The sequence below is a fragment of the Mesorhizobium sp. C264A genome, assembly GCF_040324515.1.
In the GTDB taxonomy this organism is placed as follows: domain Bacteria; phylum Pseudomonadota; class Alphaproteobacteria; order Rhizobiales; family Rhizobiaceae; genus Mesorhizobium.
This window is the reverse complement of sequence record NZ_JAMYVY010000001.1, coordinates 2,083,666-2,141,336: the sequence shown is the minus strand read 5'-3', so window position 1 is coordinate 2,141,336 and position 57,671 is coordinate 2,083,666. Positions and strand designations below refer to the sequence as shown.

Sequence of the window (57,671 nt, the reverse complement as noted above, 5' to 3'; positions counted from 1 at the left end):
GGTGCCTCAAGGTAACTTCAGGGCTTCAGGGCATACCCCGACTTGACAACGGTTGCCGCTTAGTCCGCAGAAGGAATGGGCCTGCAAGTGGCATCGGGAGGCGGGACGACCCGCCATGCTGGTCTGTGGAGCATGTTCAGAGAAATATTCCCAGATGACACGAAAATCACTATCGCTTGGCGTAGACCATGACCACTCGGCAGCTTGACGCGAAGCCTCTTTCTGATTTGGGGGTATGCGCCAGGCGGATGCGTGGGAACAAACTGGGCTCCCGTCGGACCTCATGCGGTATTCGAGAGGATCTAGTTATGGGCAACCGGTCTCGGAATAGCCGCCTTATCATCGTGCTTGGGTCGGCTTCGGCAACTGAACGTCTTTGGAAAAAATGATCGAAAGCGCAGAACGGTACGACATGGCCTTCAGCACTGGAGGGCTGTTTATCAATGAGTGCATCGCAGTCGCTTCGATATTCGAAGGCACAGAAGACTGGGGCATGGCAGAGGCGCTTTCGGTAGAGAGAAATGTCCTTTCTTTCCGAAAAACGTCCTCGTCTAAACGTACCGTTCGCGAAATTGTAAAGAGATTGCGCAGGCTTAGCCCTCTGGAGCTTGGCCTGCTGCAAGACGGTGAGCGACATGAGCAATTGGCGCTCGCCTGGATTGCTGTTTGCAGAACGTATGGTTTCATTGGCGAATTTGCATCGGAGGTCCTGTTCGAGCGGTACCTGTCTGGCAGGCTTGAATTGACGTATGAGGACTTTGATCTGTTTCTTGGACGGAAGGCCGAATGGCATCCAGAACTCGATCGTCTAAGTTCATCTACCCTGGGAAAGCTACGCCAGGTGTTGTTCCGTATGATGCGCGAGGCGGACATCACGACCGCTGGTGGCCAAATCCAAACATCCAATCTGACGCCGCGACTTGCGAACCTCATCGATATAGGAAACCGGAATGAACTCCGCTTTTTTCCAGGTTCGCGGATCTGATGGAGCAATCCCTATGACCAACGGCATCCATCAGGCGGCAGATCAGAAACGTTTCGATCATCTGCTTGCCGTGCTCTCCAGCGAGCGATTTCTGAAGATGCGCGGGATCGGTAACGAAGTTCCATTCTTTATTTGTCCTTTTGAAACTGCGGATGGCATCCAGATCGAACGATTGAGAACACGGCTCGCAAGCCAGTTGGCAAATCGTGGCGTCACGGTTCTGGAATTCAACCTTTATGATTTGGCCATAGAGTTGCTCAAGGAGCGCGGCATTTGGGAAGACATTCTGGCAGCGGAGCAGGGCGTTTCCAAAGATGAACTGAGAGAGCTTCTTCAAGGTGTTCTGGATCCCGAGACCCATTTGGTTCCTGCGATCGATCGAAGGCTTCGCGAGCAGCAACATGATATTCTCTTCCTGTCAGGCGTCGGGGAGGTGTTTCCATATATCCGGTCTCACAACGTCCTGAACAATCTTCAGAGCGTTGCGAAAGAAAAGCCGACGCTGATGTTTTTTCCCGGGAATTATTCGCACGCACTAGCTACGGGGGCTTCCCTTGAACTTTTCGGGATGCTTCATGACGACAAATATTATCGCGCGTTCAACATATTTCACTACGAGGTTTAGGCAGCCATGACCGTGCTAGTCCGCGAAATCTTCCTAAAGCCAGTTGACCGCGCGATCGAGGGCGTCATCAAGGCAGACGACGACGCCAGCCTTCGTATCGAGCTCGACGAGTACGTGATCACGAAAGAGATCGAGAAGCGGCTCGGACATTTTTTGGATGCCTACAACAATTATGAGACGGCGAACGGCGTCTGGATCTCGGGCTTTTTCGGTTCGGGCAAATCCCATCTTTTGAAAATGCTGGCACTCCTGCTGGAGAACAGGCAGGTCGACGGTAGGTCCGCCCTTGATATCTTTCTCGATAAATGCGGAGACAATGAAATCCTGCGCGGCGACCTGAAACGCGCCGTTGGGATCCCCTCGCGCAGTGTTCTGTTCAACATCGACCAGAAAGCAGATGTCATCAGCAAGACCCAGGTGGACGCGCTCCTCGCCGTCTTCCAGAAGGTCTTCGACGAGATGGGTGGATACTATGGCAAGCAGGGGCATATTGCCCAGTTCGAGCGTGATCTCGATAGCCGCGGACTCTGGATGCCGTTCAAGGAAGCCTACAGGAAGATTGCGGGCAAATCCTGGGAGCGGGGCCGCGAGCAGGCATTGCTTGAAGCGCAAAACATCGCCAGGGCCTATGCGGAAGTGACTGGCAATGATGCTGCGGCCGCCGATGGGATCCTCAAGAAATATCGTGACGACTACAAGGTCTCGATAGAGGATTTCGCCGCGCAGGTGAAAGCCTACATCGATACACAAGGGCCGGACTTTCGGCTGAATTTCTTCGTTGATGAGGTCGGCCAATATATCGCCGAGAGCACCAAGCTCATGACGAACCTGCAGACAATTGCAGAAAGCCTGAACACAAAATGCCGCGGTCGCGCCTGGATCATCGTTACGGCGCAGCAGGACATGAATTCCGTCATCGGCGATATGACTCAGCGCCAGGAAAACGACTTCTCCAAGATCCAGGCCCGCTTCGCCAACCGGATGCCGCTCAACAGCGCCGATGTTGCCGAGGTTATTCAGGAGCGCCTGCTCAAGAAAACCGAGGCTGGCGTCGAGGTGTTGTCAGACCTCTACCATGTCGAGGCCAATAATTTCAAAACCCTCTTCGATTTCACCGATGGCTCGATCCGCTTGAGGAATTTTGCGGATAGGGATCACTTTATTAGAAGCTACCCGTTCATTCCCTACCAATACGAATTGTTCCAGCAGACGATCCAGGCGCTGTCCCAGCACAACGCCTTTGAAGGCAAACACAGTTCTGTCGGCGAGCGCTCCATGCTCGGCGTCTTCCAGGAGGTTGCGGTGCATATCGCCAGCCTTCCGGTTGGCGACATCGCCACCTTCGACCGCATGTTCGAGGGAATTCGGGCGGCCCTGAAGTCGAACGTTCAGCAATCGATCCAGGTAGCGGAACGCAATCTTGGCAACGATTTCGCCGTACGCGTCCTGAAGGCGCTATTTCTCGTCAAGTATGTCAGGGGTTCAAGGCCAGCCCCCGCAACATCTGCATCCTTATGATGGAGCGGTTCGACACCGATCTGTCCCAGCTGAAGCGACGCATCGAAGAGGCGTTGAACCTGCTGGAGCAGAACACCTACATCCAGCGGAACGGTGATTTCTACGAGTTTCTCACTGACGAAGAAAAGGATGTCGAACAGGAAATCAAGAACGTCGAGATCGACGGGGCAGAAGTCGAGAAGGAGCTGGAGGGACTGATCTTCGACAGCGTGATCAAGACCCGCAAGATCCGTCATGAGAACACGGGGCACGATTATGCCTATGCTAGGTTTCTCGATGACCGGCTCATGGGTCGCGACTACGAATTGTCGATCAACGTGATTTCACCGCTCAATGATGTTGCTGCAAACGCCGATGCGGTGAAGATGCAAAGCCTGTCGCGCGACCAGCTTGTCATTCTTCTGAAGCAGGACAGCCGCTTCATTGGCGATCTGCTGATGTACAAGAAGACCGACAAATACGTTCGCCAGGCGCGCTCTTCTTCTCCGCAGCCTGGCGTCGAGCGGATCATCTCAGAGAAGGCCAGTCAGAACACCACGCGTTATCGCGATCTGACCACCAAGGCCGCAAGCCTTGTTGCGGATGCTCGTCTGTTCGTTCGCGGCGAGGATGTCGAGGTCCGTGGGGAGGATCCGCAGCTTCGGGTTTCGAAGGCATTCCAGACGCTGGTGGATCGCGTTTACACCAATCTCGGCATGTTGCGGGGCATCAAGTATGAAGAGGCCGATGTCGGCAAGTACATCCGCAACGCGGGTGACGGGCTGTTTGGCACCGAAGCCTCGGGGCTGACTGAAGCGGAGCAGGAAATTCTCAACCTCGCACAGGCCAACAACCGCACCGGGATCCGGACAACCGTCAAGGCGATCCTCGAGCGGTTCGAGCGCAAGCCCTATGGCTGGCCCTACAACGCCATCCTTTCCAACACGGTCAGCTTGCTTGGGCGTGGTAAACTGGAGGCGAAGTCTGACAGCAATCAACTTGAGGGTGACAGTCTCGAGAAGGCGCTCAAGAACAGTCACGCACACGCCAATATCGTCGTTGAGCCGCAGGTTGAGTTCTCGCAGGCGCAGATCCGCAAGATAAAGGATTTCTATACGGAATTCTTCGAACGCCAGGCCGCCCCATCAGATGGTAAGGCGCTAGGCAAGGAATTGGCTGAAGGCTTCGCAGAGAGGGTGAGAGAGGTTGAAAACCTGCTGAGTCAGAAAGCTTCTTATCCGTTCCTGATGGGACTGCAGCCTGTGCTGGAGACCTTGAAGGCCGTCAGCGGCAAATCCTCCACCTGGTACATGCAGGAGTTTGGCAACCACGGGGAAAAGCTCCTCGATGCCAAGGAACAGATCCTCGATCCGATCCGCAAGTTCATGAATGGTCCGCAACGAACTATCTACGATGACGCTGCTTCCTTCCTTAGGACCCAGTCGAACAATTTTTCCTACCTCGGCGCGGAACAAGCAGCCGCGGTCAGCGAGGCGCTGGCGGACCCGAAATGCTTCAAGGGAACTTCGATCCAGCAAGTCAAGGATGGCCTCAACAGGTTGCGGGTCGACCTGGAAGCCGCTGTGAAAAAAGAGGTCGTGGCCGCGAGCGCGGACATTGAAGACCTGCGGGCGAAGTTGGGGAGTCTGGAAGAGTTTGGGCGCGTTGACAAAACCATTCGACACCAGGTTGATCAGGCATTCCAGACCGTTCTAGGAGATATTCACGGCGCTACTCTTATTGCCGTTATGCGAGAGAAGACAAACGCCTTCCGCTCCGCCATCTACCCGGATCTGCTTACTCGCGTCACAGCGAATGCGGAGGAGCCGGATCACACGCCCATGGTGGAGGCCCGCGAGCCGCCTTCGGAATTTGACACGACTCCGGGAGGCACACCAAAGCCTGCCCCTAAGCCTGCACCTAAGCCCAGGACCGAGTATGTGGACCGATCGACGATTAAGGTGCCTTTCACAAAGCCGTACATTGCCGATGCGCAGGATGTCGAGGACTACGTCGAGGCCGTGCGCAAGACGCTGCTTTCGGAAATCGCGAGCGGCAAGAGGATTGCCGTCTAAATGGATACGTCGAAACTGAAGAAATTCGCCCCTGAGGCTCGCCGTATGTTGATGGGCCAGGTGGCGTCGAAGATGAAGTCTGTGCTGGCAGAGGGGAGCGCGGCAAGTCGCGAAAACCCGCAAGCGGTGAAGGAACTGCGGGGTCAGACGGCTGCCCATGGCGAGGATCAGGTTATTGAGCAGGTTGCCTATACATGGTTCAACCGCTTTTCTGCGCTCCGTTTCATGGATGCGAACGGCTACAACGGCATCGGCATCGTGTCCCCCGCTGAAGGCCAGACGCGGCCGGAAATATTGGCTGAAGCTGCGGCGGGTCATATCGACGAAGAAATTCCCTCGGCGATCCGGCAGAAAGTGGCTGCGCTGCTGGACGGCCGGACGCCGAGTCGTGATCCGCAAGCGGAAGCCTATCGGTTTCTACTCGTCGCTGTCTGCAATCAGTGGCACGGCGCCATGCCGTTCATGTTCGAGAAGATCGCCGACTACACCGAACTTCTGATGCCTGAGGACCTGCTTTCCGCAGACAGCGTGCTAGCCCGCATGCGAGAGGTGATGACCCAAAATGCCTGCAAGGATGTCGAGATCCTCGGCTGGCTGTACCAGTTCTATATCTCGGAGAAGAAGGACCAGGTCTTCGCGGGCCTCAAGAAGAACCAGAAAATCACGCCGGACAACATTCCGGCTGCTACGCAGCTGTTCACGCCGCACTGGATCGTTCGCTATCTGGTCGAGAACTCACTCGGCCGATTGTGGATGCTCAATCGTCCCGGTTCTCGGCTTCTAGAGCAGATGGACTACTACATCGCGCCGGAGGCGCCTGAGGAGGATTTCCTGCGCGCCTCCTCGCCCGAAGCGATCAAGGTATGCGATCCGGCCTGCGGGTCCGGTCATATGTTGACCTACGCGTTTGATCTGCTCTACGCTATTTATGAGGAAGAAGGGTACGACCCGGCCGAGATCCCAGAGAAGATACTCACTCACAACCTCTATGGCATCGAGATCGACGAGCGCGCGGGCGCACTGGCTGCTTTCGCGCTTGCGATGAAGGCGGCTGGGCGGCGAAAGCGGTTTCTGCGACGTCCCGTGCAGCCGAACGTCTGTGTGCTAGAGAACGTAGCCTTCAAAGATGGCGAACTCGTCGATTACATAACGGAGGTCGGACGCGACCTGTTTACCTCCGACCTTCGCGAGACGCTTGGGCAGTTCAGCGAGGCCAAGAACTTCGGCTCGCTGATCGTGCCTAAACTCAAGGATGCAACCGAAGCCGCCCGGGTGATCGCATCAAACCAGTTCGAGAGCAACCTCTTCCTACGCGACGTACATACTCGCGTTCAGACCGTGCTACGAATGGCGGGCTATTTGACATCGAGATACCACGTAGTTGTTGCAAATCCACCTTATATGGGCGGAAAGGGTATGAACGGCCCCCTGGGGGACTTTGTCAAACTCAACTATGCTGATAGCAAATCTGATCTTATGACATGCTTTATGGAGAGAACGTGGAGATTAACAATCGACAAAGGCTATTGGGGAATGTTGAATATTCCTTCATGGATGTTTATTAGTTCGTTCAAAGAATTCCGAAAGTCATTGTTACTGAGAAATACATTCTGCTCACTTCTGCATTTGGGCAGAGGTATCTTTGGCGCCGATTTCGGAACGGTTGTGTTTTGCTTGAGGCGCGGGCCTCAGATGCACTCTGAGAGAGCTTTTTTTGGTCGACTCTTCAAGGAGAGTGTCAGTGTTCGCAGCCCGGAGAAAATCCAGAAAATATTCTTGAGCAAAGAGTTCGACGGCTACTTTAGGTCGCAGGCTGATTTTGAAAAAATCCCTGGTAATCCAATTTCATATTGGGCCAGCGTGAATGCTGTTGCTGCATTTCAAGGGCAGCCCGCACTTTCGGAAGTCTCCGTGAAACGGCTAGGGTTATGTACTGGGGATAACGAGGCCTTCCTGAGGGGATGGGTTGAGGTCGACTACAAAAAAATTGGGCTAGGGAGGACCTCGAACGAGGACTTCCTGACTTCAGGTTTCAGCTACGCGCCCCACAACAAGGGCGGCGAAAGCATGCGCTGGTATGGGAACCAAGACCTTGTCATAAAATTTGACCAGGCTTCGTATGATGTCCTAGCGGTCTCGTGCAACAAGCTCGCATCGAAAGGCCATTACTTCAGAAAATGTGTGTCCTGGAGTGAAATAGGACACTACTTTGCGGTTAGATATTACCCAACCGGATTTGTGTTTAACATCAAGGGACCTAGCGTTTTTGCGGACGATGAAACGCTTCTAATTCTTCTTTCATACTTTAACTCAGGAACATTTAAGTACCTCCTCGGCTTCGTTAGTCAATCGATGAGCTTTAACGGTGGCGACGTTGAGAAAGTTCCGTTTCCAACCCTTTCTGCAGACAATCGAGCAGAAGTTCTTGCGAATTCAGCTTCCTGCCTTGCAGCAGCTCAAGATATTTACTCAAGTCAGGAGATTTCGTGGGATTTCAAAACACTCCCGCTGCTCTCATCCGAACATCGGCAACCAACTTTGGCCGAGACCTATGCCCATCTCCGAGCCCATTTGGGGGGCATGACCGATGAGATGCAGCGGCTGGAGGAAGCGAACAACCGCATCTTCATTGACGCCTATGGCCTGCAGGAGGAACTGACACCCGAAGTTCCGCAGGAGGAAATCACCCTCACCTGCAACCCGGCGTACCGCTATGGGAACAACAAAACCGCAGTGGAGCTTGAGGAGCTTCTGCTTGCCGACACCATGCGCGAATTTCTCTCCTATGCGGTCGGCTGCATGTTCGGCCGCTACAGCATCGACGCTCCCGGCCTTATCCTCGCCAACCAGGGTGACGGTATCGAAAAATATCTGGCGAAGGTGCCAAACCCGACATTCACGCCCGACGCAGACAACGTGATACCGGTTCTCGATGGCGACTGGTTTGCCGACGATATAACCGAGCGTTTCCGTAAGTTGCTGCGCGTGACATTTGGCGAGGAGCGTTTTGCAGAAAACCTCGCCTTCATCGATAACGCGCTCGGTAAGGACATCCGCAAATACTTCACCCGCGATTTCTACAATGACCATGTGAGGCGATACAAGAAGCGGCCGGTCTATTGGCTGTTTTCCAGTCCAAGGGGCACGTTCAACGCCTTGATCTACATGCACCGCTATCGCCCCGACACGGTGAGCGTCGTGCTCAACGGGTATCTCCGCGAATACCGAACTAAGCTTGAGGCAGAGCGCCGAAATCTGGAAGCTCTCTCGATCAGTTTGGATGCCAGCCAGAGCGAAAGGACCAACGCGCTGAAGGAGATCCAGAGGCTCGGACCCATGATCGACGAGCTAGACGAATACGAGCGCGAGACGCTCTTCCCGCTGGCAACGCAGAAGATTGAGATCGACCTCGACGATGGTGTGAAAGCCAACTATCCAAAGCTCGGCGCAGCCCTGAAACCCATCAAGGGATTGGCCGACGCGGAAGAATGATGATGCAGGATCGGATCCGGCAGGCACTGCAAAGCTATTTCGAAAAGCACCGCATTCTCTTCTGGTACGACCAGAAGCGCGAATGGCGGGAAATTTTTGAGGCGCTGAACGTGGAAGGCGTGGAAAAGATCGAACTCGCCAATAACGAGTTCGGCGTCAAATACCGCGTTCTCAGGCAAAATCCGAAAGGCCAGTTTTTGCTGTATCGGGAGGGGGCGGAGCCCGCACTTATCCAGAACTGGCTGCTGGACGTCCAGCTCGCCAATGGCGTGTTCCGGACGGACCAGGTTGCGGTATGGCTTGCCGAGTTGGGCCTTGGTCTGCCGTTCGAAAACCTCGTCCGAGCGCATGAGGAATTCTTTAAGGCGGGCAAGCGGCTTGAGCAGTTGAAGCAATTCCTAGAACCCGACGACAACGAGAGCGCCCTGCGGCTCAAAATGTTGTGCGTCTGCACGGGAGCTGACGGCGGGTTTGACACCGTAGTCGAAAGCCTGCTTGGCGAACTGGCCGACGGCAAGGACGAAAGACTGCGCCTCACCAAGCGATCAGGCCTCGATGCCTTCCTATGGCAGCAGATGCAGCGCTATTTCGGCTATAAGACCGACGAGCCGTCCATCGCGGATTTCGCCATCGCGCTTTTCAAGACCTGTTATGCGATGGGATTGGGTGGCAAAACCGGATTTCTGTCCGATGCACCCGTATTTTTCAGGCGCTGGAAGAACAACCGCAATTGCTCCCATGCGTTCGAAACACTCTCGGCTGGATATACCGAGGTTCTCGGCATATCCCAGGATCTTAAGAAGCGTGATTTTCGTGATCTAGTGGAACTCGACTATTTCGAGGAAATCGATCGCGCGATCATTCGCAATCTGGTGCATGAAGTGAGCGCCCAGACCGTTTCCTTCGCTGATGTGTCAAGCTGGATCCGCCAGCGGCGCACCAGCCACTGGTTCGAAAATTTTCACGACATCTACGAAGCGATCCTGTGCGCCGCTGAGGTCCAGCAGACGATTACGCAGGCCATCACCTCGGTGAGCAGCCTGACTGACGGTGTCCAGCGCTACGTGAAGAGCTGGTTCCGGATCGACCAGCTTTACCGCAAGTTCATCCACCACATGCAGCAGGCATCCCAGGCCTCGCTGCTCGGCGAACTCAGCGAGCAGGTGGAAAACCTCTACGTCAATAAGTATCTGCTGACCGTCAACGATGCCTGGCAGGCGAATGTGGACAAGGCGGACCGCTGGGATGCCCCATCGGTCACACCTCAACGACGGTTCTTTTCGACTCATGTCGTACCGTTCCGCCGCAAGGACCAGAAGATCTGCGTGATCATTTCGGATGCGTTGCGTTATGAGATTGCCGAGGAATTTCTTGGCAAAGTCCGCAGTCTGGATCGCTATGAAGCCGAGATTGCCCCGATGCTCTCGTCTCTGCCTAGCTACACCCAACTCGGAATGGCTTCTCTGCTACCAAACGAGGAGATCCAGATAGCGGACAACGACACAGGAACTGTGATTGTTGATGGACAGAGTGCTCAGGGGTTGATCAATCGCCAAAAAATCCTCGCATTTGGCCGCGCGGGTGATCGTGTCCACGCCTGCAAGGCTGACGACATTATGGGGCTACCGGGCGATGAGGCGCGTGCACTGGTCCGCGACAACGATGTGATCTACGTCTACCACAACCGCATTGATGCGACTGGCGACAAGACCGTTTCGGAAGAGCGGGTCTTCGGTGCGGCAGAAGAGACGCTGGAAGACCTGCTCAAACTGGTCAAGAAGCTGACAGGCGCAAATGTCAGCAACCTCATTGTGACGGCTGACCATGGCTTCATCTACCAAAACCGCCCGATCGAGGAGAGCGACTATTCGACGGGGGAGGTGAAGGGCGAAAGCGTGCTATTCCGCGACAGACGTTTCGTACTCGGAAAAGGCCTTGCCGCGCATCCCGGCTTTCGCAAGTTCACGTCGGAGGCTCTCGGGCTTCAGGGCGACGTAGAGGTTCTCATCCCGAAATCCATCAACCGACTGCGATTGAAGGGATCGGGGAGTCGTTACGTTCATGGCGGCGCCTCGCTTCAGGAATGCGTCGTTCCGGTCGTGACCATCAACAAGAAGCGCCAGAGCGACCTTTCGCGCGTTGAGGTCGACATCATCGGCAAATCTAACCCGACGATCTCGTCCGGACAGGTTTCGGTCGTCTTCTACCAGACCACGGCGGCAACCGAGAAGGCGCATCCCCGCAGTTTGCGGGTGGGCTTCTATTCCGCATCGGGCGAATTGCTTTCGGATAGCCATGAAATACCTTTCGACATCCGTTCGGAGAACCCCCGTGAGCGGGAGATCGCGGTGCGCTTCCTGATGGCCAAAAAGGCCGACGAATTCAACGGCCAGGAGATCACGCTTCGCCTAGAAGAACGCCACGAGGGGACGTCGCACTATAAGGAATACCGGACGGCCCGCTTCACACTGCGAGGGCGTTTCGAAAGAGATTTCGACTTTTAGAGGACGACGCGATGACGGCACTCGATGACAAGATCAATCAGTACTTCCCCGGTCTTGTGGTTCGCAAGGATCTCGTCAAGACGGTGAAGGGCAACGCAATCGTGCCTTCATACGTGCTGGAATACCTGCTCGGTCAATATTGCGCCACCAACGATGAGCCCTCGATCCTGTCGGGGATCGAGACGGTGAAGGAGATCCTGCGCAAGCACTATGTCCACCGCAATGAGGCGGGTCTCGTCCGGTCGAACATACGCGAAAGGCGCGGCTACAAGGTCATCGACAAGATCGGCGTTGCCCTCAACGACAAAAACGACAGCTATGAGGCATCGTTCGCCAACCTCGGCGTCAACAAGGTGCTGGTGAGCGCGGACACGGTGAAGAAGCATCCGAAGCTTCTTGTCGGCGGCGTCTGGTGCATTGCCGATGTCGAATACGAACACAGCGAAGAAAAAAGTGCCAGCCCCTGGATCATGGGCAGCCTTAAGCCTATCCAGCTTTCATCCTTCGACTATGAAGCCTATCTGACGGCCCGCAATCAGTTTAGCACCGAGGAGTGGATCGATCTGCTGATCCAGAGCGTGGGCTTCAATCCCGAAATGTTCGGTCACCGGAGCAAGCTCATCCAGCTCATGCGCCTCATTCCGTTCGTCGAACGGAATTACAATCTCATCGAACTCGGGCCCAAGGGAACCGGGAAGTCGCACATCTATTCGGAGTTTTCGCCGCATGGGATCTTGATTTCCGGAGGTGAGGTCACCGTCCCTAAGCTGTTTGTGAACAACAGTTCGGGCAAGATCGGACTGGTTGGCTATTGGGATGTGGTTGCATTCGATGAGTTTGCCGGGCGCCAAAAGAAGGTCGACAAGGCGCTGGTCGACATCATGAAGAACTACATGGCGAACAAGACGTTTTCCCGAGGCGTCGAAACGCTTGGTGCCGAGGCCTCCATGGTGTTCGTCGGCAACACCAAGCACAATGTTCCGTATATGCTGAAACACACGGACTTGTTCGACGAGCTGCCGGAGAAATATTACGACTCAGCCTTCATCGATCGCCTGCACGCCTACGTTCCGGGCTGGGAAGTCGAAGTGATCCGCGGCGAGATGTTTTCTAGTGGCTATGGCTTCGTGGTCGACTATCTCGCGGAGATCCTGCGTCACCTGCGAAACGACGATTTTTCCGATCGCTATAAAGAAGCCTTCGAACTGTCGTCGGGGATTTCGACGCGCGATCGAGATGGCGTCAACAAGACGTTCTCCGGCCTCATGAAGATCCTGTTTCCAGGAGGCGGTGCATCGTCGCAGGAAGTCGAGGAGATCCTGAAGCTTGCGATCGAGAGCCGCAAGCGTGTCAAGGATCAGCTAATGCGTATCGACGCCACGTATCCAGACGTCGATTTTTCGTACCAATCAACGGACGGCCGAAAAGTATCTGTTTCGACTCTCGAGGAGACCGAGTACCCGGACTATTATCACCGCCGCGCCAGGCCCACCCAACCAACCGCTGAGGGATCGCCCGCCAGTGCCGATGGCTCAGGCAAGGACGAACAGACTCCGATAGGCGAGATCGCTCCGCCGATGGTCGCTCCAAAGGAAGGGCATCGCGTTTTTACTGAGAACCAAAAGGGCGTGACCTACGATGCGCTATTCGGCCCCTACCTGAGGGGGGCGTCGAAAATCGTCGTGACGGATCCCTACATTCGCCTGTTTTACCAAGTGCGAAACCTCATGGAATTCGTCGAGACCGTGGTGAAACTAAAGGCCGCCGAGGACGAGGTGGAAGTGCACCTCGTCACCATCCTGGACGACTTCAAAGGTGAGCAGCAGGTGGCAAACCTCGCGGAAATCGAGAATGCCTGTTCCGCGATTGGCGTCAAATTTTCATGGGAATTCGATGGAACATCTAAAATCCATGCCCGGCACATCAAGACCGATACGGGATGGAAAATTTCGCTAGATCGCGGCCTCGATATCTTTCAGCCCTACGAGATGAACAATGCTTTTGGCCTCTCCAACCGCTTGCAGCAGTTTCGATCGGTAAAGACATTTGAAATTACGTATTTGCTTTCTTGAGCCGTTGAGGGTCGGTCGCCATCTGCCGATCTTGGGCAATTTTCGGATGAATGCCAAACATCGAGCGTAGCCAGTGCCATATGAAAATTTACTGCCTCCTCACGGTCGGATGAAATGTGAGGCGTGCTTCTCCAATGGGGCCGAGTGGGGGACGACAAGCATATCAGCCGCTGACGGCTGGACGCTTGATAACAATCCCTGTGCTTGGGGCGCGCGCAATCCACGTTTCCTGATCCTTGGCTTTTCGAAAGGGGAGAGGCAATCGAGAGGCATCCTTGGAAAACGGCACGACGATATCCCGTATGCCGGGTTTCGTCCCCGGCTTACAAAGGGATTGCAGACACTAGGGCTGCTGGCCGAAGGCGATACGATTGATGCGCATATCCGGCCCAACGAACCCGATTGGGCTTTTGGCTCAGTCGTTCGCTGCACGCTCGCCGAGAATGGCAAGAAGTCTGGAACAATCATCTCATCGGCAGCGACGGCAAGTGGTTATCTGGAATGGCGAGATAGGTGCACCGATCTCTATCTGTCCAACCTGCCGCCCCGACTTCAGATAGTCGTAATGTTGTCAAACGACGATCAGTACATTGAAAGCTGCAGAACTCGGATCACGGACCTTCATCCGGGAACTCAACGTATCAACGATGTCGCGTATGGGAATGGCCAAGTGACATGGGTTCACATCGTTCACTTCGGCGGTCAGGGCTTCAATCACATGAATGACTGGACCAACCTGGCCGACAACACAGCTGGCCGAAAAGGCAAATGTGCAGTCAGCGCGGTTCGCAAGTCATTGGCGGGTACGTGATTGGACTCTGGTGGAGCTGCACCGTGACAGGCTGGCCAAGGTCTTCATTCTCAGGGTCTATGGGTTCGGGGAAAGGGGGAATGGATGACGGGGCGTCGAACTAAGCATACGAGAACGAACGGGTGCAGGGGGCCCCTCAAATAGTTGAGGGACGATAGTGTGAAACACCATTTTCACACTGAACCGCTGAACCGCTGAACCGCAGAATCTGCACACATCCTGTTTGATTGAGCGGACCGGGGGAAGTTCACCTGAAGGTATCGCCTCTCGTAGCGCGGAAGCGACTTGTTCAGTCGTGCCAAACGGTATGCCCTGAAGAATTTTATCACCCAACGGCTACTGCAAGGACACTTCGAGATGCCAACCGAAGCAACTTGCCACGACATTGAGACTGTACTCGACGCCTTAACGGATCGAGGCAGTCCGATATTTGCCGCCTCACCGAGCGCTAGCCCTTTGTCGACTCTGTGACCTCGATAATTGCCTCCACATCTTCGCAGATAGCGTTCAGAACAGCATTCCCAGCTATTTTTAACTCCTCTTCGCCAGTCCACTTGCATTTCAGCGCGAACTTCTTGTCAGGAAGGAAATCCTTTCCGAGCCCGTTGACGTCTTCGTACTCGAACTCACGAGAGCGAGCGACTTTGTCGGCCTCAGATCGAACTCTTTTAGACGCATCCGTAACATCCAAAGTTAATGTAGTTTCAAGAGCCGAAAAATCATCATTTAGTGGGTACTCAATTGTCACGACAAAGCGGATCGTTTGGCGATACGTAAATTCAAAGGCAATGCTATTCAACTGCCCTTCAGCAACAAGAAAGACGTAATCCTTTCCTTGAGGCTCCTCAAGCGCTCCGCTGGCTGTCACGCGAGTCCAGACCCGAAAATATAACTCGTCTACTAAGTGTTTTACCTTGAGTAGGAGGCTTCGCCTACCAAACCCCGCTGAAAGCAGGTGATCGACCGCGCTTAGGCCCGAGCCCGTAAGTTCATCCACAAATTCCAGGTTGAGATCCTTGCGAAAAGCGGAGACTAGGTCGATAATTTCGATCTGATCGACGTCCTCCAATAAGTGGGCTCGCAGGAATTGAACGACAAGCTCCACGGTTTCTTCAGAACTAAATAGACTTAAGTGATAAACTTTTTTTCTGAGCTCTCTAGCTTCTTCTTCCCCGATCTTATTATCGTTTATGGAATCGATAGCTAAAGCTAGGAACTCGTCATAAATTTCAACTTTCTTTCTGAAAACCTCGACGTTTCTCTCCTTAACTTCCTCGCCGGAGGTTTGATATTTTAGTAGCATAGTGGTTATCGTGACCGTCAGCAGCGTGCCTATCAAAGCCGCAATTATCTCCCTAAAGTAATTTTGATCGGAAGACGCCTGGAACAATACGTAGAAAATCAAGAAGCTCATCAGCGCAATGATGCCGACGGCAACAATTTGCGGATTGTTTCCCTGACCGACAACCGACGCTAGCCGCTCTAGTTTATCGCGCATTGTACCTGCTTTCATCGGCTGCTATTGGTCTTCCATGGGGTCTGCGAAACAAGTTTGCGCGCCAGCAAGAAAGAGCCGTAGAAAGCCATAACTTGGCTTTCCTGACAGACAATGGATTTCGCGATCTTGGTATCGGAGACGACATCTTGGAGGACCCGGAAGGGAATCGACTTAAGGTAAAAGGTGAAGAGCCAACGCGGTTTCTATTCTCTGTTGTCGTTCGCCGGAATGTAAGGGCTGCAATCAACCTCGATAACCAAGGTCGCATGCTCTCGCACACGGAACTTGTTTAAATCTGACCGATAAATTAGCCAGACAGCTTCTTATAAAATCTGCGCAATTTGTTCACGCGCGCCTTAAAGCCCTTTTTTCTATCTCTGATCATTTCAGCCGCCGTCTTAGGACGAGTCTGCCCCGGCTTCCTCGTTTTTTTTGCATACGGTTTCATTTTTACCTCTGAGATGTTGCCGCGAGGAACCACCTTGGAATTCGACACGGATCAAGGGTCAAGCTCGTGTGACGGTAAATGGTTTATTGTACCGGCGCCATCATGCGGCGCGGATTACAACCCGCTCATTCTTGCATAGGCTACAAACGTTTTTGTTACGGCGAAAATCGGAGGTAGCTCCTAAAGCTGCAGCTATCTTCGCGGAATGAGCGTGCGCGTCAGCTCAAGCCCTTCAACGATACAGTTGTCGCAAACTGCCATCGGACGCTTTTCTGTTATCCAATCGTTCACTCGCTGTGCACAAGCATATTAACCGCCCCCATTTTTTCCTCACTTGACTAGGGCTGCTACGCGCGAGAGGTGGGCACGTGTCTGCGGCATTCACCCAATCATATTGAGGCACAGGGAACAGTGCGACAACATAGAAGCGCCCAATCAGCTATAATCCTCCCCGGCAGGTGGGCTAGTATCAGATGGATTTTCTGACACTTTCTTGGTTTCGTTTTGGCTTGGATGCACTCCGGTCAGGATGGCGCTATGCCCGCCGTAACGTCAGGAAGCTCACTCCGGCCGAAAAAATCGCCGCCCGTCAGAAATGGAAGAAACCCTTCGAGGATTATATCTACACCAACCAGCGCAAGAGTCTGCGGCTAGACGCGTTCATGCGCGACGTGCGGCGCCTCGATGACTACCCCGACATCAAGAACAAGCGCGGAATCTCCCCATGGTTCAGATTCGGCCTGGTGGACACCTACGAGCGCGGTTTCATGGCTTCCCTCCACGGCAGCAAGCTGGTGGAGGATGCCACCACCGGCAAGTGGCGATACACCGCCCAGCTCAAAGGCGAGACTGGCAAATACCTCACCCTCATCGGCTATGTCCCCTACGAGTTTATCGAGGACGTGAATTGGGAAGGGGACCAGATCTACGACTACCCGCACGTCTTCTGCTATTTCGACGGCCTGAAGCGCCAGCCTTACGAGCGCATGATGTTTTGCGAGCCGTGGGACTTTGACGGCATCACCCATTTCCGGGAGGTCGTCGACTTTTTCGCGGTTCACAAGGAGAGCGGGCGCCACGGGACTAACTTTCACGGCATCAGCTAGGAGACCCGGTTGACTGTCGCGCGCACCAAGAAACTTGTCGGCCTTCCGCAAACCTATTCTGCCCTGGAGCAGGAGCTCGCGATCCTCCTCGCCGTCTGGGAGATGATTGACAGCATGGTGAATTTCGAAAACTTCCTGAAGTTCGAGCCAGGTGCCTCAAACCTTATGATCGAGTCGGCGGTACATCAGCGCTTGTTTAACATCCTGTTGGTCGATTTCCTGTCATTGCCCACCACCTACAAGAAGCCGGCGCCTTTCGGTCTTTCTCTGCCAGGCGCCAAGAGCAGGCCAACGGACGGCACCTATCTGTTCTACCTCCGCCAGGTCTGCGCAAATCCACAACTAGGGCGCAATGCAACGGACCTGTCGAAAACCACCGAGGACTTCTCGGCCTGGTTGGAAGGCGATGCTTTTGTAGAGGGTGTTTGGCTGCCACCACTTAAAAAGCCGCTCGCCCTGACGATCGATCGAATGACGTTTATCAAAATCTGCGGGAACATCGTCAAACACAACTTTTCCCGACTGCAGGCCGACGCCCAGAAAATCCAGAAGGTCTTGCGCGATAACGGCCGCAGGGTGAAGGAGGAGACGATTTACGAGATCCTACCCGCCTTCAAGGAGTGGTATCACGACAACGTCCTCAACTATCATCTGTCGACCATAGCCGAGTTTTTGAACAACATCCGCTGGGCAATCTACGAGTACCTCCAGCCGCACTTCCGCAAGTCGTTTGTGCGCCAAGGTGGAGACCCGCCGCGCTATACGTTCAAGGTGCCGACCAAGCTGCGGAGGTCCGCGGTGAGGGGGCTGTATTGGGACTTAATGAACAAGGCTCGTGGCGAGCCATATTTCCCAAGGTTCGAGGTCCATCCGATAATGAAGCGGCGCTATTAGCGTCACCCGTATTTCGCAAATTTGTTCGGCGTCGACTTCCGCCGCCACTTCTCCCAGCCGCTGCCTTTGCTGCGATCGAGCGCACAATACGTCTCGCCGCCAAACTCCTGCGCCATCCGATCCGCCTGAAACGGCTCCTTGAAGCGGAAGGCCAGATAATCCTTGTCACCCTTGCGGATGAAGGCATGGCGATCCGCGCAGTTCATCTCGTGCGCGCGGCTGTGGGCCGGGTCGTAATTCTTCTCGCAGCAGTTCTCCCAGGGGATGACGGCATGGTGCGGCCAAAAATGGTCTAGAAAGGAATCCGTGTGGATTCCCTTGTGGCGGGCGGGCATGGGTCCCTCCAGAACGGGATAGGCATATGTTCCTGCTCTGTTCACGAGAGTCAAGGGTGCCACACCATCATCCCTATGAAGGCCAATGCAACCACGCAAAGGCCGCCGACGGCCCAGCCCTCAGCTGCGCCCTCGAAGATATTGTGAATGCGGATGTAGAGACGAGATTGGCGCATATTCAAAGCTCCTTGTGTCGTTGAGAGACAAACATCGGAGCTGGATAAGCGAGCATCTGCAACAGAATTTTCCGAGGTAGAGCTAACACTCTAACCCATTGACAATGTTATACTCTTAATCTGACAACACGTTGCCTGTTTAACTTGTGTCGAAATTGTGGCGGCAGCCCTTTAATTTCCTCGTTGAACGGGAATCAGGCACCCAGGCAATGTTCGCATAATGGAGGTTGATCCGTGAAGCTCAGCGGCGTCTGGCAGTGGATGGGCGGCTTCCGCCTTGGCGCGCCGTCAGCCGCCTCTTTCGCTCGGGTAGCCCGGCTGCGCCTTTCCAGCTCAACCTCCACTTCCCACTCGGAAAAGCCTGACATCGTTTGTCCTACTAGTTGAGCAGCGACTGTAGCAGTTTCTGGCGTTCAAGCACTTGGTGGCCGATGGCAAGCTTAACGTCGGCTAAAAAGTGCCCATCGCGGACGCCTTTTTCTCCAGCAGTCCGCAGCCTTTTGAACGGCCCACAGAGGCAAGTCCCGGCATCAAGCCAAAGGTCTTGGCGGCCCGAACTCAAAAGGCGCTCGCTAATTGCCGCCAACAGATGGAGCGGCTTGCCGCACCATGGGGTGACGTCGACAGTTCAGTTGAGAACGCCCTAACAGACCTTCTGAATGCTTTCGACGACTTCAAGAAGCAGATTGAAGAGACCGTCGAATGGCTGAACCAGGAAGCTGGGACATAGACATGCAGCAGCTCGACTTCCTTTCAGCCATCGAGCCGAAACGGACTGAAGCTGGGCCGCTGACGAAGACTGAGCTTCTGGCCGCTGGGCCGAAAGCGCAACGGATGGGTGCGGTCGACCGCGAGGAAGTCTTCAGCCAGCAATCCAGAGAATGGACTAAGTGCTTGACGCAGCTGCGGTTAAAAAAAAGGCCCCGGTCTGAACCGAGGCCTTTGATTGGTGCAGGGGGGAGGGATCTCACCCCGCTGACGGTTTCTCCCGTCTCCCAACAATTCATCCAACGTTTGGAAGGGGTTGGATGATGGGCGATGCAGAGATTGAACCTGCGACCCACCCGTGTGAAGGGCGTGCTCACTCGCCCGGCGGCAGACATGTGTAGAATGCGCGCCTCAGTGTGAAATACGATTTTCACACTGAGACGCCTGCCTGCAAACCAGAAGGCTTGCTAATGGCTATCGTCCAAATCCGCATCGTCGGCATGGACGAAGCATCGGCGAGGCAGGCGATCTTGCACAACGTCGACATCAAGCGGGCAAAGCCCTCAAACCGCCCCAGCTTTCCCGGCGGGCCCTCGAGCACAACGATTTCCCCGGCGCAGAGACGTCGCTCGCAAGGCCCACCCAGTCCTTGCTGCCTGGCCTCGATGCTAGGATAACCGATGTGGACCGTCGAAGGTTCGTCAAAGGTGCCTTCGCCGCGATCCGCGGAACTTTCGAAGTCAATCTCAAGCAAGTCGCCAAAGGGAATGACGGTATCGACTTCGACATCATGGATGCAGCCGCCACCGACTTCAGGGCCGAATTATACCTCGATGGCACCAGCAAGAGCCAATGCCGGATTTGGCTTGGCGGGATGATGGGGGACAACAATATTTGCTTCGCCCAAGGAAGGATGACAGGCGATGCCTGCAACGAAATCCTGGCCCCGTCCTCGACCGGCGAACTCGTCTTGTCGGCGACGCTGTCCATGTGCTCCTTGGAATCTGAGTAGGACGTGGACATGAAGCGTCTGAGCCCAGAGCAGGCAGCTGACTACCTGTGGGAGAGATTCACAGCGCGGCTGCGATAGCCGCCGCATAGCCAAAGAGTTGCTAGCACGGAATGGCCTGTATCTCGTCCTATCGCCTCAGTCTGGCGAGCAGGCCATTCAGTGCTTCCTCGTTTTGACGATCGCACAGTTGAAGATCCAGAAAGTGCTGCAGAATGGGGGATAGCCACCAACTCAAGGTCACGTCAGTCATTTGAATGGGCTGCATCGGCGGATTAGCGCAAGACAGCCCGTGTTGCCCACCGAAGTCGGGGCGCTCCTTTACCATTACTCGTACATAGTTCTCTCTTATTCCGGAAACGGCCAGTTGCTCTTCTACATCCCGCTGTGATCGCAAGCTATGGCCAGCACGTGCATTGTTAAGCGTCAAGAGCGGTGCAGTGGTCAGACTCCAAAGGCGCGACCAGAAACCTTGAGGAGGCTCAACAATCGAAACGGGGTAGCGTCCCCCAGAGTCAGGTATCTGCAATAGGCCAGGACGCGCAGGGACAGGACTGTTTGAAATATGCAAGACGATCGGCGTTATGCCTTCGATTTGCAATTCTGTGATAATGCCCCTGAGCGCGTTTAGGCCGTCGTTGTCGTAGTAACCGCCGTCTACCAGGCGCGTAACGACCCTGCCATCGGCATTCCGCAACACCCCACTCGGGGTCATCAAGGGAAAACGAGCGCTCGCAACGATCGCCGTTGCGATCCTTACATCAGGCGCGATCACGATCTCAGGAGGAACTCCAGATTCAGTAATCGGAACGGGAGGGAAGGTTACAGTGCCTGGCCTATGAGAAGCGAGGAGTTCGTAGATATCATATGAGTCAGGAAAAAGATCGGGCGGCCCGAAAAGGGGCGTGCCGCGAAACATTTTCCCCACGCCAGATCCGTTGGTTCGCCGCAGGTCGGTAAATAGTACAGGTCGTCCCGATTCAACGGACGTTGATCCAAGAATGAGCAATGGGACCCAGGGCAAACTCGCACTATCACTGGCATAGCCGAACCGCCCGCACAATCCATGTTCCACCTGTTCGCAGTTTGACCAATCCTCTCCCACAATCCGCGCATAATGCCGCTCCAGGGCGCGTTCAAGCAAAACAGATCGGTCGTAGTGGAATGGCGTAGGAACCCAGTCACGAAAGGCAAAGCCGGCGAAAGTCGGTGTCAGGTAGTCGCCGCTTACAAGCATCTGCAAACAGTTTCGCCATGTTTTCTTCGGTCGGTCGTCCGAGGCCCCGTACCAGAGTAAATCGGGATTCTTACAAGGTGGTTCATGGTTGGAGGTCGGCTCCACCAACGCAGTGCGGATTGAGCCGGCTGCAACGGCGCCGCCGGATACACCTGAGACGACAAAGAGTGCGTTTGCAAAGTCTCGATACGCAGCAGGGTTCTCGCGCGTCGCGTCGAGGAGTTCCCCGACGACTGTGCTAGCAAAGAAGGCGGCTCGGCTGCCGCCACCCTCTGCGGAAACAAGAACAGCTGGGCTACATGGAGTAGGCGACATGCAGCCGTTCGCCGCGCGCCACCTGACGATCGCTCTCTGAATGTCGGTTTGACGGGTGTCTTTGGATCGCTCCGGTGGTTTCAGCCTCTCCAGCGTTCGCACGTCATTAAAACGGTCCTGCATACCCCAAAGACCCGCGAAAACGACCGCAAAGGCAATCACAAAGAGGCTTCGGCGATACTGAGTCCTTTCCAATAAATACGCAGCGGTTGGAATCCAGGCGCCGAGAAATAACGGCAACTGCATCGTTCGCGGGAAGGCCTCCGAAAACCACTCCGGGAAACAAAGCACCACCAGCAACAAAACGAGAAAACTGAGGCCAATAGATCGTTTGTATCGCCGTCCCGGTACGTCCAATCGTTCGCGCTGTTGTCTAATCACCGCCACGAAATAGAAACCGAGAAAGGCTGTCGCAATCGAGGCGGCTGTGACCAGTGTACTTTGTGCCTCCGCAACCTCCGGCAGGGCGTCTGTAGGCTCAAGGCGAATGCAGGCCCTAAGGATCGCAACAAGAAAAATAAGATAAGGACAGGCGCCAAAGACGATCGGGACCCAGAAACCGAGGCGGGATGCGAATCCTGAAGGCGACGACGCAAACTCAGGAGAGGATGCAAGAGTTTTTCGCGTTTCTCGGTATATCGGTATGGACCAAAAAATACCGGTAAAGAGGAATACGGTAGTCCAACTCCAGTAATTGGATGCGCCGTCAAGCAGTAGGTCATCGATCTGCGTCAGAGCAAAAATAACAGAAAGCCCAAGAACCACGCTAACCAGCGATAACCAACAGCGCCTAAAGGCGGTAATCGTCAGTTCAACAGAAGTGAGCTCGGCGCTCAACCATGTCGTTGCAAAATTATCACTAGTCGCACGTCGTTCGCTCAAGATTGCCCCGTCCTTCGCAATGTCGCTGCGTCGTGACAACAAGCTTTGTTCGATCATAGCAGTTTTGGGCGGCAATCTACTAACACTAAGAAGCAATGGGATCATACTGCGGTTCGACCGCCGCGGCACGCGCGGCAACGATAGTCACACGTGGGCCTGGTCGTGACGGTGCCGATATGGACCAGCCTTTCCGATGCGACGGGCTAGGCCTTATCAGGAATTTTGCGCGGTTTCTTGACGGGCGACTTCGCAGTCGCTGGCATCGTCGCCGTCGCAGCAGTGCGAGGGGCCTGTTTTAGTTTGGGCTTTACGGCCGGTTCAGGCTGCGCTGCCTTTCGGCCGAGCCCGGACGCCTTCGCCATCGCCGAGCGGCTGGCGGCATAGTTTGGCGCCACCATCGGATAGTCGGAAGGCAGGTTCCATTTCCGCCGATATTCGTCGGGGCTGAGCTTGTAATGTACGTTGAGGTGCCGCTTCAGGGATTTGAACCTCTTCCCATCTTCCATACATATGATGAATTCCGGAGACACCGACTTCTTGATCGATACGGGAGGATCCTGTTTGACTATAGGTTCTGCCACGGCTTTGCCGATCCCCTGCAACGCACCATAAATTTCGCCGATCAGTTTTGGCAGTTCGGCGACGGGCAAGGGGTTATTCGACACATAGGCGGAAACGATATCGGCAGCGATGGACACGAAATCAGTTTTGTCTTGCTGCTCGATGGAATTGGTCATGGAGACTACCTCTTGTTTTCTTGGGAACGTGAAAGTTGTATGCGGCATTCCATCTCACCAAGGCGAAATTAATTCGCTATCTCCTGAACGCCCCCCTCGTTGCAATTACAAATTCAGTAAACGTCGCAAAGAGCCCGCAGGACATGCAGATTGGATGGGCTTCTTGGAATGTTTTCGAAATCTATGTCTCGCACCGCCAACCAAATTGCGTGTGCTTGTCCAGGAAGTGGGGATGGCAGGACACATTGTGGGAAAGGTTGATTGACACACTCCCTCCGGGTTCGAGTCGGACGAGGGCTAGCGAAAGACCACTATGGGATACGCTTGATCGTCATGCGGTCCTGCTTGAGCTCCTTGATTTCTAGCAGTTGACGTTCGCCGGCTGCTTCGATGCGGACGCTACCGGCGTTCGCGCGATCAAAGCAATCAGTCGTAGAGCTTTCGTAGGCACCCGTATTTGCCATCCCGGAGCACGGGGCGCCTCGATCCTCTCGGCCCAAATGCAAAAGGCGACAATTGCCATGATCGCAACGTGATAAGCTGGAGCAAATAAGGTCATCAACATCAACGCCCAGCAATTTGCGATACACCAAAGGCAATGCTGAACGCCGAGTGAAAACGCGTTGTGATATGCAGTTGGAGCGAAGGCTGCCATGCTGGGGCGATGATGACATTTATTCAATGCCATCTGCTTCCAGGGGGAGATCTGCCAAATCGAGGCGACCACGAGCGAAAGTATCAGCAACCACGACGCGCCGTGCAAGGCCATTTGGACCGCGAGTGCAAAGTTTAGAAAGATGACGCCAGCAAGCGTCCAGACAGCAATATAGCCGCCAATGAACAGGAGCGTGCACCAGGGTCGTAAATGTCGAAAATTCTGCTGTCGAACGTGTATCAACGGATCATACACGGTCGGTAGCATCATCGCGCACACCATGACGACCCATCCGGCGGCCAGTGTTAGCGGCGAGACGACGGCAAACACAGAAAGATACAAGTCCGCAGAGGGGGCGGACCAGATAACCGCCGCCGAGCAGATCGCCGGGATCGCAACGCTTTCGCGGCCGACCGCCAGCACAATCCAGGCCAGTCCGGCGGCCAGCGCGAGCGATACCAAGACACGCGACCGTTCGCGCGCGGCTTGGGTAGCTGGGCACGGAAGACTCACTCGAACTGCCGGTAAATGCTGATCCGCCCGATCGAGACCTTCGCGGCGTTTGGTATGTTGCCTAGCGGCACGAAATCGACCGAAAGTTTGTCGACATCGAAATCGTGATCCAAATGCAGCTTGTCGATGACCTTGGTTATCTCGAGCGTGAAGGTGATGCCGTTGCCAGCGTGCTTGCCGGCCGGGTCACTGGCTTGAGACACGCCAAAGAGCGAGACGCTGCCCGCCAAGTACCCTTTGTTTTCGGCCGGGTCAGCTCCGTCGGGCAGACCCACATAGACCTGAAATATAACGGCATCGTGTAGGCCGGTCACGTTCTCGAGATTGAGGAACACACGGTCGGGTAGAGCCGGCGCCAGCGGCTTGGCGCTCAGGCTTTCTGACACTCTGGCACGCCCCGTGGGTTCCATCTCGATGGAACTTCGCATGGCCCCACTTCCGGCAAGCAACATCCGGCCGGCGCTCGCACCGATCATCTCCACCTTTGTCATCGTCTGGCCTCCGGCTTGGGTGCCTACAACCGCGCTCAGCCCCAGATTGGCCATGCGTGCGGCCAGAGTGATAGGAGGCGCGATTGCACCTGGGGTCAGGTCGTTATATTCATAGCCTAACTCAGTGATGTCTTGCATCTTTTGCGGCGTGTAAACCCATTTGCTCTCGTCTGGGTTCGGCATCGCGAATTCGCGCTCGCCGACGCTGGCTGGTCCATTCAGCCACTTTGGGGCGGTAGGGTTCTGCCAATCGGTCGGCTTGGTTGCGGGTTTGCCGACCGGGAAGTTGTTCCAGCTTTCCCAGAGCCTGTCGATGTTGCAGTGGTGCAGATAAAAGATCGGGTCGAGCCCGGCGGTGCGCGGATTTGACATCAGGCCGGGCAAGGGTCTGCCATCCGGAAAAGACAGCGTTGGATGGCCGCCACCTACAAGGCCGTGGATGATGTTGTGGGGGTCCATTTCGAGCTCGCCGTTGGTGCCGCCACCGTGGTTGAACCCTGTTTCCAGCCCGCCGAAACCGGCGCTACCGCCCCCGCCGGGTCCCACGAAGTCAGGATGGCCGACCGGATCAAGATTCGTCTGCGAACTCACGTCGAAAGGCGTGCTGCTGCTGAGAGGCCCCCAGCGCTGTTCTACGAAAAGCGGGTTATCGCCTGTGCCGTCCGGCCAGTCTGCGGTTCGGAATGCGGGTGGAAGCACGTTCTGATTGGTGCCGAAATAGTTCCAGTAGGGGAGTGCCCAAGTGTCATGCGGGCCGTTTTGCAACTTGATTTCGTGCCGGATCATGTTCTCCAGGGCGATCAGATAGCCGCGATGCCATGGCAGGAAGTACCAGCTTTGATGCTGGCACTGATCGACATAAGTCGCGACATCCGAGGGTTTGGGACCCGCATCGGCGCTCGTGGTGATGTTGTAGAAATCCCAAAGCTCGCGCCATATTCCGTGCATCGCCCCAAAGAAGTACCAGCTTGTTGGATCTTCTAGTTTGCGCGCCTTCATCGCCTTGACGCCGCGAGCGTACCAGAGGACCGGAGCGGCCCAGTCTCCGCCTGGATCAAAAACATTCTGACGCTTGAAAAGGCCGCTCATGTCTTGCTTTCTCCCAAAAAAGAGCTGTCGGAAACTAAAAAAATACAAACGGTGCCGTCTGCGAAATGACCCTATCCTGATGCACGCACAGCATAGAACGAAGCCGTGTAGCCTGCCGTGGCCTGACCATTCGAATGGGGCACCGTGCGAATGACACTGCCGACAATGGTGTCGGTCTGCCCCACACCGTCCGGCCAATCAGGGACGAGATAGCCCAGATAATCATAAACCCACGCCTCGCCGCCAATCATGCCACGGCCCTGCCAGCGGAAAATGGGCGGATTGCCTTCGGTCGCAGTGCCGTCAAGTGCGAGCGACCATCCTACTCCGCCCAACGAACCGCCAATCTTGCCGGGGTCGGGTTCGTTCAAGTCCAGCGTTCCGGCGCCAAACCGCAAGTCGTTGAATGTGACCGACAGGTCGGGTGAGTTGATAAGGCTTCGATAACTCCATAGGCCAGTGAAACTAACAGCCATAACAGACCTCCTTATTCATACCCCTTTTCAAAAATACAGATTCGTATCTGGGTGGCGTAGTATCTTGGCGGAAGCAGAATTAGTTTATCGTTTCGTCCAGAATTGTGTTTCATGAGACTTTCCGTCCACAGTTGTCCGTCAGAGGCTGCGACGAAAAAAATTCCCCCTGGCCTTAATAGATGCAGAATGGCTTGCGAGAGATACTCTGCTTTTTGGAAGCAATTATTTCGAACCGCACTTGCTATCTCCCAGAAAAATGCTCCAAAACAATCATAGATCATATCGAACTGATTTTTTTTCGTGGGTAAAGCCTGGTCGATGTGGCCTACATATTGCAGATCGATATATGGGTCGGGTCGCCTGTCTATGGACAATCCTCGTGGGTCGTTTGGTTTCCTGCTTCTCAGCCAAAGAAACGGATCAATCGGCGTTAGAGACACTGTCTCCAATCGGCATTCCGGCAACCTGTCTCTTATCTCCGCGGCGGCTACACCTGCACCTGGCCCTAGTTCCAACACCCGCGGACGTTTGCGTCGAGACAGTCCCTGCAATAACACTATCGCTTCCGGGCACAGTGAGCGTGTATTGGACGGTCTCAGGTCCAGAACGCTATTGGACCTCTGGCTGCGATGCGAGAAGAAGTCACGCTCCTTGCCGCACGTCGGTTCCCCGACAAACTTGATCATGCCAAGCGCTACCGCTCGCCTGATTCCGTCGTCATAATTCAGGTCGTCGATGACCCCACAATGGAGATCGTCGCTTGGCCATTTTGCAGCAACGGCTGGGTCGTCAACTAATCCGCTTTGCATCGGCATTCGGATCTTGAGACTGCCACCATTCATAGAAATTGGCGACCTGCTCCGGGCTCCACCGGGGCTCGCCGATGGGCATCCGTCCACTGTCGACCGAGGCGTGGACCTGAGGAGCATAGTAAAGCACACTCTGCTCGTCATGCAGATCAAGCAGCTTGGGCCAACCTGCTGATACCTGTTTCATATGGTCAACATCCATATCAGTAAAGTATCCTTCGATCGTTTCCCAGGTGATGGGCATTTCTTCTCTCCCTAAACTTGAAAAAGTGAACTATTCTGCCGGCAGGCGGACCATCAGGCTTTCACCCGCTCTGCCATCCACGGACATCCGGCAGATATAGACACCTGCAGCCAGACGGTTGCCCTCGTCGTCGCGCCCGTCCCAAGTCACGCTGTGGTCGCCCTTCAGTTGCGGCTTGTTGTCAATGACAGTGCGGATATGAAAGGCGAAATGATTCCAGATGCCGACAAAAACCCGATTGGCGTCCGATTCCAGCACATAGCTGATCTCGACCACGCCGGTTGCATCGTAGGGTAAATGCGCCATGGCAAAACCTTGTGCACTTGCCTCCCGCGCCGGGGCCTGTGTTTTCATGGCAACCATTTGGTCCTTGGGTCCGCCTTTGTAGACTGTGTGCCCGCTGCAATAGCCTGCGCGGATTGGGTCGCCGACAAACCGGAACCGGTTGATCCGGGTCCGCACATCGGAGGCAAGATCAGACGCATCGTTGTCCTGACTGATCCAAGTGGTGCCACCATCGACTGTCGCGCTGTTTAGGAGTCCACTGAAAGCCTTACCCCAGCCACCGACCCAGCCGGATTGTGGCGTGATAAAGCCGATCCCTTCGAGATCCTCGTTAATCTGGGCCCCGGCACCGTCGACGATGGGCTTGCGCGTCCAGGTCTCGCCGCCGTCAGTGGTAAGCAGGATTGCGGCTGCGGTGAAGTTTTCCAGCGAGACGAACCCGTGCATTGCATCGAGCCACTGGATCTTCCAGCCCCATTCGCCACAGTCGAAGGCCACTCCCGCCGCCTTGTCCGTCCAGCTGGCGCCACCGTCGGTAGTCTTTAGAACGACCGGCTTTAGCGGTGCGTATTGTTGCGCAGTCTCATAACCTGGCTTGGTTTTGGGGCAGTTCTGGTCAATCTTGCCGCCAACCACCCAGCCAGTATTTTCGTCGGAGAAATAGACATCGATCAGGTTATCGGCATGTTCCGACATATCGACATGGGTCCAGCTGGCTCCGCCATCGGTCGTCTTTATGACGCCAGGCCCCGGGAGATTTGGATCATTGGTACCGGCCCCATAGACCACGTCCTCGCTGACGGCAAACATCCCACAGATTCCAGCCGGGGCATCCTGCGGCAGGTTGGTCAACGCCGTCCAATTCACCCCGCTATCCTCGGTCTTGTGCAGCAGGACATTCAGGTATTCCTTGCCCGTTGAGAACTTGGTCACCGACCCAATCCAGCCGACGCGCTGGTTCGGCCAGCCCATGCAACGAAGATAGGGGAAACCGGGTATCGACGGATCGATGAAGCGCCTCTGATGCCACGTCAGACCACCGTCTGTCGTCTGACGCACCTGGCCATTGCTGTTCACCAGCCAGCCGTTGATGTCGTCAAAGAACCAGATGTCGTCAGTGCGGGAATCCGAAATAGGCGCATCGCCGGCGACAACCCAGGACCAGTCTGTCACGTTGGTCATCGTCCGAGCTCCGAGTTACTTGCCGGCCGTCAGCTGGCGGAGAAAACCGTTGGTCATGATATGACTGAGGTTCATGTTCTTCGCCGGAAGCTGAACGCTGCCCATCGTCTCGCCGGAAGTTGTATGGCAAGCGAAGCAGTTCACGCCCGGGAAAAGCTGGTCGAAGGTTTCCATCGTCGTGTTGGCAAGACTAACGGAGCCGAGCTGCGGCGTTATCGCCTCTCCGGGCGAAACATTGTCCGGTTTACTCCAGACACCTCCGACTAGCATGTAGTTGGCCCAGACGCTGCCGGCGAGCACCTTCGTCTGAACGCTTTCGTTCAGCGACTGGATATTCGCGATATTCTCCTGCGTCCCGCCGCCAAAGGAAAAGGCCCGAAACACGTTGACCACAGGTGACAGAAGCTGCTTGTCTGCGTCGACCAGCTTCATCTCGGTGGCCGGATTGTGGTTGCTGTCCTTAGCAGCCGTGTTAGCGTGATAGAATGTCCACTCTCGGTCGCTGACCGGATCCGTCGAGGTCGCGCTCATCCCCGCTGGCAAGTCCGGCGCGTTGTTCCTATGTTCGAAGGTCGCCCATATGAACTCGGGGTGGTCTTTCACGACTCCAACGACATGCACGCCCACGAGAGCCACAGTCACTGTCTTAGTCTCTTTCGGATCGACCACTATGATCTTATTTCCCCCACTGTCGGTTCCTTCGGACAAAAGAAAGATCTCCGCTGGAGTCACAAAAAATGTCGATGTATCTTCGCCCTCCTCGACAATTCTCCATGAATACTTAAATTCGATCGCGCCGATAGGAAAATTGGTATCCGCCGGTGCACTCGCATACTGGTCCGACTGATAGTATTTGTTACTACGAATGAACTCGTAGAACACCGGGTCAACGTTTTGCGAATAGTAGAGCGCTCGGCCGCTGTCCATTCCAGGCCCGTGTACCAACGCGCCCCGTGTTCCCGCCTGCAAGATACTGTCTAGCCCCTGCATCTCAAACGATTTGTTCACCCGCACAGTTAATTCCAGCACCTTCTCCTTCGGCAAGGCGGAGAAGCGCGTTGCTGCGGTATCCTCGGAGAAGAGATCATCAAGGGTGGCGAAGGTTTGAAAGCGCAGTTTGCCGTCTTCTCCCGGCTGCGTAATCCAGAGAAATGTGTTCCAGGCCCAAACATGGAAGGCGCAATTTGATGACGGAGCAGTTGCGTTGTCCGGAGAGGGGACGTCTGCATGCGAAGTCCATGCGGAAGGTGCCAAACACGCGGTTTGAGCCTCGGACTTCCGAACACTTCCTAGCGTCAAAGCCGCCGAAACAGAAATGATCGCGGGAATGAGATAATACTTCAAGGCAGTTCCCCCAGGGCGCAACTCAACTTTTTTGGCGCCGAATTTGAGTCGACGCTAAGCAGGGAAAGATGATTTAGAACTTGGTAACATACATTTTTTGGGCAGTAAACGCAATTGTTGTGACCGATCACAACGACCTTCTTTAGCCGGAACATTGACTGTAGAAGATGTCTCTTAGGTGGCTACTATCATTTTAGGCGAACATGTATTCTTTATACGCGACAATCCTCCAGGCCGGCCAATGGGCGATCCGCCCAATCGCGGTGATCCGTCACTCCGGCGTGGCGTTTGTGACAGGCATTCGCTCAAACGAGACCGTCGGCGCAACCTTCGGCCGAGTTCGGTTTCGGTGCATGCGCACGCAGGCGCGGAACTTATGTTCGATAGTAATCGCCGAGCCGCAATCGCGCTTCCTCTTAACCGAGTTTATCCCGGTTTAGAAGGCACACAACACTTTTCTCGCAGAATCTACTTCTTCCAACGTTGCGCAAGTCTTGCAAAAGGCGCAATATCTATCCGCCGGCAGACAGCTTAAATTTGACGACGTCCATAGCTATCATACAATCCCACAGTTGCAGTCCAGTTGAGTGGGATGTGGATATCGTCCGTGACACAATCTGTTAGCAAGGAGCATAACATGGTGCAAAGACGCAGATGCGCTACCATTGATATCGGCAGCGGTGACCGAGCCCGAATGGCCGAACTCGAAGCGCAATTCATACAGGACACTCGGATCACAGAGGCCGATCTGTCCCTGGTCATACCGGTCCATTTCATACATGTCGTCGATGGCGCCCAAGGTGCAATCAGCGCGGAACAACGCAAGCGTCAGGTTAAGGTGCTCAACGACGCCTATGCCGCAATGGGGATTGTGTTCGCCGCCGAGGAAGGAAACGTTTCGGTTGTCGACAACCCCGAATTCTTCCGCATGGGTCATTTGTCTGCGCGCGAGCGCAACTGCAAAACGCAGAACCAGGCCGTCGATCCCAAGCGTGGGCTTAATTTCTATACCGCTGAGCCGGGTGGAGGGCTGCTCGGCTGGGCTACGTTTCCGTTCCAGATGGAGGGTGATCCGGCGATGGACGGCGTCGTCATCGTCCATAGCTCGCTGCCAGGCGGAACAGGGGCACCTTATGATCTCGGCATGACGGCAGTGCATGAGGTTGGGCACTGGCTCGGGCTCTATCACACATTCCAGGATGCATGTGTGCTTCCAGGCGACGAGGTCAGCGACACGCCTGCTCACAGCGGACCCAATTATGGCAAGCCGGCGGATGCTGAGCAGCCGCACAATTTGTGTTCAAATGCTCCCGCCGGCGCAGAATGCCCGATCCACAATTACATGAACTATGTCGATGACGACTGGATGCGCGAGTTTACCAACGGACAGCGCGAGCGAATGTGGGCGCAGGTAGGGATGTTCCGCCGCGACTTGCTCACAAGCCAGGCAGCGGCAGCCGTTGCGGAAGAGGCTGAAGTCTGGGCGGAGGTTCGGTGGTAGATCAAGCGTCTCATGGCCGAAGCGATGGTGGTCGATGGTCCTGTGCCTGCTGATTGACTTCGAAGCGGTTTTCGGCCCCGGCCGCACGCTGGACCCGGATGCCGTGGCGATGCTGGGCGAGTTGCGACGGCTGCGGCGTGACCTCAACGAAACTGGCGGCGATCAGGGATTGGCGATCGTTCTCGTCGATTTCGGTTCGCCTTCGGCAAGGCAGCTCTTCGAGGATCTGGCGGCCGCAACGGGTGACGATTGGGTCTTGGTACAAGCGACGGGAGGTACGACGACTGCCGGTCTATGTGAGGGAACGCCAGACAGCACCATCCTGCTTGCCCGCAGCGCCGAACCCAAGCTCGCCGGCGCAATGATCTGGCGCATGGGCGACAGCGGTGCCGGCCTCGTTGGCCCGGCAGACGTGGAGCGGCGCGTCCGCGAAATCATGCACGTGCCGATCCCGCGCACTATCGATCCCGCCCGCCGCACCGGATCGTTGACGGCGGTTCCGGCTGCTGCATCGGCCAAAAGGCTCCTTGCTGCGGCCTATCGTGATCCGACGGTAGACTGGTTGACGCTCGGCAGGTTCACCATCGCCTATTGCGAAGACGGCGATGTCGAAGACGAGCTCGCCACGTCCGGCGCCGCCGTTCGCGTCGCGTCCGCGATACGCAAGCACGAACTGTACGTGACAGGGGAGGTGCCGGGTGGCCTGTTCAGCGACGGCGGTTACAGTCTCATCAGGGTGGTGGAAGGAGAGAAGCCGCCTCCCGACGCACAATCATGGTCTTCGCTACGCCACCAATCGATGCCGTAAACGCCTCAGGGCTTGAGCCCAGCTTGACCGTCGACGATCTGCTTATGCACGCTGGCATGGTTGGCGGCCAGATGCTTCAGGATCTGAGGGATTGGAGTCCCTACATTCTCCTGTTTTACAAGCCTGCCCATCAGTTTGAGGTTCTGATCCGAAACGCCGCGTGAGCCATAGTGCAACGCCGCAACGCTCCACGCATCGTCGCAGACCGGCGAGCCCGAAGACCCGGACGCCGTGTCGGTCAAATAGGCGAGCACGTTATCATCTCCGAGCACCACGAAATTGTTGCGGAACCCAAGCCGCATCGGGCTGCCGTTTGGATGCTGCAGCACGTTGACCCGGGTGCCAAGCGGTTGGTCTAGGCGCTTGCCGATCTTCTGTTGACGCAACCTCAACGGCGGCCGGACGCCAAATGCATTTGGTAGTTGCAACAGAGCAAAGTCGAGCTCGGCGTCGCTCGCCAGCAGGGCACCGGGTCCGAGCACAACACCGTCTGCAATATCGTTCACTTCGAAATAGTCGAATCGTACCTTTGCCGTTTCTGCCTGGAGTCGAAAATCATCGACAGTGGCGTCGCCTTCACCGAACAAGGCAGAGCGTGCGTTGACAACGTGATGGTTTGTAATACCGAGACCGGGGGCGATGACCCAGCCCGTGCCGTTGGACAGCCGGGGACGATCGTCGGTGATGAACTCCGCCTCACCGTTGATGTGCCGATGAATGACGATCTTGAAGACCGATCCGGCAGCAAGCGCGCCCATTCGTAGGTAACGAATGGCAAGCGTCTCGTCGAACTCGCTGATTTGCGCCTCCTGTGAGACTTCCCGATTAGCAGTGGTGAGGTAAGGTCCGCCTGGCTGCACCTGATCGTCGCTAGCCGCTCCCGCAATGGCGTCGGACGTGACGACGAGCGGCGCCTGTTCGAGGGCCTTGACCTTGGCCAGTTCGGTTTCGAACACGCCGATCGCGGCGGCGTCCCCCGTCGACTCGATCATCGTGGAGAGAAAGATGGCCAGAGGGACTTCGCCGGTGACGAGGTTGTGCACACGATTCATGAAATCGAGGTCGGCCCGCAGCCGCAGGTTTGGCGGAAGCGGAAACCCGGGGAGCAAACCAGTAAAACTGCGCGGAATTTGCCTGAGCAGCGCAGTCAATATTTCGGGTGTAGCCAGCCCGCTCGCGATGGCGGCTTCGGCGATTGCTCTGAGATCGGGATCTTTGAGATATTTCTTCCACCTCGCCAACGTTTCCTCCTTTCGCGCTTACACAAACGCTAACGTCGCCGAGGCCGCGTGCTGCCAGTCCGGCTGGTACTCGTCGAGACCAGCCAGCGTGGCGGCCTTCAATGTGCCTGTCTCCATCTGCAAAATCACCCAGATGATTCGTGCGGCGTAGGCCTGCCGAGCGTTAAGCCGGCCGTCGCCGCCATCCATGATGGCATCGATCGCCGTTTCGAGTAGAGAAGGCAGCTCGGTCCGCGTTCCCGCAGTATCAGCAAGTGTCTTCGCACCATGACGCCTGAACCGTTCCAATTCTGGCTGCTGCTGGGCTTCCTCCAGCATCGTGCGTAGTACATCGATCCAACGCTGTTGGCGCTGGAGCCTGCCGTTGGCGATCAGGTCAAAGAGGCTCGATGCCATCTGACGAATGATGTCCCGCGCCTCGCCGACCGCATCTTCGGAAAGGTTTGCCACGCCGCTGCGAACCACGTCCGGCTCGCGTTGAATTTCGCCGCCGTTGAGTTCCAGCAAAGCCTTGCTCAGGTTGCCCTGGAAGACCGACGCGTCCGCCTTCTCCTCGCGCAAGTGCTCTATCCGCGTCACCAGCGCCTGAACAAGGGCCAGCTTGCTGCGCATCTCTTTGGCAATCTCGATCAAATCGTCGAGCGCGGCGATTGCCTCAGTCCCGCTACCTTGCGACAGGCGAACCTGATAAAGCAGCCAGAATAACTCCGCGCGACGGCCGCGATTGCCATGAACCGGAAAGCCGTCCAGCGCCGACTGCAGCAGCCGGTTGGCGTCAGCCGCTCTGCCAAGCGACATCAGGCATCGCGCCTCGATGGCAAACAGAGCGCTGTCGGGCGTCCGCTCGCCCCGCTGGTCGAGCAGCTGCAACGCCCTGGCCGACCCCCTGTGTTCCAGCAGGGTCAACACTTCCGGTCCGATGATCCTTTCCCAGGCAGCGGTGTCCGCGTTTGCGCGCAGCTCGGGACCGATCTCAAGGCTCATCCGGGTGGCGAGCCATATCGTTCCCTCCGGTGGCAACTCGGATATAGCCGTATTCAGGAAGCGTGCCGCGTCCGGACGCCAGGCATCATCGAGCGAGTGATGATCGGCACCGCTCATGAGACCGTGGTAGATGAACTCGGCGACGCTGACCGCATCCCTTTCCGCCCGATAGAAATCCATCGCAAGACGGTGGACGCGCATTGTCTGCTGAGGGTCTTCGGCGATGAGCATCGACAGCACGGGCGCACGCACGTCTTCACGGTAGCGCAATGAATTGTCGTCATCGAGCCTGACCAAGGTATGTTCGGCCATCAGGGCCTCGAAGAGTTTTATTGCCCGCTTTTCATCGACGCCCGCTATCCCGCATAGAGGCGCGAGGACCTTTTCGATGATTTCTGGAGTCACGCGTCGCAAGACCATCCCGGGGTGCGCAAGTTGCCGCACATCCTCGTCATGGATTCGCTCCAGCAGCCTGCGATAGAGCCGGCCGCGTATAACCTCCGGTCCGAGCTTGAACAGTCCGAAGCGCCGGGTCTGCAGATCGACGATGCCTTTGCCGGGTTGTGCACCTTCTTCGGCCACGATGCGGGCGGCGAGCCTTAGGTTGAGCGGATTGCCGCCGATCTGGCGGGCCACCGAATCGAGCGCTTCGCGAGGCATCGCGGTCTCACGATGCAGCAGTTCCACCGCGGCCACCGGTTCTAGCTCCACCAGTTCAATCTTGTTCTGTCGGATATTCGTCGGCACTGTCGCAAGGGGTGGTCTTCCCGATATCAGCAATCTGATCTGTCTTGAGGAATCGAAAAGCTGGGAACACAGGTTCCAGAATGGTTCGAGCTGCTCGTGGGCGTAGTACTGGACCTCCTCGAAGGTATCGATGAAAAGAAGCGCGGGCGGTGTGTTGCCCCCAGGCCTCTCCAGCGCCTTGCAGGCTGCATCAGCAAGGCTGGCAAAAGCGTCGGCCAAAAGGGATAGCTGCCCACGCGACGACTCCAGCCGTTGCTCCTGCGACTCCAACTCCGATCGGCGGGACGTGAGCTGGCCACGTGCTTCGCCGTAAGCTCTGGTCGCGCGCACGAAGCCTTCGTACTCATGCTGAAATGCAGTGATTGGCTCTGTCTTGCCAACAATCGCGCGACGGATGGAAACCAGGCGGACGAACTGGCCAGCGGCCTCGATCAGAATGGACTGGCCCTGCCGAAGATCGATGGCACTGTCGTCGCAGGGCAGGTACGCGAACGGAAACAGCGGACCATCAGTGTCGCCACGGTTGTTGAACAGAAAGTGCCCGATCAGTGCCGTCTTGCCGATGCCGCCTAGCCCTTCGATGAGGAGCAGTTGGTTCTCACCGCCGCGAGCGAAGTCGGTTACCTTCGCATATAGGCTGCGTTCGCGGATGCCGGTAAACACCCGCAATTCGTTGAGCTCGTCCCCTCGTCCGACGAATTCCTCGATCTGTAGATGCTCGATCGATGTGACCGCAGCGGCGTTCTCGACTGCAAGTTTGAGCTGACGTTCGGTGAAACGCTCGATCGATAGATAGCCTGCCCACCTGTTCGCCTCGCGTAGCGAGATCAGCTCTGCATGCATGAGTTTGTCGACGTCGATGTCCTGCCCCGCAAGCAGCTTCTCGAAAAAGCGCTGAGCTGAGGTCATGATCCTACCGGGAAACCTGGCGATCAGGTCGAGCGCGTCTTTCGGGCGGGCGATGTCGCGCAGGGCCTTCTCCCTTTCATCCGGCTTGAGCGACCTCCCGCGCTGCTCGCGAAATCCCGGTGCGGCATAACTTGCGTGCCGCAAGGCCGCGATCGCCACCGCGTCGCGCGAACCGTCCACCTGCTTCAGATCCTGTAAGGTAAAGACGTGCAGGACCGAAACGACGGCAAGGTGAGGTTGGAGGCTGGAATCCTCTTCGCTCGTGGAAGTGGACTTCGTGCGATCACCTCGCGTCATATCACTGGCGAGCTTAGCCAAAAAATCGCGACTGTAGCTGGACAGCTCCGCCATCAGATGCCAGCCCTTTCGATGGCACTGCGAAGTCGTTCGCCTACTATCGTCAGCGCTTTGAACGGCGGCACTTGATTGTCGAGAATTAGCTTTAGTGTTTCTGCCATCACGATTGCGCGGTCCTCTTGCGGAATGGCTGGCTGCGCGGCGACGATCATCTCGACGACCTCAACAACGTGGTCCCGGGTCAGAGGCTTAGTTATGTATTTTCTTGCGCTGGCGCCAACTTTCAGGACCAGTTCTTCGGGGTATCCGCACAATATCAGCCGATGCCTTCGCGCTGTGATACCTAGTGTGAACAACCTCTGCAACTCGACGAGAAATTGGAACGTGTCCTCGCGCAGGATACCGCGCTCAAATCCGTCGAGAACAACCCAGACACGGCGATTGATTCCGTTCTCGGATTTGTTGGCGTTGCCGATCACCCAATTCGCCAGTTCCTTGTACCAAGCTTCTTTGTTGGATGTTTGCGGCGGCGGCGGCACCTCGGCTGCTGTGCCGCCGAGTTGGATGACAAGGTCGACCGCAATCTCCTTCGGTCCAGATTCCGCGGCATTTGTCGGTGTGAGCGCGAACTTGCAAAACACAGCGTCCTGCTGCGAGTAACAGTAATGAGAAACCAGTTCCGCCGAGTGGGACCGGCCACTCTCGACCTCGCCGCCAATCGCAAGAATCGGTGTTGGACTCTGCATTACGGACATGTCGCGCAATATCGCGCGGAGTGGAGCGCGGTCGGCGAATGGCAGCCGATTGCTCAGCACAATGGCATCGAGCGGATGCGCGGCCGCAGGCGGAGGGTTCGTAAGTCGGTCGCTAAATCGCGCGACGTTCGCGTTCCCAGCGTCGATCAAATGTTCCAAGATGCCTTGCAGCGCCGGCGGTGCGAGTTCATATCCGCTTACCAGGCAGATCTCGATCGTCCGGCTGGACAGGAAGGTCGGACCTCCCGCGGCATCGAGCTTGCCCCGCAGCTCAAGTGGTAGCAACTGAGCGAGATAGGCGCGAGGCGCAGGCTGACCGCTCACCAGGTCGTTCAGCAGGCCTATTAGCTCTTCTCGCTCATCCTCGCTTAGGATGGGAATGATCGCCCCCCGCGTTCGAATTGATCTAGTAAGATACACTATCCAAGTAGTAGGGTCCATTGTCGATCGAAGCCCTCGAGCGGATTTCGTCTGGCTAGACTTGTCAGGCGCAGTCCTCGTAGGCAGATGTGGCAACCTGGGGGACAGGATTTATTTTGGAAAAGGGAGCTGCGCCTTGAACTTGACGATTGCGGTGTCAGCGGGCGGTTGTAAAAACCCTGAGGCATGTTTTTGGGTGTATTCCCTGACTTCTGGCGCTGCGCGCTTCCCGTGATCTCAAAGCCATCGCGATCAACTGCGCTACCCTCTCCACCTACCATCTTGGTAGGTGGGTCGACCCGATCAACATCCGATTGGATGGACTTGGCCAAATGGGCAGTTTGGTTCAGCAACGGTTCGATTTCGCTCTGGCGTTTTGCGGTGACAGCTCGCACTACCGAAAGGTTGCGACATCGTCGAGCGAAGGCTCGCGTCGTTCGATCCCGTTCACACCATCGAACGGTCGACAGAAACCGACGAGATACAACGCCCTTGTTGCGCTCGATCGATCACATTCATGATTCTGTTGCTGGAGATCCTGCACAGGACACGGCGTTCGACGCTGAGCCATACGCCGAACCGGGCAGTAAGGGAGACATCAATGATAGTTTTTGTTCTGCGCCATGCCGACCGCAGTTCGGAGGATGATGCGCTCTCGGCTGTCGGCACGAAACGGGCCAGGATCCTGGCACATATGTTGGCCGAAAGCGGCGTAAGCAAGGCCTTCTGCAGCGATGCGCAACGCACTCATCAGACTCTCGCGCCGCTGAAGCAAGAACTTGGCGATCGAATTTCCGTTACCGAGTTCTCGACGGCGGGGCAGGCGGGCCTAGACGGTCACGTCGAGGCAGTTGTGGCAGCCATAAAGGCCCTGCCGCCAGACACGATTGCAGTTGCGGTGAGCCACAGCAATACGGTGGGCTCTGTCGTCGAAGGGCTCGGCGGCGGCCGTATCGACGCCATTGGCGATACTGAGTTCGATAGGCTCCTGGTTCTTTTCATTCCACCGAACGGCCGCGAAACGCTGCTACAGTTGCATTATTAAGGGGTGTATAGCTCGGGTGGCGACCTCCCGCAAAAATCGTACTTCGCGACGAAAGTTGTTCTGAGAATGTTACCCGCAGGCCCTGCGGTATAAAGTCCCTTCTGTGGCGAGACGGCCTGCTGCTGCTTGCAGGCTCTTTCCGCGGCGGACTTATGCCCCATCCGGAAGACCTGCCGGTTCGTGATGTCGGCTGCAGATTCTCGGAAAACCTGACGCCCACGGGCTCGTATGCCGTGTTTAGCACGCGGATTTGTTCCGCTCGCACCTCGGGGGTGACGCCCCCCGGTCCCGTCGTCGTCGAGGACATGGATGAAATGAACTGGGATCTTGACGCTGCGCTTCCTTAACCGTGGTCAGAAAGTCTTCCTCAAAATCTGCGATGCGGCGCCGGTCTCCCGTGGTCGGCTGATCCGTTCCGCATCTATGACCGTTCGTGGCCGGTTCGCCTCAAAATACATTGCAGCGCGTCGGCCTACTTGCCGATTTTCGCAAGCGTATAACCCGAGGTGAGCTGAAGCAGTCCCAGCGATCCAGTCGCGGTGGCCGCGATCCCGGTGAGCATTGCGGTCAGAATATCGCCGCCATCTCCCCAGGTGGAATTCGGCTGCCAAAGCGTGAGCATCCCGGTCAGCGAAACAAGCAGGATCGCAAGGAGCAGGATCGCTCGATCGATGCTCCTGACCAAGGCACGAAGCCATGCCGGCGATTTCGCTCGGAAGCGGAAGAAGAACTGACTGGTCCCGTCGAGCCCGGGAACCGGTGCCATCCTTGCTCCGGCGTTGGCAAGTGCTGACTCCAATGTATCCAGCTTCGCTCCAGCGTCAGCCGGCGGCGAGGCCTGGGACACCGCGGCATAGGCGCTGTCGTAAGCAGGCTGGGGCGGATTCTGCCCCAGTTGTTTCTCAAGTTCGACGAACCGCCCGACAAGTGGCAAGCGCGCGGCCAGCGCATCGAGTTGGCTCGCAAAGCTAGCATCCGACTGCGTTTCTAGGCTCACTACCATCCTGTCGATCTCGGTGACTATCGTCCGGACGAGAACGCCACCCTTTGGCCCAACGAGAGGGCCTCCAGTTGCTTTGATGATGTCAAGGAAGCTGGCTTTCAGCGTAAGGGCGTCAGCAGCTTCGAGGGCGCGGCGGCGGCCGCTGTTCTGCCATCCTGCTAGCCAAGCGCCAAAGATGCTGCTGGCCAGCAGCAAGACGAATGCGTAAAGCCATTGTTGCCTTATCGTGAATTCCCGCGATGCCGTGACGGCCTCGATTCCGGGCTGCTCGACCCGTATGTCCGCGCGATAGCGCCCTGAGGGCGCGCTCAAAAAGTCGGGCAGAGCGACCGAGCAGGCAACTGCCTCTCCAGGTTCGAGCCGAAGCTGGCCTTCCCCCACGGAGCAACTGGGCGTCACAACGCCTTCGTCGAGCGAATAGGTTCCGCCGCCGTCGTCCCGCGAAAGCAGCACTTGGAGCGGCTTGGTGATATCCACGGCGGTCTCTGACTTATTTACTAGGCTGAGGGTCAGCGGGCGTAGGGAGCCGCCGATCCCACGCGTCCGCGTCCCTCCGGGCCCGAACTGGACCGCATCGGATCCCAAGCTGACCATTTTACGAGTCAGCTTGACTGTATAGGTGGCGGACTTGACATCGGGGTTGGCGGTGCTCGGTCCGACGATCAGGGTGGCCGTGTAAGTGCCGAGGAGTCCGGCGACCCCCTCCAGAGTCAGGTCGACCACTTCAAAGGGAGGAATAGACACGTCCCGTGGGACGCCGGGGGAAAGCCTCTGCCCCTTCACAATCCATCCGAGCGTGCAATCCGGTTTCCCCTCGCCGCAGGCGATAGGCTTTTGGCTGGCGATCGGCTGCGCAACCACGCTGACGGTCAAAGCTATGGTGCCGGTATTTGCGATCCTGAACGGCGCGCTCACCTCCCTGCGATCGCTGGTGATCTCGACGGAGGGGCTTGCCGCATAGACCGACTGCACGGAAACTGTTTGCGACGACGCTCCAACACCCGTCGCCGCGAGCATGACGGCGGCAAGGCCGAGAGCCGTCAAACTTCGCCAGGAACACCGAGCGTTGGTCGTTGTCCCCGCCAATCCTTCGCGGCACCATAGTTTGCTTGCTCTCTGCACTCCCGCCCCCTGTTCACGGACGCTCCGTACTGAAAAGTGTCGTGGCCTCGTCCGCATGAGACAAGGGCCCATACTATACTGTTCCGCTACTAGATATGGAGCGCTTTATCTACGCAATGTGCACGTTACTTACCCTGTGGCAAGCTTTCTTTCCGTGCGCGGGATAAACTGAGTCGGGCGCCGTATGACCGAACCGCCTCATTTTCCTGTCCGCGTATTATTTTCAAAAAGAATCCAAACCCATCATCGACGCCCATAAACGCATCGACAGCGCTCAATGCTTGGCAAGAGGCGAGGCGCGCAGGCGAGCTGATCCTGAGTGTGGAATCGGAGTTCACGCTCTTTGAAGGGAAATGGTAGGCAGGTTGCGAACGCTCGGCCAGCCGCATGAAAGTCTGGAAGCGATGTCTGCTGCGACGCTAGCCCGCCGCGTCGAACAACCGCCGAAACCTTTGGACTCATGGAGGCAATTGGTCGAGGTTTAGGCGGCGCATTGAGCGATGCGGTCTCGGCATTAGACTTCCACACCTACCTGAGCCGAATCCCGCTTACTGTATCGCGCATATGGAACTCCTCCAGGCATGCCATCGGCCCGAGTTTTAGCAGCGTTATTCACGTCAGGGGATTTACGCTTGGCCACACCGAATCGTCATACAATCACGTGACTCGGGCAAGAAACTTGTTACGCTGAGGTCAGAGGAGGGGGAATTCATGCCAATTAGCGATTACTTACGCCGTGAGCCTGAGCGTGGTCCAGTTGATGAAATTGGGCCTGTTGTCCAAACTCTGGTTATCCTGGCGTTTATTGCCTTGATAGTAGGTTTTTTTCTTGGCCACATTATACAATCTCAGTTTGCGGGTGTTTCAGCTCGGAACCAGATGCTGTCGCAGGCGGTTGATCAGTTTGATGAGGCCGTGACCTCAGCTGATAATCTGGCCGCGAGCGCCCAACAGAATATTTTAGCGGTATTCGGCGCCAATGGCGTGTCGCCGGAATTGCCGAAGCTACCGGAGAAGAAGGCAGAAGGCGACCAGGACAAAGCGGATGGTTCGACCGACGTTCCTCAACCCGCTCCCGCACCGCTTCCTTCCCCGTTCCCTCCGAAACCAGAACTCAAAGGCGTAGACCAGTTACGCGCCGCAAATGATGATGTCGCAAGAATACGTGACACCATAAATGTCGAAGTTGAGGTTCCAGACGACGCGCCTGCAAATTTCAGTTTTTTCGGAGAGGCGAATGCTAAGCGCAATACTCATAAAGTTCCTGTCCCAGCGCCGAAGCCAGCGCAGGGCAGCATATCGCTCAGCACCGCAATCCTCGTCGGCTTCGTGATTTTCCTAGGCGCGGTAACAGTCTATTCCCTGCACATGCTGGTGTATGCGCCGAACGCAGCAGTGCGAAAGTTCTATGAACGACTGTCGCTCATGCTTGTAACGTTCTTCGTGCTTGCCACGGTCGGGATGTTTGGGACGTATCTAGGGGTGAAGATCGTTTTGCCCACAGCCGCTGGTGGGTGAGCAATGCGGCTCCACCCTCCGGACCGGTAGCTGACTTCCGCCCGTGCGCCCAACGCTCTCTCAGTGTAAAAGACCAATTTCACACTATCGGGTGTTCAAAAGCTGCCGCTAGTAGGCCGCTCGCTGCTTTTCTGTTTTCGCGAGGAAATTTGACGTAAGCAGTCGTTCGCAGAAGACGGCTGATACTAGACGAGATACAGACAGCTGCATGGGAGGCTCGAAGTCGGCTATGCACAGACTCGCCAGCATTCTACAGGAGGGTTCTGAGTGTCTGGAAATAGAACGCAATCGCGCCTTCATCACTGGGCACGCATTTCCTGCGCACGGCAGAGCCGTGGCGCAAGGTCGTCGGCCTTGGATGAATATGCTGCAATTGCCATTGCGTGACCCATCGCAAGCTCAAGCGCACTCTCGGTCGATCGGAGCAAGCCAATGCCTTCTGAGCAGGCGGAAGAATTCGTACTTAAGACCGACCAGGCGCCCGAGTTCTGGCAGTTCCTGAATGGGTTACGTGGCGACGACCTGCTTATAGAGTTAATAGTCAATGAGCTCGACGCACGCTCGTCGCGAACCGAAATCCGGTTCGAACCCGACCAACTGGTCTGTCTCGGAAACGGCGATCCGATCGACGCGCCTGGATGGGAGCGGCTGAGCTACATCAAGGGCGCAGGCCACGAAGTCGCGGCCAAAGTCGGCATGTTCGGGGTCAAAAACCACGGGCTCAAGGCGTGCTTTACGCTCGGCAACAGCATCACGTTGCGGTCCGCTGGTCAGCAGATCCTGCAAACGCTGTTCAAGGATGGCAACAGCAAACCGCCTTATCCCGGCGTGCGCGTCCCGCCGCGCGACGATCCGGGCGCACCTGTGCGCGGCACCCAGATCGAAGTTCCCTATCGCCGCCGACGCTTCTCCGTGCCGCATGGCGAGGCCATCGAATTCGCGGCCGTGACCGACCCGCAGATCGAGCACGTTTTCAAAGAGGCTGTGGCTACGCTGCCCAAACGGCTCCTGGGCATCATACGGCCCGGGATGCTCGAGCGGTACGAGGTGGTCCTCTCGCACCACAAATTGGGCTCGCACACTTTCGCGTTCAGCGCCGGCCGCGTGCGCCGGGAGTCAGGGCTCGTCACCTACTTCCGCGAGTGCAGCGAGATCCTCGCCAATGGCGAGCGGCAGCTCGAACGCGAGCAGGCCTGCCTCACGCTATCGACCGAGCGGTCGCTCGACAAGGCTCGCTTCTTCCAAGCGGCGGAATACCGATCGGCAGGCAATCGGCTATTTTCCCGCGGCGGTCTCGTCGTCGAAGTTGCTTGGGACGTGGACGCGGGCGGCAAGCTCATACTGGGCATGGGACGCCTGCGTTATCCCGTCGCGTATCCGGGGAATGACACCGGTTCAGCGAGTGGAACCAACGCGCATTACTCAGGGGCGTTTGTCTCCGACACTGAACGGCACGAACTCGCGGCGCAATCGGGCGCATGGAATGATGCGATCATCGAGGCATGCGATGCACTCTTTGCCGACGTCCTCGCCAAGCTGCTCATCCCACGCCACGGCGCGAGGGCACTCGACTTGCTTGGTACCCTTGCAGGTGAACGGCTGCTGTCCTTTGCCAACCGCCTGTTGGCGGCTCGCGCGTTTCCGGCAATCGACGCGCAGGGCAAGCCTGTCCGTCACAAGCAAGGATCGCTGCTGGCCGTTCCGGTTTATGAAGGCAGGGAGCGCGATTGGTGCGCTGCGCTTGCTAAAGTCGCGCCTGCCTCATTGCCTATCCTCGATCCCAAGACCCCTGCAGCGCTGGTCCAGCTGCTCGCGACCGGAAGCTGTACCGGATGGGGCAATGATCACCTGAGATACGACGGACAAGATGTTCTGGATCGCCTGGAAGCCTCTGACGCCGAGCATTTCCCATGGCGCAGCGAGGCGGAATGGCTTCGATCGCTGGGCGATCCGGCCATTGCGAGAGTGTATCTCGACGCACTGCACCCTTTTTTGAGCGCCTTCGCCGTCGCCGCTCGCCCCAGCGGCGCTACCGCGCATCTGCCGGACGGCGAGGGCAAAATTATTCCCCTGTCAAGGCTGAAGCGTGGCGCTTCGATTCCATCCGAGCTCCAGCTCGATGTCCCTCCCACGATCCATCCTGATCTGCGCGGGCATCCTGTCTTCAAGCTCGAAGGCTGGCATCTCGAAGGCTATGCGCTGCGCAATCTTCTTCGCGATGGCGACCTCGCAAACAAATCGGTCGCGGTCCGTAAGCGTTTCTTCACTTGGCTCGCCGCAAACCCGGATGAGCTTGCGCGCGACGACTGGCCCGCGGTCAAAAACCTCCGAATCTGGCCTGCGGTCGACGGCACGGTCTACGCCTTCGATGAGCTGTGCTTGCCGAAAGGCAAGGTCGCGACATTGCTCGGTGACCATATTGCTAGACCGACGCGCGAAGTGCGCGTGCTCTGTAACAAGCTCAAGGGCAGCCGGGCGCGGCTGACCTTGCGCGAGGAGCCAAGTACAACCGAGGTCATGGCCTTCTATTCGGATCGGCTCGCGGCGTTTCCGACCGCCCGCCCGCTGGAGGCAAATGAGCGCTCCGCCTTTCATGCGCTCGAATCTGCGCTCGCGGCACTCGCCAGTTCGAAGCGAGTCGCAGGGGTGCTGCGCTCGCTACGCGCGAGCGCCGTCGGACTCAGCCTCGCGGGCGAAGTAAAGCCGGCCAATGTGCTCGTCCGCGGCAGCGGCGAGACGGAACGGCTGGTGCTTCAGCCGAAGGACCTGATCGATCGCCCGACGCTCGACCTCGATGCGGTCCTGCCGCCCGCGCGCAATCCGACCGCGCAGATGGCCCTTGACGCATTGCGCGATGACCCTGGCAATGAGCGCGCGCTTCTGCCGCGGCTGGCGGTCATCACCGAGGCCGATGATCCCGAGATCGCCTCGGAGGTCCGCCAGATCCCGTGCCTCCCCTTTGGAAACGGCCTAGTCGCTCCGGATCGTCTCGCGTTCAAGGGTAATCTCGGCGAACTCTGGGGCGGTTGGAAGCTCCAGATCACCGGCGAAGGGCTGGCCGACAATGTCCAGGAGCTTTATCGCAAGGCTGGCGTCATCCGCGGCATCCCGACACCGGAGACGTCGCGCGCCTATTTCGAATGGCTCAGCGCTCAGCCCCAGGCGACGCGAACCGCCCAGATCGGCTGCATCATGCGGCACCTCCACCACCCGAAAGGCGTCGACAGCTGGCTGATGCAGCCGCCCGAGCTGGGGTGCATCCCGGTCGAAGACAATGGCGGGGTCGAACTGCTCGCCGCCACGGCGGCACGCCGTGTAGCGGTCGTCGACGACCTGCCCGAGCTCGCCGCAGCGATCCGCGGCGACATGCTCAATCGGAAATTGCGGCTGGCGATCCACAGCGTCCCTAACGTGCGAAACCCGATCGCCGATGAATTACGGCACTGGCAGATCCCCGCCCTCTCGTCGCTCGCAACAGAACCCGTCAACCCCGCTGGCCGTGACCAGGAACCGGCTACGGAGAACTTTCTCGAGACCGTCCATGCGATGGCAGGTGCGAACGCCGGCAAGCTCTTCCGGAAGCAGCTGCAGGAATTCGATGTTTCTCAGAACCTGATCGAACTGCAGTTCCAGCGCCGTCTGCTCGCAATCAAGCGGGTGGTGATCGCGAGCGGTCTGACCGTCCAGTTCAAGGTGCGGGGCCGCCAATATCGAGCTGCGCGCGAATGGGTAGTACTGCCGAACGAAATCTGGCTCGATCGCGACGGCGACCTCGACGACCTGCTGATGAAGGCGATCGCAGACATCGTATTCCTGAAACCCCGGCTTCGATGGCTGAGTTCGGTCCTGAAGGACGCGCTCCGCCACCGTACCCGCGACTTTCGGGCAACGCAGGAACCGGACAGCTATGAGCAGGACGGCTATGATGAGAAATCGGCCGAGGAAAAAACCGGCGAGTCTCCCCAGCCGCATCCAGGATCGGAGCCAGATTCGAAACGCAACAATCCGAAGCCGGGCGAGCTATATTCCGGTGGCGGTATCCGAAACTCTACGCGAAGCGGCGGAAGCAATCGGCCGCAAGTGGTCGCCGAGGACATCCAGCGCGTGCAACTGAAGACCGATCACTATGCTTCGCATTGTCAGATCGAGCTTGCCCGCCGTCCGCCAAATGAACTGGCACCGGTCGGATCCTATGCGCAACATGCAGAGAACCGTATCCGCATGCTCGAAGGTCATCACCCTGACAAGACGTCGTCCGGTGGCGCACGCCATGCGGGCAACCTGCTTATCCTCTCGAAGGTGAACCACGATGGGATCGGCACGCGACTGAGCCGCGCTGACGTTACGAAGGCACTTCGCGACCGGTGGACCCCGCACCGTATCGAGCAAGCAGATGGATCGACTTGGCTAGAAGGTGGGATCGCGCAGGCAATCGATCGAGTATCAGGCGATCGGATTCCCATATTCTTCACAAATTGGCATCGGGACTATTGGTTGAAGATGGCACCGAGCTGAAGGTCGGCGGTGTCAGAATGCAGGCCAAAGCAAATATGTCATCCAAACAGGCGAACTATCGTCGGTCGTATTCAGTCAAAGAGCCGGGTAAGACGACGCCTGGTTTCTTCATCTTCCTTCCTCAATGTGCGCTTGGCTACCTTCGTAGCCCGCTCTAGGAGTGCGGCACCCTTCCCACCACCGAAAGCAAGTTCTGGAATTGTTCGAGTTCCCATGACCTCAACCATACGGACGGCATGACCGGGGCGGATCTCTCGCTTTCTTTGCTTGAACCGCCCGGTAGCTACCGTGAAGACCTCCCCGGTCTGCCTATCTACATCCTCCCTCTTCATCGGATAGACGTTGTGCTCGGAGCAGGGGGCCTTGAACGAATACCAGACCCGTCCGAGGATATCCTTGGCCGAAAAGGCGTCGGCATGACCTGCCGGTACACCTGGGAGGAGAGAGGGGTATCGCTTGGTGACCTTGTCCACCAGGTCTTTAACGGCATCTCTTTTGCATCCCCATACGATGGCGTGGACATGCCACGACACCGTCATCTCCCTGGCGAGGCCGGCCTTGGCCAAGTTTGGATAAATAGCTGCTTCGACACAGGCGATGAAATGACATTTACCAAGGTGCCGTCTGGTCCATCGGATAATGCGTCCGACATCCATCGCTGACGCCTGTGAGATTGGAACCGCAAACTTCAATGGAGTCAAAGTGACGAAATGATACTTGGCTGTCTTGCATTGGTTATTGATCAGGCCCTTGAGGCTTCTGCGAACGGACGCCGCGAAAGCGATCCTTGACCTCCTGTTGATGGCGTACAGGTGTTTGGCCTCTCTTTCAAGCAGCGCATCGCGCAGCTTAATGGTCAAAAGTCGTGCACCTAAAGGGGTGTGTAGCTTTTTCGTGATGGCCTTTTCGATTTTGTCATGCGCTTTGATAAATACGCGTTTTGTCAGCACCGGTTCTCGTTTCACTTCAGGCTCCTTTACTAAAAAATAGCTATGGTATAGATATATAACCAGTAAAATATATTGATATAAGATATATAAATATTATGAAATCTATTGATTTATGTAATTAGTGTATTACAAGGAAGACATTTTGTCATTTTATCTTGCGCACGGTTATCTCGACCCCGCCGTTTTTCAACTTTTTGACTCTGCCGTATAAATGGATTTTGGTGCCAGCGGTCGCTGACAAAATCTTCGTTGCCATTTTTTCTTCCAACGTAAACCGGCAGGCTGGGCGTCTTTTTGCTTTCGACGCCGCCTTTTTGTTGTTTTTGAACGTCGCACCTACCTCTGTGAGCCCTTTTAGGCCGCGATCTCTGGTAATGGCCGCCACTTCGCGCATGGGGGTGGCACGAGCAAAAAACGGTTCCAGGAGCTTGTAGAGGCGGCTGGATCTTCTCGTTGCACGTTTGCCTTTGAACCCGACAGCGAGCCTGACGGAGGCGCGCAGTGCATCTTCTGAGTGACCCACGCGCGGTGCAAGCCGCTTACGCTTTCGCCAATCCCTATGCCGGCAAAACTCGGCCCATGACGATCTATCTTCTACGAGGAGTAGTGCGGCCGCGTAGATGGCAATCGTCGATTCCCGGACGTGGCTATGGTGGGCCTGCGACAGAGCGCTGAACTCTGACCGGCATTTGATCAGCACCTTCGCAACGCCATCACGCTTTCGCAAGCGTTTGCCAAGCTTCCGGATGTCGTCGTCTTTGCGATTATTTTTCGAGGTCCGAAAGATGGACCTTGGGCTGTTTGTTTCCGCGCCGAGGGGTGCGAGATGGATTTTCTTCTGACGTGACTTCACGACAGTTTCCTTTCGATGCTGATGTGAATTTTTGAAAAGTTAGAGCGCGCCGAGCGCGCGAAATGTCGTTCGGCGTGGATCTTTTACGATGAGGAAATTTACGTCGGTTGAGCTACCGGCAAACCGAATTGCGCGTCGAAGTGCACACGCGCATGTGAGACTCAATGACCGACATTCACGATGCTATTCTGATTGATTTGCGTCTGAAGAATCTGATGTTGAAAAACGCAACGATGCGTTTTCGAAGGCAATCACATCGCTCATTCGATATCGCACCGAAGAGCTGATTTTCAGAAATGGGATTCCATCTCCCGCGACGCGCTTGTTCTGTAACGTACGTGTCGAAATACCCCAACGAACAGCTAGTGCTTTTTCATCAATCAGACGATCGCACAATGCGTTTTGAACCGGGTCGAATTGAGTGTTTTGTGACTGAATTTTCTGCACGACGTGTACTCCTTTGTTCGAGTGCACACGTCCTTTACGGTGGTAGAAATCGCGTATGTCACGCGCGGGAAATTCTCGCGCGCATCACTTCGCAAAGTAAGCAGCAGGCGCTTGGACTTCCAAATTTTCTATGAGAAGTTTCGTCGATGACATTCGCGCGGCGCAATCGAAATTCGCGTGACGCATTTCCGATCAGGCGAAAAATAGCCGTCTTTACGGTGGCGAAAAATCAGGTCAGTAAATCACTCAAATTGCGTCACTTACATGCGCGCAAAAACGCGTCAGGGCTTAGTTTCAATTTTCATTTTTCCAGCAATTTCGTTTGCTACGGCTTCTGCGGCGGATGCTAGCGCTGCGTCCGGTCGATGGATGTATCGAGAAGTTACGCCGCGACCTTTGTGACCCAACAATCCGGCAATCGTCGAATCGGAATACCCCAGTCCTGACGCGACCGAAGCGTAGGTGTGACGGAGGACATGACAAGTCACACCTGCCAGCGCTGCGGATGCGAATAGGCGTGGAGCTTCCTTATTAAGTCCTTGGTAGTTTGAATTTCCCTTGGCTCCAGGGAAGACAAACGGGGACGATCCAATGACCGCCTGCTTGCTAATTAGATGCGATGCCTGACTTCCGATGGCGCGCAAACTATACCCTGATTTCGTGTCAGAGAGTCGGAGGCAATGCTGGTCGCGGTCGAACTCGGACCAAACGAGCTTTGCGATTTCGCTTGATCGGCAGCCGGTGAGGCAGAGTAGCTCGATGATAACCAGCGCATAAGGGTGAAAGGCTTTGTCGGCCCGGTCTGTGCCTTTTCGGAGTTGCGCTCCCAGCACCGCTAGTTCGTCATCGCTGAGAAAGCGCTGTTTTGCCTCGCTTCGGAACCGCCGGATACCATGGACCGGGTTCTTATCTACGATGGCTTCGTCGACGGCCCAGGTCATTATTCCTGATAGCAGGTCGGCTACACGGGCTGCGGTGGCCGCTCCGCCTGTAACCCTTGCTCGACCTCTTGCTTTTGTTTTGACGTCGACTGCCGACTTGCCCATGGCTATATCTTGGATGAGGCGTTTAACGACCTTGGCGTCGACATCCGTGACCGCTGTAGCGCCGATCAGTGGCTTGATATGTCGCTGGATGCGACCGATATCAATTTGCAGCGTAGAGCCCTTCTTGGGCCTATTGAACCTTGTCAGAATGGCACCCGCGTTTGCTACTTCCATATACCGGTCGCAAAGGTCCGAAACCGAAAGTGCTGGCGTTTGCTCTTTGTCATCGCGTTTGGCGTGGCCAGGATCGACTCCGGATGCGATCTGACCAAAAAGCCTTTTGGCTTCTAGGCGCGCCTGGTCGACGGTCCAAGGAGATCCAAACCGTCCGATCGTATACCACCGCTGGCGGCTGTCGATCGCGTATTTGATCACGAACACCGCATCGCGCCGCTGTTTACGAACACCGAAACCGACAACGCTTCCCTTTCCTGAATCCCACAGGACGGAGTTCACGTGGAGTGTGTCTACATCCGTCTTCGTGATGGCCATGGCCGCCCCCTAGCTACAAACTAGCAACTAGTATCGCGGGAAACAGCGGGGGCGACAAGGTATGGCGGAATGAAATAATTGAATGAAATCAGTTGCAGAGAGCGGGCGTGGGGTGTGTGGGGTAGTCAGTCCTCTTCGTTTACACCGAAGATGTCGGCGGTTCGAGCCCGTCATCGCCCACCACTCAATTTCTTGATAAATCGGTGCTTGCCCGGAGTTACGGTCTCATATCCGGTTGTATGCGTTGTCGGCATTCTGCTTCCTGGCCTTGTCGCGTTCGAAAGGGGTGACGCAGACCAAGTCGCTCTCGAACGCTTCACGCCAGACGTAGCCGTCGCGGCAGGTGCTGTCGCCGTAAGGTCCGCCGGTCGGCGAACGATTGTTGCGGGCATTGGCATTCTGCGCCTGCACCTCGCCGTAGTCGGCAGGACTCACGCACACGCTGTCGCCGAAGATCGCCGATCGCCAGACGAATCCTTCCTTGCACCCTTTGGCCTCGATCGCTGCGGGCTCGATAGGCGACGGCAAAGGGGAGGGCCTCGGCCACAACGCCACCGTTGTCCCGCCGATGCCGAGCGCGATCATCGCGACCAGCCCGTACAGCAGCCAGAGCCTCGGCTGCCGCGCCGCTGGCTTCGCTATCGCCGACGCAATCGCCGCCATATCGTCGTTGAAGCGCTCGTGGCGGACCTCCATGGCTTGACGCTTGGCCAGGTCCTGCAGATCGGGTGGCAAGGCGCTTTTCTTTGGCATGCTGGCGCCGTTGACGAGCACGGGGATGACGCGCACCCCAGCCTGGAGTGCCGTACGGATCTCCTTGCGCACGAAGTCGTCGGGGGACTCCAGCCGAACCTGGCCCTGCTCATCGGTAAGCGCGGCCCACTGCGGCCCCACGATCGCCAGCATGATTTTGCAGCTGGCCAAACTGCGGGCAAGCGCCACCTCAAAGTCATCGCCGGGGTTGAGCTTGTCGACGTCCATGAAGATGGATGCATCAGGAAGCGCGCGGTTCAGATTATCGTAGACGCGGCCCGCCACGCCGGAATCGGTCTGCCGTCGGTAGTTGATGAATACGTCGCCAAGCAAGGCCTGCCTCTTCCCACATCAACGAGAAGGCCCCAAAATAGCATGAGCGGTGACCTCGCAGCTAGTCTGGCGATAGACTGGCCATTACTGCGGGTGCAGTCCGTTTCATGTCTCGCCAGAGGACACATGCACCGGCCCTTCGCGTCGCACGGTGGACTAAGTACAAGAGGCCATTACGGCGCGTCGCCAAAGCGGAATATACACAAATGTCTTCCGTCTGGATGGCAGCTGCAGAGCAAGTTCGACCCACGCCCGCGACGATCGGCTCCGCCACTTCTTCCTGTTTCGGCTCGCAGATGCGGGCAAGCGTGTACTTGTCGATGTTGTTCGCATACGGCTTCGATATCGGCGTAGGTGCCGTGTCACCGTGCCGCGATAAGGGTTCACAGCGGTCGAGTTGACGACAGCGTTCTCAGCGAAGATGTCGGCGGTTCGAGCCCGCCATCGCCCACCATATCCGGCCCGCATATCCCGAATGCCGGGCGCGGCCGCAATGAGCCGCAGCCGCCGTTCTTTCCTGGCGCGCTAGTCTATCGCTTGACGTAGCAGTTCTTCTTCACGCGGCGGATGGGATCCTCGCCAAAGGCGTCGACGCTGCATGTGACGCCGTTCCTGAATACGCCCTGGACGTACTGGCCACGCGCCCCGTATCTCACCACTTTGCGGCCACGGAACTCGCAGAACCGCCCCTCCGAGGCGCAGGCCACCCATCTGCCGCGGCCCTGGCCGTAATCATTATCGCCGTAATTGTCATCATTGCCGTAATTGTCGTCGTCGTTGTCACCATAATCATTACCGCTATCGCGCCTCGCAATATAGCAGGCCTTGTCGCGGCCGGGCGCCGGGTCGCCGAAGACGCGATTCGAGCAAGGCACGGAACGACGATCGAAGAAGCGGGAGGTGGTCTGGCCGCGCGCGCCGTAGACCACTTCCGAGGGGTAGGGCAGGCGGCACGTGCCGCCTTCATCGGCGCATTTCTGCATGCGCTGGGCCGACGCGGTGGCGGGGAAAAGGATAGAAACTGACGAGGCCAGGCCGACCAGGCAAATGAATGTAAACGTCATCCGGATCAAAGCAGTGAAGGTTTTTGACATGATTTTGTCTCCCGTTCGATTCGACCAGCATGGTACAGCTGCCTTGTTAAATGCACGATGAATGAAAGCCCTCGCGGAGGCAGCACAATGATCGACCATCCACGGCGGCTGATGTCACAGCTGCTATTGGCATTGGCAATCTCTGGTATTGGGCGCTTCGCCTATGCGGGGAATGTGGGCGACGGCGTCGACCAGCCCGCCGCCAAGGCAGCCTTGCTCAAGGCCTATCCCGGCCTTTTCACCATTTCGGGCAATGTCCTGACCTGGACCGACGGCACCACCATGGTGTGGAACGACGGCAAGGCGCGCGACGCCGACGCGCTGCTTGAGAGCCCCGACATCGAAGACATGTTTCGCTACGTCTATCCCAGAGCAGCCGAGGGCGCGCTGGTCCCGGCGGAGGATTTCGATCCCGGCCGTATCCGCAATGAACCTTTCTTCGAGAAGCTCTACGGGGCAAGTGCCGCCGAGGTGGGCAAGCACATCGCCAACGTCAAATGGTTGCCGAAGCTCGGCAAGAAGACCGTGCAGGTCACCAGGATTTTCGGCATCAACGACCGGCTGGGCAAGGTCTCCGCTGCGCTTGAGGCGATGCCCGCGGAGCTGAGCCGTTACGGGCTCAAGCCCGGCGGCGGCTTTGTCTGGCGGCCGATCGCCGGCACCGACCGGTTGAGCGTTCACTCGTTCGGAGCGGCCTTCGATATCAATGTCGGCTTCTCCGACTATTGGTACAACAACAGGAACAAAACCAACCCGAAGGCCCACATTCCCTTCAAGAACCGGATTCCGCTGGAAATCGTGGAATTGTTCGAGAAAAACGGCTTCATCTGGGGCGGGCGCTGGTATCACTACGACACCATGCACTTCGAGTACCGGCCTGAGTTGCTGCTGTACAAGAAATCCGGCTGATCACGGCGGCAGCAGCCGGAAATCCTTGCCTTCGGGGAGCAACTGGCCGCCGTCGACGACGATGGTGGTGCCGGTGATGTAGCTGGCATCGTCGGAGGCGAGGAACAGGAAGGCGTTGGCGACGTCGCGCGGACTGCCGAGGCGTCCGAGCGGGATCGAATCCTCCATGTTCTTGATGTAGGCGGCGCCGCGATGCAGCTCGACCGCTTCGGTCAGGATGTTGCCGGGCTCGACGCCGTTGACGGTGATGCCGTAGCCCGAAAATTCCAGCGCCGCCGAGCGGATGAAGCCGTTGATGCCGGCCTTGCTGGCGGCATAGTGGCCGTGGCCGGGGCTGGTGACGTGCGGACCGGTGATCGACGAGGTGTAGAGCATGCGCCCGTAACCTTGCACCTTCATCGGCGCCAGCGCCGCCAGCGTGGCGTTGAACGTGCCGCGCAGATTGACCGCCATCACCCGGTCCCAGTCGTCCGGGCTGGTGTTTTCGATCAGCTGCCAGGGATAGATGCCGGCATTCTGCACGACGATGTCGAGGCGGCCATGGCGGCTCAGCGCCAGCGCCACCGCAGCTTCTGCATCGGCCATTTGCGAGATGTCGGTGCGAATGAAATCCGCGCCGAGCTCGTCCGCGGTCGCCTGGCCGGCTTCGGCCTCGCTGTCGGCCAGGACCAGCCTTGCGCCTTCCTCGGCAAAGCGCAGCGCAATGCCCTTGCCGATGCCGCGTGCGCTGCCGACGATAAGCGCGACCTTGTTCTCAAGCCGTCCTGTCATGCCAGCCGTCTCCTATGCCAGTCTTTGGCGAATGGTTTGCTTGAAGGCGTCGAGCAGCACGGCGGCGAGCACCAGCAGGCCATGGATCACCTGGGTGAAATTGGCCGGCAGGCCCATCAGGTTGATTGCCGTGTTGATGGAGGAGAGCAGCAGCACGCCGGCATAGACGCCGGGCAAGGTGCCGACACCGCCTTTCAGGCTGACGCCGCCGATGACGACCGCGGCAAAGGCGTTGAACAACAGCCCGGTGCCGAGATTGGCGGTGGCGCCCGAGGTGCGGATGGCGAGCAGCCAGCCGGCGAGGCCGGCAATGGCGCCGGCAAGTACGAAGGCGATGATCAGATTGCGGTTGACGCGGATGCCGGCGCGGAAGGTCGCGGTCTCGTTGCCGCCGATCATCACGAGGTGGCGGCCGAACGGCGTCTTGGCCATGATCAGCGAGAACAGGACGAAACAGGCGACGGCGATCCAGGCGGTCAGCGGCAGGCCGGCCATTCGCTGGATGCCGAACCAGCGGATGGCCGGCGCCAGATCCTGTGCCGAGCGGCCGCCGGAAATCACCAGCACCAGGCCGCGCACCCAGATGTAGGACGCCAGCGTAATGATAAAGGCGCTCATCTTCACCTTGACCACGAGATAGCCGTTCAAGGCGCCGATGAGGCCGCCGACGGCCAGCGCAACCAGCAGCGAAACCGGAACCATCAGCCATTGCGGATTGAGCTGTATGCCCATGCCGATGCCGGATGAGCAGAACAGGATGCCGACCGCCATGGCGCTGAGTGCGGCCACCGATTCCACCGACAGGTCCATATGGCCGGCAATGATGACCAGCGACAGGCCGATCGACATCACGCCGAGAACGCTCGAGGCCTCGATGATGTTGGCGAAGATGCCGAGCTGGAAGTAGTTGGGGACGAAGACGGAAAAGACAACCAGCACAAAGATCAGCATGAACCAGACGAGGTTGTCGAGGACGAACTCCAGGGCTTTGCGGCTGCGCGGGTTCATGGGCTGATCCGGTTGGCGCCCCCGAGAAAATCAGGCTGAGAAATCAACTCGATTTCGTCGGGTTCAGGCGCGGGTTTAGGTTCGCCACGGTGTCCTGGGACGCGGCGTCGTGAATGGGCAGGCTCCGGGCCGCAATGGCCCGGAGCGCTTCGCTAGGCGACTATTCGACAGACTTGATCGTGTCCGTCGGCGGCTTCTGGTTGCCCCAGAAGGCCGGATTGTCGACGTTTTCCTTGGTGATGGCGGCGCCCGGGATCTTGATGTTGGGGCCCCAGCTCTCCTTGGTCACGGTCGACTTCAAGCCGAGCACGTCATACTCGCCAGGCTTGATTTCCTGCTTGCCGGCGATCTTGTCCATGAACATCGCCACGGCCGCGGCCTGCGCGTAGAGCGGCTGCTCGACTTCGACATTGAGCCAGCCCTTGCGGATCAGGTCGAGACCGACCGGAGCGCCGTTCGAGCTCATCAGCATGACGTCGCCCGGCTTCTTGCCGGCGGCCTCGAGCGAGGCGACGGCTGCGACCGACAGGTGCGCGGCATGGCTGAAGATCAGGTCGATGTCGGGGTTGGCGAGCATCTGGTCGGCAACGATCGTGCCGGCGTTGCTGGCTTCCCATTGCATGGCCGGCAGCGAGATGATCTTGACGTCAGGAAACGCCTTCAACTTCTCCTCGAAACCCTTCTGGATGTCGAGCGTGTAGGGATCGCCGGGATCGCCGAGCACCTGCAGGATCTTGCCCTTCACCGAACCGTTCTTGGCGGTCAGAAGCTTTTGCGCCTGCTCGGCGGCGACGTAGCCGATCTCGACCGTGCCCGCCACCGAGGTGAAATCGGACGGGGTCGAGGTGATCTGGCGGTCGAACTCGACCACCGGGATGCCGGCTGCACGCGCCGCTTCGATGGACGGCTTCAGCGCGTTGAAATCGACGGCGGCCAGGATGATCGCCGCCGGCTTCAGCGCAATGACGTCGTTCATCTGCGATTGCTGCGCGTCGGTCTTGTTGTCGGCGTTGAGTGTTTTCACCTCATAGCCGACCTGCTTGAGGAACAGCTCCAGCGCGCTCACCGAGCCGGTCTGGAATTCATCGAGCAGGGTCGGGACCATATAATAGACGGTTCCCTTGGTCTGGGACATTGCCGGCGTGAGCGAGGCAAGAGCCAGTGCCAGGATACCGAAGACAAGAACCAGTATTCGCTTCATGTCGTTCGCTCCTCTGTTATACCGGACCCCTCTTTTGTCCCTCAACCTGCCGGTCCGGCACCGGCAAGCGTCTCACCGGTGATCATGTTGATCACCGCATCGGGACTTGTTTTGTTGCGTGCGACATCGCCGGCCACGACGCCTTGCCGGATCACCACGATCCGGTCGGCGACCTGGAAAGCCTGTTGCATGATGTGGGTGATGATGACGACGCCGATGCCCTGGTTGGCCACCTGGCGGATCATCTCGAGACCGCGCCTGGTCTGCTCGACGCCGAGTGCCGCGAACGGCTCGTCAAGCAGCACCAGCTTGCCGCCCCAGTGCACGAAGCGGTTGAGCTCGATGGCCTGGCGTTGGCCGCCCGAGAGATGCTCGACATTGGTGCGCAGCGACGGGATGCGGGTGCCGGCACTTGCCAGCGCCTTGCCGACCACGGCCTCCATGGCGCGCTCGTC

41 protein-coding genes, 1 tRNA gene and 1 pseudogene (1 of these 43 running past the window's edge) are annotated in these 57,671 nt (G+C 57.1%); 19 read left to right on the top strand and 24 right to left on the bottom strand.

The genetic code is table 11. The annotated features are described in order from the left end of the window. The first annotated feature begins 385 nt into the window (after positions 1–385). From NKL04_RS10520 to NKL04_RS10490, 7 genes and pseudogenes are all read left to right on the top strand, one after another. Positions 386–985, top strand: a complete 600-nt coding sequence (locus NKL04_RS10520; RefSeq protein ID WP_023700913.1) for a DUF1819 family protein — start codon at positions 386–388, stop codon at positions 983–985. 13 nt (positions 986–998) lie between these two features. Continuing rightward, a complete protein-coding gene (locus tag NKL04_RS10515) occupies positions 999–1,610 on the top strand; it encodes a DUF1788 domain-containing protein (protein ID WP_023700912.1) in 612 nt (203 codons plus the stop codon). A gap of 6 nt (positions 1,611–1,616) precedes the next feature. Beyond that, positions 1,617–5,182: pseudogene (gene brxC, locus NKL04_RS10510) on the top strand (BREX system P-loop protein BrxC). Continuing rightward, positions 5,183–8,674, top strand: coding sequence for a BREX-1 system adenine-specific DNA-methyltransferase PglX (pglX, locus tag NKL04_RS10505; RefSeq protein WP_023700910.1), 3,492 nt, complete (start codon positions 5,183–5,185; stop codon positions 8,672–8,674). It abuts the pseudogene before it with no gap. A 2-nt stretch (positions 8,675–8,676) separates the two neighbouring features. After that, a complete protein-coding gene (gene pglZ / locus NKL04_RS10500) occupies positions 8,677–11,178 on the top strand; it encodes a BREX-1 system phosphatase PglZ type A (RefSeq protein WP_023700909.1) in 2,502 nt (833 codons plus the stop codon). An 11-nt stretch (positions 11,179–11,189) separates the two neighbouring features. After that, complete coding sequence (gene brxL / locus NKL04_RS10495; RefSeq protein ID WP_023700908.1) at positions 11,190–13,250, top strand: BREX system Lon protease-like protein BrxL; 2,061 nt, start codon at positions 11,190–11,192, stop codon at positions 13,248–13,250. Between the two features lie 73 nt (positions 13,251–13,323). Then, positions 13,324–14,061, top strand: coding sequence for a hypothetical protein (locus tag NKL04_RS10490; RefSeq protein ID WP_156951458.1), 738 nt, complete (start codon positions 13,324–13,326; stop codon positions 14,059–14,061). Between the two features lie 448 nt (positions 14,062–14,509). On the opposite strand, the gene NKL04_RS10485 is transcribed toward NKL04_RS10490, so the two are convergent. Next, positions 14,510–15,559, bottom strand: a complete 1,050-nt coding sequence (locus tag NKL04_RS10485) for a hypothetical protein (protein ID WP_156951457.1) — start codon at positions 15,557–15,559, stop codon at positions 14,510–14,512. 921 nt (positions 15,560–16,480) lie between these two features. Between NKL04_RS10485 and NKL04_RS10480 the strand changes: the two genes are divergently transcribed. Together NKL04_RS10480 and NKL04_RS10475 are read left to right on the top strand one after the other, a co-directional pair. Beyond that, positions 16,481–17,113, top strand: coding sequence for a hypothetical protein (locus NKL04_RS10480; protein ID WP_023700905.1), 633 nt, complete (start codon positions 16,481–16,483; stop codon positions 17,111–17,113). 9 nt (positions 17,114–17,122) lie between these two features. Next, complete coding sequence (locus NKL04_RS10475) at positions 17,123–18,007, top strand: hypothetical protein (protein WP_023700904.1); 885 nt, start codon at positions 17,123–17,125, stop codon at positions 18,005–18,007. Positions 18,008–18,009: 2 nt separating this feature from the next. On the opposite strand, the gene NKL04_RS10470 is transcribed toward NKL04_RS10475, so the two are convergent. Then, positions 18,010–18,342, bottom strand: a complete 333-nt coding sequence (locus tag NKL04_RS10470; protein WP_023700903.1) for a hypothetical protein — start codon at positions 18,340–18,342, stop codon at positions 18,010–18,012. A gap of 633 nt (positions 18,343–18,975) precedes the next feature. On the opposite strand from NKL04_RS10470, the gene NKL04_RS10465 reads away from it, so the two are divergent. The 3 genes from NKL04_RS10465 (at position 18,976) to NKL04_RS10455 (ending at position 20,238) form a co-directional block, all read left to right on the top strand. Further along, the gene (locus NKL04_RS10465) at positions 18,976–19,248 is read left to right on the top strand and encodes a hypothetical protein (protein ID WP_023700901.1); all 273 of its coding nucleotides are present in this window, start codon (positions 18,976–18,978) and stop codon (positions 19,246–19,248) included. Positions 19,249–19,250: 2 nt separating this feature from the next. Next, positions 19,251–19,550 carry a hypothetical protein gene (locus NKL04_RS10460; protein WP_023700900.1) on the top strand — a complete coding sequence of 100 codons (300 nt, stop codon included), beginning with the start codon at positions 19,251–19,253 and terminating at the stop codon, positions 19,548–19,550. 358 nt (positions 19,551–19,908) lie between these two features. Beyond that, positions 19,909–20,238, top strand: a complete 330-nt coding sequence (locus tag NKL04_RS10455; RefSeq protein ID WP_023700898.1) for a hypothetical protein — start codon at positions 19,909–19,911, stop codon at positions 20,236–20,238. 127 nt (positions 20,239–20,365) lie between these two features. Here NKL04_RS10455 and NKL04_RS10450 read toward each other — a convergent pair whose 3' ends face one another. The 8 genes from NKL04_RS10450 to NKL04_RS10415 form a co-directional block, all read right to left on the bottom strand. Continuing rightward, positions 20,366–22,726 carry a hypothetical protein gene (locus NKL04_RS10450; RefSeq protein ID WP_023700897.1) on the bottom strand — a complete coding sequence of 787 codons (2,361 nt, stop codon included), beginning with the start codon at positions 22,724–22,726 and terminating at the stop codon, positions 20,366–20,368. Positions 22,727–22,872: 146 nt separating this feature from the next. Next, complete coding sequence (locus NKL04_RS10445) at positions 22,873–23,406, bottom strand: Ros/MucR family transcriptional regulator (RefSeq protein ID WP_023700896.1); 534 nt, start codon at positions 23,404–23,406, stop codon at positions 22,873–22,875. A gap of 361 nt (positions 23,407–23,767) precedes the next feature. Continuing rightward, the gene (locus NKL04_RS10440) at positions 23,768–24,523 is read right to left on the bottom strand and encodes a copper chaperone (RefSeq protein WP_156951456.1); all 756 of its coding nucleotides are present in this window, start codon (positions 24,521–24,523) and stop codon (positions 23,768–23,770) included. Between the two features lie 47 nt (positions 24,524–24,570). Beyond that, positions 24,571–26,154 carry a tyrosinase family protein gene (locus tag NKL04_RS10435; protein ID WP_031209350.1) on the bottom strand — a complete coding sequence of 528 codons (1,584 nt, stop codon included), beginning with the start codon at positions 26,152–26,154 and terminating at the stop codon, positions 24,571–24,573. 71 nt (positions 26,155–26,225) lie between these two features. Beyond that, a complete protein-coding gene (locus tag NKL04_RS10430; RefSeq protein WP_023700893.1) occupies positions 26,226–26,630 on the bottom strand; it encodes a hypothetical protein in 405 nt (134 codons plus the stop codon). A 789-nt stretch (positions 26,631–27,419) separates the two neighbouring features. Further along, positions 27,420–27,683 carry a hypothetical protein gene (locus tag NKL04_RS10425; protein ID WP_023700891.1) on the bottom strand — a complete coding sequence of 88 codons (264 nt, stop codon included), beginning with the start codon at positions 27,681–27,683 and terminating at the stop codon, positions 27,420–27,422. 30 nt (positions 27,684–27,713) lie between these two features. Further along, positions 27,714–29,150: a FlgD immunoglobulin-like domain containing protein gene (locus NKL04_RS10420; protein ID WP_023700890.1), complete on the bottom strand. Its 1,437-nt coding sequence runs from the start codon at positions 29,148–29,150 to the stop codon at positions 27,714–27,716. A 15-nt stretch (positions 29,151–29,165) separates the two neighbouring features. Next, positions 29,166–30,494, bottom strand: a complete 1,329-nt coding sequence (locus tag NKL04_RS10415; protein WP_156951455.1) for a hypothetical protein — start codon at positions 30,492–30,494, stop codon at positions 29,166–29,168. Positions 30,495–31,188: 694 nt separating this feature from the next. Here NKL04_RS10415 and NKL04_RS10410 point away from each other — a divergent pair. Together NKL04_RS10410 and NKL04_RS10405 are read left to right on the top strand one after the other, a co-directional pair. After that, on the top strand, positions 31,189–31,995 hold the full coding sequence (locus tag NKL04_RS10410; RefSeq protein ID WP_023700887.1) for a zinc metalloprotease: 807 nt from the start codon (positions 31,189–31,191) through the stop codon (positions 31,993–31,995). Positions 31,996–32,029: 34 nt separating this feature from the next. Beyond that, positions 32,030–32,803: a hypothetical protein gene (locus tag NKL04_RS10405; RefSeq protein ID WP_023700886.1), complete on the top strand. Its 774-nt coding sequence runs from the start codon at positions 32,030–32,032 to the stop codon at positions 32,801–32,803. Between the two features lie 5 nt (positions 32,804–32,808). On the opposite strand, the gene NKL04_RS10400 is transcribed toward NKL04_RS10405, so the two are convergent. The 3 genes from NKL04_RS10400 to NKL04_RS10390 are packed head-to-tail and all read right to left on the bottom strand — an operon-like array spanning position 32,809 to position 38,060. After that, complete coding sequence (locus NKL04_RS10400; protein ID WP_050593555.1) at positions 32,809–34,044, bottom strand: trypsin-like peptidase domain-containing protein; 1,236 nt, start codon at positions 34,042–34,044, stop codon at positions 32,809–32,811. A gap of 18 nt (positions 34,045–34,062) precedes the next feature. Next, positions 34,063–37,035 (bottom strand): hypothetical protein, encoded by a 2,973-nt coding sequence (locus NKL04_RS10395; RefSeq protein WP_023700884.1) that lies wholly within the window; start codon positions 37,033–37,035, stop codon positions 34,063–34,065. Then, positions 37,035–38,060 carry a hypothetical protein gene (locus NKL04_RS10390; protein ID WP_156951454.1) on the bottom strand — a complete coding sequence of 342 codons (1,026 nt, stop codon included), beginning with the start codon at positions 38,058–38,060 and terminating at the stop codon, positions 37,035–37,037. Before NKL04_RS10390 ends, NKL04_RS10395 begins: the two co-directional genes overlap by 1 nt. Before the next feature lie 697 nt (positions 38,061–38,757). On the opposite strand from NKL04_RS10390, the gene NKL04_RS10385 reads away from it, so the two are divergent. Further along, complete coding sequence (locus NKL04_RS10385; protein WP_084568523.1) at positions 38,758–39,201, top strand: SixA phosphatase family protein; 444 nt, start codon at positions 38,758–38,760, stop codon at positions 39,199–39,201. 472 nt (positions 39,202–39,673) lie between these two features. Here NKL04_RS10385 and NKL04_RS10380 read toward each other — a convergent pair whose 3' ends face one another. Beyond that, positions 39,674–41,248, bottom strand: coding sequence for a hypothetical protein (locus NKL04_RS10380; RefSeq protein WP_156951453.1), 1,575 nt, complete (start codon positions 41,246–41,248; stop codon positions 39,674–39,676). Positions 41,249–42,037: 789 nt separating this feature from the next. Here NKL04_RS10380 and NKL04_RS10375 point away from each other — a divergent pair. Then, positions 42,038–42,844 (top strand): hypothetical protein, encoded by an 807-nt coding sequence (locus NKL04_RS10375; protein ID WP_023700880.1) that lies wholly within the window; start codon positions 42,038–42,040, stop codon positions 42,842–42,844. A gap of 432 nt (positions 42,845–43,276) precedes the next feature. Further along, the gene (locus NKL04_RS10370) at positions 43,277–47,359 is read left to right on the top strand and encodes a hypothetical protein (RefSeq protein ID WP_023700879.1); all 4,083 of its coding nucleotides are present in this window, start codon (positions 43,277–43,279) and stop codon (positions 47,357–47,359) included. Positions 47,360–47,430: 71 nt separating this feature from the next. Here the strand turns inward: NKL04_RS10370 and NKL04_RS10365 are convergent, their stop codons facing one another. The 4 genes from NKL04_RS10365 to NKL04_RS10350 form a co-directional block, all read right to left on the bottom strand. Then, positions 47,431–48,324: a hypothetical protein gene (locus tag NKL04_RS10365; protein WP_156951452.1), complete on the bottom strand. Its 894-nt coding sequence runs from the start codon at positions 48,322–48,324 to the stop codon at positions 47,431–47,433. 130 nt (positions 48,325–48,454) lie between these two features. Further along, positions 48,455–49,162 carry a hypothetical protein gene (locus NKL04_RS10360; protein ID WP_023700877.1) on the bottom strand — a complete coding sequence of 236 codons (708 nt, stop codon included), beginning with the start codon at positions 49,160–49,162 and terminating at the stop codon, positions 48,455–48,457. 183 nt (positions 49,163–49,345) lie between these two features. Beyond that, a complete protein-coding gene (locus NKL04_RS10355; RefSeq protein WP_198029300.1) occupies positions 49,346–49,609 on the bottom strand; it encodes a helix-turn-helix transcriptional regulator in 264 nt (87 codons plus the stop codon). A 281-nt stretch (positions 49,610–49,890) separates the two neighbouring features. Continuing rightward, positions 49,891–51,147, bottom strand: a complete 1,257-nt coding sequence (locus NKL04_RS10350; protein WP_023700876.1) for a tyrosine-type recombinase/integrase — start codon at positions 51,145–51,147, stop codon at positions 49,891–49,893. Positions 51,148–51,257: 110 nt separating this feature from the next. Between NKL04_RS10350 and NKL04_RS10345 the strand changes: the two genes are divergently transcribed. Next, positions 51,258–51,330: transfer RNA gene (locus NKL04_RS10345), tRNA-Val, on the top strand. Between the two features lie 42 nt (positions 51,331–51,372). Here NKL04_RS10345 and NKL04_RS10340 read toward each other — a convergent pair. Both NKL04_RS10340 and NKL04_RS10335 read right to left on the bottom strand, forming a co-directional pair. After that, positions 51,373–52,233: a toll/interleukin-1 receptor domain-containing protein gene (locus NKL04_RS10340; RefSeq protein ID WP_023700875.1), complete on the bottom strand. Its 861-nt coding sequence runs from the start codon at positions 52,231–52,233 to the stop codon at positions 51,373–51,375. A gap of 530 nt (positions 52,234–52,763) precedes the next feature. Next, on the bottom strand, positions 52,764–53,327 hold the full coding sequence (locus NKL04_RS10335) for a hypothetical protein (protein ID WP_031203220.1): 564 nt from the start codon (positions 53,325–53,327) through the stop codon (positions 52,764–52,766). 87 nt (positions 53,328–53,414) lie between these two features. Here NKL04_RS10335 and NKL04_RS10330 point away from each other — a divergent pair, with 87 nt between their 5' ends. After that, positions 53,415–54,236, top strand: a complete 822-nt coding sequence (locus tag NKL04_RS10330; RefSeq protein ID WP_198029299.1) for a M15 family metallopeptidase — start codon at positions 53,415–53,417, stop codon at positions 54,234–54,236. Here NKL04_RS10330 and NKL04_RS10325 read toward each other — a convergent pair whose 3' ends face one another. The 4 genes from NKL04_RS10325 to NKL04_RS10310 all read right to left on the bottom strand — a co-directional run. After that, positions 54,237–55,007, bottom strand: coding sequence for an SDR family oxidoreductase (locus NKL04_RS10325; protein WP_023700873.1), 771 nt, complete (start codon positions 55,005–55,007; stop codon positions 54,237–54,239). Positions 55,008–55,019: 12 nt separating this feature from the next. Next, positions 55,020–56,015, bottom strand: coding sequence for an ABC transporter permease (locus NKL04_RS10320; protein ID WP_023700872.1), 996 nt, complete (start codon positions 56,013–56,015; stop codon positions 55,020–55,022). A gap of 160 nt (positions 56,016–56,175) precedes the next feature. Next, positions 56,176–57,216 (bottom strand): sugar ABC transporter substrate-binding protein, encoded by a 1,041-nt coding sequence (locus NKL04_RS10315; protein WP_023684845.1) that lies wholly within the window; start codon positions 57,214–57,216, stop codon positions 56,176–56,178. 41 nt (positions 57,217–57,257) lie between these two features. Further along, positions 57,258–57,671: the 3' portion of an ATP-binding cassette domain-containing protein gene (locus tag NKL04_RS10310; RefSeq protein WP_023669142.1), read on the bottom strand. 351 nt of this gene lie beyond the right edge of the window; only the last 414 of its 765 coding nucleotides appear in the window; its start codon lies beyond the right edge, outside the window — the gene reads right to left on this strand; its stop codon occupies positions 57,258–57,260.

Coding starts and splice junctions, on each gene's coding strand:
- NKL04_RS10515 (WP_023700912.1), top strand. CDS start 999: ATGACCAACGGCATCCATCAGGCGGCAGATCAGAAACGTTTCGATCAT.
- NKL04_RS10375 (WP_023700880.1), top strand. CDS start 42,038: ATGCCAATTAGCGATTACTTACGCCGTGAGCCTGAGCGTGGTCCAGTT.
- NKL04_RS10470 (WP_023700903.1), bottom strand. CDS start 18,342: ATGCCCGCCCGCCACAAGGGAATCCACACGGATTCCTTTCTAGACCAT.
- NKL04_RS10420 (WP_023700890.1), bottom strand. CDS start 29,150: ATGACCAACGTGACAGACTGGTCCTGGGTTGTCGCCGGCGATGCGCCT.
- NKL04_RS10480 (WP_023700905.1), top strand. CDS start 16,481: ATGGATTTTCTGACACTTTCTTGGTTTCGTTTTGGCTTGGATGCACTC.
- NKL04_RS10410 (WP_023700887.1), top strand. CDS start 31,189: ATGGCCGAACTCGAAGCGCAATTCATACAGGACACTCGGATCACAGAG.
- brxL (WP_023700908.1), top strand. CDS start 11,190: ATGACGGCACTCGATGACAAGATCAATCAGTACTTCCCCGGTCTTGTG.
- NKL04_RS10320 (WP_023700872.1), bottom strand. CDS start 56,015: ATGAACCCGCGCAGCCGCAAAGCCCTGGAGTTCGTCCTCGACAACCTC.
- NKL04_RS10330 (WP_198029299.1), top strand. CDS start 53,415: ATGATCGACCATCCACGGCGGCTGATGTCACAGCTGCTATTGGCATTG.
- NKL04_RS10325 (WP_023700873.1), bottom strand. CDS start 55,007: ATGACAGGACGGCTTGAGAACAAGGTCGCGCTTATCGTCGGCAGCGCA.
- NKL04_RS10435 (WP_031209350.1), bottom strand. CDS start 26,154: ATGAGCGGCCTTTTCAAGCGTCAGAATGTTTTTGATCCAGGCGGAGAC.
- NKL04_RS10405 (WP_023700886.1), top strand. CDS start 32,030: ATGGTCCTGTGCCTGCTGATTGACTTCGAAGCGGTTTTCGGCCCCGGC.
- NKL04_RS10395 (WP_023700884.1), bottom strand. CDS start 37,035: ATGGCGGAGCTGTCCAGCTACAGTCGCGATTTTTTGGCTAAGCTCGCC.
- NKL04_RS10450 (WP_023700897.1), bottom strand. CDS start 22,726: ATGATCGAACAAAGCTTGTTGTCACGACGCAGCGACATTGCGAAGGAC.
- NKL04_RS10445 (WP_023700896.1), bottom strand. CDS start 23,406: ATGACCAATTCCATCGAGCAGCAAGACAAAACTGATTTCGTGTCCATC.
- NKL04_RS10485 (WP_156951457.1), bottom strand. CDS start 15,559: ATGCGCGATAAACTAGAGCGGCTAGCGTCGGTTGTCGGTCAGGGAAAC.
- NKL04_RS10370 (WP_023700879.1), top strand. CDS start 43,277: ATGCCTTCTGAGCAGGCGGAAGAATTCGTACTTAAGACCGACCAGGCG.
- NKL04_RS10385 (WP_084568523.1), top strand. CDS start 38,758: ATGATAGTTTTTGTTCTGCGCCATGCCGACCGCAGTTCGGAGGATGAT.
- pglX (WP_023700910.1), top strand. CDS start 5,183: ATGGATACGTCGAAACTGAAGAAATTCGCCCCTGAGGCTCGCCGTATG.
- NKL04_RS10520 (WP_023700913.1), top strand. CDS start 386: ATGATCGAAAGCGCAGAACGGTACGACATGGCCTTCAGCACTGGAGGG.
- NKL04_RS10315 (WP_023684845.1), bottom strand. CDS start 57,216: ATGAAGCGAATACTGGTTCTTGTCTTCGGTATCCTGGCACTGGCTCTT.
- NKL04_RS10460 (WP_023700900.1), top strand. CDS start 19,251: ATGCAGCAGCTCGACTTCCTTTCAGCCATCGAGCCGAAACGGACTGAA.
- NKL04_RS10425 (WP_023700891.1), bottom strand. CDS start 27,683: ATGCCCATCACCTGGGAAACGATCGAAGGATACTTTACTGATATGGAT.
- NKL04_RS10350 (WP_023700876.1), bottom strand. CDS start 51,147: ATGGCCATCACGAAGACGGATGTAGACACACTCCACGTGAACTCCGTC.
- NKL04_RS10335 (WP_031203220.1), bottom strand. CDS start 53,327: ATGTCAAAAACCTTCACTGCTTTGATCCGGATGACGTTTACATTCATT.
- NKL04_RS10430 (WP_023700893.1), bottom strand. CDS start 26,630: ATGGCTGTTAGTTTCACTGGCCTATGGAGTTATCGAAGCCTTATCAAC.
- pglZ (WP_023700909.1), top strand. CDS start 8,677: ATGCAGGATCGGATCCGGCAGGCACTGCAAAGCTATTTCGAAAAGCAC.